This is a genomic window from Brucella lupini (assembly GCF_002252535.1).
In the GTDB taxonomy this organism is placed as follows: domain Bacteria; phylum Pseudomonadota; class Alphaproteobacteria; order Rhizobiales; family Rhizobiaceae; genus Brucella; species Brucella anthropi.
In genome coordinates, this window is the sequence record NZ_NNRN01000062.1 from 229304 (window position 1) to 286974 (window position 57671).

The window sequence follows — 57671 nt, forward strand, 5'->3', positions numbered from 1 at the left end:
GCTGGTGACCCTCTATTGCGCGTCTAAGGCCGCTATCATTTCCGCCACGCAGTCGGCTGCTTTGGCGCTCGTCAAGCATGGCATCAATGTCAATGCGATTGCACCGGGCGTGGTCGACGGCGAACATTGGGACGTGGTGGATGCGAATTTTGCCAAATGGGAAGGCCTGAAGCCGGGTGAGAAAAAAGCGGCGGTAGCGAAGTCCGTTCCAATCGGTCGGTTCGCGACGCCGGAAGATATTACCGGCATGGCCGTTTTCCTCGCATCATCAGATAGCGACTACATCCTCGCCCAGACCTTCGGCGTTGACGGTGGTAATTGGATGGCTTGAGACAGGGCCGGGACATACAATGAAAGCGATCTATTTTACAGGCCACGGCGAAGCCGGACTGACTGATCTGCCGGAGCCGGTATTACAGTCGGGACACGCCTTGATCGACGTCAGGGCGTCGGGTTTGTGTCACACCGACATAGATGTTTTGCATGGCCGCTATGGGTCCAGCGCATTTCCGCTGGTACCAGGGCATGAATATGCTGGCATTGTGGTCGCGGTGGCGGAAGACGTGACCAATGTGAAGGTGGGCGACCGCATTGCGGTCGATCCGAATATTCCCTGCGGTCATTGCCGTGCCTGCCTCAAGGGGCTCACCAATCTGTGCTCGGACTTAAAGGCCTATGGGGTAACCCATAATGGGGGCTTTGCAGGCATGAGCCTTGTCGATGCCAGCCATCTCCATTCCATTGGCGATCTGCCTTTTGAGTTAGCAGCACTCGCGGAACCACTTGCCTGTGTCCTCAACGGTCTTGGCGCAGCGGAACTGAAAATCGGTTCACAAGGTGCCGAAAATGCACTCGTCTTCGGTGCAGGCCCGATTGGCTTGTTGCTAGCCTTATCGTTGAAGGCGCAAGGCGTGCAACAGGTTGCCGTGGCTGACATCAACGAACACCGTCTGACTTTTGTCGAAAGTCTCGGCCTTGAGCCAGTCGTGTCGGGCTCGGAAATGCTGGATAAGCGTAAGCGCAGTTTCGATTTCGTTGCCGATGCAACCGGCATTGCCAAGGTCGTTGAAAGCATGGTCAGCTTCACGGCCGACGGCGGTACGGTTCTGGTGTTTGGCGTTTGCGCACCGGATGCACGGATTTCAGTCACGCCTTTCGAAATTTTCCGTCGTCAGATTCGAATTGCAGGGTCACATTCGCTGAACCGCAACATTCCGCAGGCCCTGGAAATACTCAAACAGGACAAGGGCGAAATGGCACGCCTCGTTTCGCACCGGTTACCGCTCAGCGAAATGCTGCCGTTCTTCACCAAGCACGGTGGCGATCCTGCTACGATGAAGGTCCAGTTCGTACCCGATTGAATTGAAGGAAATCGTCATGACCAAATTGTCGCGTGCAACGCTCCAGAGCTTCGACAAGGTACACAAACCCGGCTACGACCCAACCGGGTTGAAACCGGGCATCGTGCATTTCGGTGTTGGCAATTTTCATCGTGCCCATCAGGCTGTCTATCTGGACGATCTGTTCGGAATGGGTGAGGGGCATGACTGGGCGCTGGTTGGCGCTGGTGTGCGTGGCAGTGATGATGCCATGCGGGACACGCTCAAGGCGCAAGACTGGCTTACCACAGTTGTCGAACAGGAAGCCGATTATGCGGAGGCAAGGGTTACCGCTTCCATGATCGATTATGTAACCATATCGACCGAAGAAGGGCGAAAGGCTTTGATGGCCTATCTCACATCGCCCTCTATTCGCATTGTTTCCATGACGATCACCGAAGGTGGTTATTATATCGATCCGGCCAGCCAGACCTTTGATCCTGCTCATCCTGATATTGTGGCAGATGCCACTCATCCGGACCAGCCAAAGACCGTGTTCGGCTTAATCGTGCAGGCACTGAAACTGCGCAAGACGGCGGGTGTTCAACCTTTCACCGTCATGTCGTGCGATAACATTCCGGGCAACGGGCATGTGACGGAAGATGCCGTGACGGGACTGGCCAAATTGAGTGATGCGACTTTTGCCGACTGGATTTCTGCCAATGTAGCTTTTCCAAATTCCATGGTGGATCGCATCACGCCGGCCACCGGTGCACGCGAGCGTGAAATCGCTGCGAAGGATTTCGGGGTTGAAGACGGCTGGCCGGTTTTCTGCGAAGTTTTCAAGCAGTGGGTGATGGAGGACAATTTCCCCACCGGGCGTCCTGCATTGGAAAAAGTAGGTGTCACATTTACCGATCAGGTTGCCGCTTATGAACTGATGAAAATCCGCATTCTGAACGGCGGTCATGCAGCCATTGCCTATCCGGGTGGACTGCTCGACATTCACTTCGTGCATGAGGCGATGGAGCATCCGCTGATCCGGCGCTATCTGGAAAAGCTCACCAAGGATGAGATCATTCCAGAGGTGCCGCCCGTACCGGATACCAATCTCGAAGACTATCGCATCCTCATCGACGAACGCTTCGCCAATCCAAGCATCGGCGATACGATCCGCCGCCTTTGCCTTGATGGCTCCAACCGTCAGCCGAAGTTCATTCTGCCCACTGCTTCTGATCGTGTGGCAGAAGGCAAGTCTGTGACAGGACTGGCGCTTGTTTCCGCATTCTGGTGCCGTTACTGCTATGGCACGACCGATAGCGGCACGGTTATTGAGCCGAACGATCCGTCATGGGACCGCCTGACAAAGCAGGCGGCTCTTGCAAAAAGCAATCCGGCGGCATGGCTTGCGATGGATGATATCTTCGGCTCGCTCGCTTCAAATCCAGCTTATGTGGCGGCTTTTTCATCCGCACTTCTGCGCATCTGGCAGGATGGGACTGTCAAAGCGCTCGAACGTTATCTGGCAGGTGAGCCGCTATAACTGAAAATTACAATGCGCCCGGATAGACCCTTACCGGGCGGTTGTCCTTGACCGACTCCATCACCACAAATGTCGATGTGCTTGCGACATTGGGCAGGCTCGATATCTTTTCGCCTAGCACCTCGCGGTAACGCCGGATGTTGGGCGTTCGCACCTTCAGAAGATAGTCGAAAGAGCTTGCGATCATATGGCATTCTTCGACTTCACGTATCTTGCGCACGGCCGTGTTGAACGCCTCAAGCGCGGCTTCGCGTGTGTCGGAAAGCTTGACCGTCGTGAAGGCGATATGATCGAGACCGAGTTTCTCAGGGTCGATGGCCGCACGAAAGCCGACAATATAGCCTTCATCGACCAGTCGTTTCAGCCTTGCCTGGCATGGTGTCTTGGAAAGACCGACCTTTTTCGAGAGTTCCGTGACAGGAATGCGTCCGTCTTCGCTCAATACTTCCAGAATACGCCGATCGAATTGGTCCAGATCGTCTACAGAATCTATCTTTCGCATTCTTCTAGCCTACTTTAGAGCCTATAATAAGATCGATAATCCTTTATATGGAGCAAATGAAGGCAGAATGCAATTTGCACAAATGATAGTGTGCGCCCACTTAAAGCAGAGCTAAACTGGGCAAAGACGCTCGGGGCTGTTTTCATTTGTGAGCATTGCACCATGACCGACACCATACCCGCTCCTATCAATCCGGTTTTCCAGAATTTTGCGCCGCCGATCCGCGAGCAAAGCGCACTGAGGCAGGCGATTACCGCCGCTTATCGCCGGCCGGAAGCTGAATGCGTTTCCGCGCTGGCTGCACAGGCCGCCTTGCCGGAAGAAACAGCCAAGCAAGTCCGTTCCACGGCTCGCAAGCTGATTGAAGCGCTGCGCGCCAAGCACAAGGGTACAGGCGTCGAAGGCTTGGTGCATGAATATTCGCTGTCGAGCCAGGAAGGCGTGGCGCTCATGTGCCTTGCCGAAGCCCTTCTGCGTATTCCGGACATGGCGACGCGTGATGCTTTGATCCGTGACAAGATTTCGAATGGCGACTGGAAATCTCATATCGGTGGTGGTCGTTCGCTCTTCGTCAATGCTGCAACCTGGGGACTTGTCGTTACCGGCAAGCTGACCAACACGGTCAATGATCGCGGCCTGTCAGCTGCCCTGACACGTTTGATCGCTCGTTGCGGCGAGCCTGTCATTCGTCGCGGTGTAGACATGGCCATGCGGATGATGGGCGAACAGTTTGTCACCGGCGAAACCATCGATGAAGCTTTGAAGCGCGCCAAGCCGCTGGAAGAACGCGGCTTCCGCTATTCCTACGATATGCTGGGTGAGGCCGCGACCACCGCTGCCGACGCCGAGCGTTACTACAAGGATTACGAAACCGCCATTCATGCCATTGGTCGTGCTTCCGCCGGTCGTGGCATTTATGACGGCCCTGGCATTTCCATCAAGTTGTCCGCTTTGCATCCACGCTATGTCCGTGCGCAAAGCGAACGCGTCATGGGGGAGTTGCTGCCGAAGGTGAAGGCGCTGGCCGCTATCGCCAAGTCCTACAATATCGGTCTCAACATCGATGCCGAGGAGGCAGACCGTCTGGAACTGTCGCTTGATCTGTTGCAGAGCCTGATCGAAGATCCGGATCTGGCAGATTGGGAAGGCATCGGCTTCGTGGTGCAGGCCTACGGCAAGCGTTGCCCGTTCGTGCTCGATTTCATCATCGACATGGCCCGTCAGAACAAGCGCCGCGTCATGGTTCGTCTGGTAAAGGGCGCCTATTGGGACGCCGAAATCAAGCGCGCACAGGTTGACGGTCTGGAAGACTTCCCGGTTTTTACCCGCAAGGTACATACCGACGTTTCCTACATTGCATGCGCACGCAAGCTCCTTGCGGCGACAGACGCCGTTTTCCCGCAATTTGCAACGCATAATGCGCAGACGCTGGCCACCATCTATCATTTGGCTGGTCCGGATTTCAAAACCGGAAAGTTCGAGTTCCAGTGCCTGCATGGTATGGGTGAACCGCTTTATGACGAAGTTGTCGGTGCCGAAAAGCTCGGCCGTCCGGCCCGCATCTATGCGCCGGTCGGCACACATGAAACGCTTCTGGCCTACCTTGTTCGCCGACTTCTCGAAAACGGTGCGAACTCGTCTTTCGTCAATCGCATCGGCGATGAAAGTGTCTCCGTCGATGAGCTGATCGCCGATCCGGTTGATGTCGTTCGCTCAATGGCTGTCGTCGGAGCACGCCATGACCAGATTGCCCTGCCGGAAAATCTCTATGGCGCTCGCAAGAACTCTGACGGTTTCGACCTGTCGAACGAAGTCACGCTCGCTGAACTCAGCAAGATTCTGAAAGACAGCGCTGACCGCGTGTGGACATCGGAACCTCAGCTTGCCGGAACCAAGGTAAAGGGCACCAGCCGCTCGGTTCTCAATCCCGGTGACCGGAACGATGTTGTCGGTACGGTGACGGAGATCGCCGAAGAAGATGTGGCGAAAGCCATGAAGGCGGCACAGAAGGCAACGGCAAGTTGGTCTGCGGTTGCGCCAGCCGAACGTGCGGCTTGTCTTGAGCGCGCAGCGGATATCATGCAGCGTGATATGCCGGTTCTGCTCGGCCTCATCATGCGCGAAGCCGGCAAATCCATGCCGAACGCGATTGCTGAAGTGCGCGAAGCCATCGATTTCCTGCGTTATTATGCAGAGCAGACCCGTCGTACGCTGGGCGTCGGCCACAAAGCGCTTGGACCTATCGTCTGCATCAGCCCGTGGAACTTCCCGCTGGCGATCTTTACCGGTCAGATCGCAGCCGCACTCGTTGCAGGCAATCCCGTGCTGGCAAAGCCTGCCGAAGAAACGCCGCTGATTGCAGCACAGGGTGTTCGCATCCTGCACGAGGCTGGCATTCCAGCGGATGCGCTGCAACTTCTGCCGGGGGATGGCCGCATTGGGGCCGCGCTGGTTGCTGCGGAAGAGACTTGCGGCGTGATGTTCACCGGTTCGACCGAAGTGGCGCGCCTCATTCAGGCTCAGCTTGCCTCGCGCCTGTTGCCCAACGGCAAACCGATCCCGCTGATCGCAGAGACCGGCGGTCAGAACGCCATGATCGTGGATTCGTCCGCTCTGGCCGAGCAGGTCGTGTTCGACGTGATTGCATCGGCATTCGACAGTGCGGGTCAGCGTTGTTCGGCGCTCCGCGTTCTCTGCCTGCAGGAAGATGTCGCAGATCGTATCCTGACGATGCTGAAGGGCGCGCTCAGGGAACTTTCCATCGGCCGCACCGACAAGCTGAAGGTGGACATTGGGCCGGTTATTACCGATGAAGCCAAGAACATCATCGAAAAGCACGTTCAGGGTATGCGCGATCTCGGTCGCAAGGTTGAGCAGCTTCCGCTTGGTCCTGAAACCCAGAATGGAACTTTCGTTGCACCGACCATTGTCGAGATCAATTCGCTTCGCGATCTGAAGCGGGAAGTTTTTGGCCCGGTTCTGCATGTCGTGCGCTACAAGCGCGATGATATGGAGCGCCTGATCGATGATATCAATGCGACCGGCTATGGGCTTACTTTCGGCCTGCATACGCGCCTTGATGAGACCATCGCCAATGTTGCGGATCGTATCCGTGTCGGAAACGTCTATATCAACCGCAATGTTATTGGCGCGATTGTCGGCGTGCAGCCATTCGGCGGACGCGGCATGTCCGGCACTGGTCCAAAGGCAGGTGGTCCGCTCTATCTCGGACGTCTCGTGGAAACAGCTCCAATCCCGCCGCGTCATAGCTCGGTTCACACTGATCCAGCGCTCAAGGATTTTGCGAAATGGCTTGGCCAACGCGGCATGAACGATCTGGCTCAGGCTGCGCGTGACACCGGTAGCGCTTCGGCCCTCGGTCTTGACCTTGAATTGCCGGGCCCTGTTGGCGAGCGCAATCTTTATGCGCTGCATCCGCGTGGAAATATCCTGCTGGTTCCGCAAACGGAAGCAGGCCTTTATCGCCAGATGACGGCTGCCCTCGCTACGGGCAATACTGTGTATGTCGACGAGGCTTCAGGTTTGCGGAATGTCCTGAAAGATGTTCCAGCTTCAGTCGCAGCGCGCACGATCTGGACGAATAACTGGGAATCCGACGCACCGTTCGCTGGAGCGTTGGTTGAAGGGAACGCTGAACGCATTGTCGAGATCAACAAGAAGCTTGCAACGCTTCCCGGACCGTTGGTTCTGACGCAAGCCGCTTCCACGGAAGAACTGGCAAACAACCCGGATGCCTATTGTCTCAACTGGTTGCTGGAAGAAGTTTCGACTTCGATCAACACCACAGCGGCTGGTGGCAATGCCAGCTTGATGGCAATCGGCTGATCTCCTGACAGGCAATAACTAAAAGGCGGCTTTCGGCCGCCTTTTTCTTTTATCGATACAAGTTTGCATGGCTGTGCAAATGATAGTCAAAAACAGAATGATTGAATTATTTTTTGTAATTTCAGAATAAAATTTACAAAGGCATTGACAGGCTTTCATAAAAGGCAAACACTGTGCACACGCTTGCAAAAGCGTCGGCGTGGAGGCGCCGTATAAAGGGAGGAAAACAATGCGTTCGGCATTTCTGGTTGCGGCGCTGGCCGCAGGTGTATCTTCATTTGCTTTTTCTGCGCAGGCCGCAGGCAATCTCAATCTTATCTGTTCCGCGGACGTGGTCATCTGTGAGCAGATGAAGAACATGTTCGAGAAGGATACTGGCATCAAGGTCAACATGGTGCGGCTTTCCTCCGGTGAAACCTATGCCAAGGTGCGGGCCGAAGCGCGCAATCCGAAGACAGATATCTGGTGGGCAGGCACCGGCGATCCGCACCTTCAGGCTGCAGCTGAAGGGCTGACGCTCGAATATAAATCCCCGATGCTCGACCAGCTGAACGATTGGGCCAAGAAACAGGCCGAAAGCTCCGGCTTCCGCACGGTTGGCGTTTATGCCGGTGCGCTTGGTTGGGGTTACAACACCGATATTCTTGCCAAGAAGAACCTGAAAGAGCCGAAATGCTGGGCCGATCTGCTTGATGCGTCCTATAAGGGCGAAATCCAGATGGCCAATCCGAATTCTTCCGGTACCGCCTACACGGCACTGGCGACGCTTGTTCAGATCATGGGTGAAGACAAAGCCTATGATTATCTGAAGAAGCTCAACGAAAATGTATCGCAGTACACCAAGTCGGGCTCGGCTCCCGTCAAGTCGGCTGCGCGTGGTGAAACTGGCATCGGCATCGTCTTCATGCATGATGCAGTATCGATGACGGCAGAAGGTTTCCCGGTCAAGTCAGTCGCACCGTGTGAAGGCACAGGCTACGAAATCGGTTCCATGTCGATCATCAAGGGCGCCAAGAATCTCGAGAATGCGAAGAAGTGGTACGACTGGGCGCTGACCGCCGAAGTGCAGTCGCACATGAAAGATGCGAAATCCTTCCAGTTGCCTTCGAACAAATCAGCCGAGGTTCCAAAGGAATCCCCGCGCTTCGAGGACATCAAGCTCATTGATTATGACTTCAAGACCTATGGCGAACCCGCCAAGCGCAAGGAACTGCTCGAGCGCTGGGATAAGGAAATCGGTGCACACGCCAACTGATCTTTCATTGGCTTGAAATCCGGGTGCGCCGCTCTTGTTGTGCGACGCACCCGGATGACGGAACAAGGCAGCGGTTTTCCTGAAATATGCAGGAGCCGGCGCACCTGGAGCATTTCCAGTTTAAATTGAATCATTGGAAATGCTCCATCTCTTTGTTTCTACGCATTATCCTGCGCAAAACCGCTTCGCACTTTTGCTGGAAATGCTCTAGCCATTCCTTGGAAATCCCCGATCTGGAGGGACGCGGACATCCATGAAACAGCATAATCGCAGACTGGATACCGTTCTGGCACTTGCGCTCGCGGCATTTGTCTTGTTGCCGTGGTATCGCATAGAAGACGGCTTTCTGAGCTTCGGCTGGCTCGCTGGAATGTTCGGTGATGGTGCAACGGCACCCGGCCTTTGGCAGATAGCCTTCTTCGGGCGGCCTTGGCTTGGCGCTGTTGCTGTATTCATGCTGCTTTGTGCCGGTGCCCGTTTGCTATTGCCTGTTGAACGTCGGAGCGGTGTTCTGATATGGGCGAGCCTTCTTGGTGTACTTTTCCTGACGCTGCAAGGCTTGGCCATCGGTTTTTCCGGCTGGAACTGGACCATCAGTGAAAACCTGTTCGGCGCACTTTCTGACGGCCAGCCGGCCTTCGGCGCTGGAGCAATCCTGACAGGGCTCTGTTTTCTGCTGATTTTCTCGTTTGGTCTCGCGGAACGCGGTGTGATGAAGGGGGACGCCTTCGTCGTTTCCTCTATCACCCTGCTGGTCGCATTGGTGGCTGTATTCGTCTTCTATCCTGTTATCAGCATGTTTGCCGGGTCGGTGCAGGATTTCGACGGTTCTTTCAAACCTGAGGGGTTTATCGGCAATATTCAAGATTCCTCGATCTGGAGTCTGGCCTGCGTTATAGGTGAGGGGCGATGCGGCGTTGCATGGCGCACGTTATGGTTGGCTCTGATGACTGCGACTGGTTCTACAGTGCTGGGTCTTGCTTTTGCACTGGTTGCGACCCGCACAGGCTTCCCTTTCAAGAAAGGCTTACGGCTTCTCACCATATTACCGATCATCACGCCGCCCTTCGTTGTCGGTCTTGCATTGACACTGCTTTTTGGCCGCGCAGGCGTAGTGACGGAACAGATTTCCAATATATTCGGCGTGGAACCAGGCCGGTGGCTTTATGGTCTCACCGGCATATGGATCGCACAGGTCCTGTCTTTCACCCCGATTTCCTTCCTCGTACTTATCGGCGTTGTCGAGGGTGTGTCACCGTCGATGGAAGAAGCATCTCAAACTCTGCGCGCTGATCGCTGGCGTACGTTTCGCAGGGTTTCTCTGCCGCTGATGGCACCGGGACTTGCCAATGCGTTTCTCATTGCTTTCATCGAAAGTATGGCGGATTTCGGCAATCCGATGGTGCTCGGAGGCAGCAATGGGGTACTTTCGACCGAAATATTCTTTGCCGTGGTTGGTGCGCAGAACGATCCATCGCGCGCGGCAGTTCTCGCAATCGTGCTGCTCTGCTTTACATTGACTGCGTTTCTGATCCAGCGCGTCTGGCTCTCAGGCAAGAACTTCGCAACTGTGACCGGCAAAGGCGATTCCGGTATGCATGCCGGGCTGCCACGCGGCTTAAAGATCGGCGTTTATGCCCTTGTCATTCCTTGGATGATTTTCACCATCGTTGTTTACGCGATGATCCTTATCGGCGGCTTCGTGCGTCAGTGGGGGCTCGACAATACATTGACAGTCGAGCACTACGCGCGGGCGTTTTCCGTCAATTGGACAGAGAGTGGCATTGCGTGGACCGGTGTGGCATGGAATTCGTTCTGGACGACGATGGAAATCTCGCTGATTTCGGCTCCGCTGACTGCTGCTGTCGGGTTGCTAACGGCCTATCTGATCGTTCGCCAGCGTTTTGTTGGACGAAACGTCTTCGAATTCGCCTTGATGCTGAGCTTCGCAATTCCCGGCACCGTTATCGGTGTCAGCTACATCATGGCTTTCAATCTGCCACCGCTTGAAATGACTGGCACGGCGCTGATCCTGATTGCATGTTTCGTCTTCCGCAACATGCCAGTGGGTGTGCGTGGCGGCATCGCCGCAATGAGCCAGCTTGACAAGAGCCTCGACGAAGCCTCGCTGACGTTGCGGGCAAACAGCTTCCGCACGATCCGCAAAGTCATTCTGCCACTGCTGCGTCCCGCAATCACAGCTGCATTGGTCTATTCCTTCGTGCGTGCCATCACGTCCATCAGCGCGGTTATTTTCCTCGTTTCGGCGCAATACAACATGGCGACATCCTACATTGTCGGTCTGGTCGAAAACGGTGAATTCGGCGTGGCTATTGCTTATTCATCGATGCTGATTGTCGTGATGATCGTGGTCATTACAGGCTTCCAACTCCTCGTGGGTGAACGCAAACTCAGGCGCGAGAACCGCGTTGCGGCTGTCCCCCCCGTCAAAACCGTTCGTCAGGAGAAAACCGCATGACTGCGATCCGTCCCGGCTCTGTTACATTTGAAAATGTCACCAAGAAATTCGGTAATTTTACCGCCTTGCCCGATCTGTCCCTGACCGTCGAGCCGGGAACTCTGGTGACGCTCCTTGGACCATCCGGTTGCGGCAAGACGACGACATTGCGGCTGCTGGCTGGGCTTGAACATCCGACTTCGGGTCGCATTCTGATCGGTGGCAAGGACGTGACCAATCTGCCTGCCAATGAGCGGGATGTGTCCATGGTCTTCCAGTCCTATGCGCTCTTTCCGCATATGAACTCGCTCGACAACGTGGCCTACGGCTTGGAATCTTCAGGTTTGAAAAAAGCGGAAGCGCGCGAACGTGCGGAAGCCGGGCTGAAGCTCGTCGGTCTTGCAGGAATGGGGCATCGCCTTCCGGCAGAACTGTCGGGTGGCCAGCAACAGCGCGTGGCCGTAGCGCGCGCACTTGTGCTTGAACCGCAGGTTCTGCTTCTGGACGAGCCGCTTTCGAACCTCGATGCTCGCCTGCGCCGTCGGGTGAGGACCGAAATTCGTGAGTTGCAACAAAGGCTCGGGTTCACTGCCGTCTATGTCACGCATGATCAGGACGAGGCGCTTGCCGTTTCCGATACGATCATTGTCATGAAGGAGGGCAATATCGCACAGAAGGGAAGCCCTCGTGATCTCTATGAAACACCGGCCTCAGCCTTTATCGCAGATTTCATGGGAGAGGCGAATGTTGTGCCGTGTGAGGTGATGACGGCAGATGGGGGCGAAGCTGTCATTCGTGTGGGCAGCCTGACCCACCGGGTTATCGCGCGCAACGCTCGACCAGGTCCGGCGCAGCTTGCGATCCGGCCCAACGCAGTGACCTTGCAGCCAAAGACTGGCGGCGGATTTCCCGGACGTGTAGCCCATTCGGCCTATCTTGGCGATCATATCGAGTATGAAATCGAGACCGAGCACGGCAAGCTTTTCATTGTCGATCCGGCGGTCGAGGAGGCTCTGCCGCCGCAAACCGATGTATCGATCGAGTTCAAAATGCGCGGACTTGCCATTATCAATCAATAGGCGCAAAAACGTCGCGCCTTTCTTTATCTCTCATCGGAAAATCATCATGACTTCCCATCCCCGACAGGAACTAGAAGCGCGGCTGGCGCTTGCCGAAAAGATCGCGCGCGAGGCGGGCGCCAAGGCTCTCGACTATTTCAAGCAGCGTGAAACACTGGTTATCGAAACCAAGCGCGATCCGCAGGATGTAGTGTCGATTGCCGACAGGGACGTTGAACAGCTTATCCGTGCCCGTGTGTCGGAAGCGTTTTCTCAGGATGGTTTTCTGGGAGAGGAATACGGGTTGAATGAAGGCACTTCGGGTTACACATGGGTTGTGGATCCTATTGACGGCACCAGTCCTTTCGTCAACGGTATGCCGAACTGGTGTGTTTCCATTGCCGTTCTGAAAGACGGCGAGCCCGTCATTGGCGTAATCCAGGCGCCGTGCTTCGACGAACTCTATGCTTCGGCAAAAGGCTTGGGTGCAACACTTGATGGAAAGAAGCTGGTCCTCGATCCGAGCCGCACGATCCGTAATTCGGTGACGGGTATCGGCGCCAACAACTACGTAACACCACAGGTTGTTGCAAAAATCGTAGAAGACCTGCTTGAGGCGGGCGGAACCTTTATCCGTAATGGTTCAGGCGCACTGATGATCGCTTATGTCGCGGCTGGCAGGCTGGTCGGATATTATGAGCCTTATATGCATGCCTGGGATTGCATGGCGGGCTTCTGTCTCGTGCGTGAGGCGGGAGGTTATGTGCATCCTTTTCCGGTAGACGGAGAACAGCTCACCAAAGGCAACAAGGTTTTCGTGGCTGCACCCGGTGCGGTGGAAGATCTGAGAAAAATCGCGCGTTTAAGCCCGAGATAAGCAAGGAGAGGACAGAAACAAAGAACGCCTAATTTCCTAAACTGTTTGTTTCGGTTTAGCTGAGAGGCCCTGATAACGTACTCGTGAATGTGTTTTATTTAACTAATGCAGGCCGCAATAATATGCTGGCATAGTGTTTCATTTGAAGGAAGGAAGCCTATGTCGGCAAACGGATGGACAGCTGCATATCAACCGATCATGCTCAGTATTTTACGTATCGTGGCAGCTCTTGTACTCTTCAGTTATGGTACGGAGAAGATACTTGGCTTTCCTTCAGGCCGTTCGCCAGCAATGTTCTCATTGTCGTGGACCGCGGGTGTCCTTGAGCTTGTTTTGGGCTTCACGCTGCTAATCGGTCTTTTCAGCCGGTTTTCTGCCTTCATTCTCTCGGGCTTGATGGCATGCGCCTATTTCATTGGTCATGCATCCCAAAGCTTTTTCCCAGGCCAGAATGGCGGTGTTGCTGCAATCCTGTTCTGCTTCATTTTTCTTTATCTGTTTATTGCCGGACCTGGTCCCCTGAGCATCGATGCATCGCGGGCGAACAATGCGCTGCCAGCCAGCCGATAGCGACGAACGACAGCTTATTGAAAAGCCCCGGATCCGGGGCTTTTCTGTTTACGGATTGTCGCGTTTGAAAATCCAGTCATGGTCGGGATGGTTCTTGAAGCGCCATTTGCGCAAGGGACCGGCCATCACATTGAGATAATACATCTCGTAGCCATAGGGCGCGCCACATGGATGGTGGCCTTTTGGTACAAGCACGACGTCTCCGTCAGAGACCGCCATGGTTTCATCAAGGCTTCCGTCTTCGGTGAAAACACGCTGGAAGCCGAAGCCCTGCGCCGGGTTGAGACGGTGATAATAGGTCTCTTCCAGATAGGTCATATCCGGAAAATTGTCTTCGTCGTGTCTGTGGGGTGGATAGGACGACCAGTTTCCCTGCGGTGTGAATACCTCGGTAACAAGAAGGCTATCGGCAACATCGCGGCTTTCCATTGCGATATTATGGATGAAGCGGGTATTGGCACCTTTTCCGCGTTGTTCAAGTGTCACGCTTTCCGGCCCAAGCTTCTGTGCCTTACGGCCTGGCTTGCCCGGTGCGGTGCAAACAGCCAGAACACAATCTGTCGTGGCGGTTGCATGCCAGTCGCTTTCAGCAGGCACATAGAGGCAGTGTGGCGGCAGTTTCTCGAACACGTTTATGCGCTCGCCCATCTCGCCGAAATCCTCGCCAGAAGCGGAAATCTTTGCCTTACCTTCCACAAGAACAAGGATCACCTCCGTCGATCCAGTCTTTTCGGAGACACTCTCGCCGGATTTGAGACGATAGAGCCCGAACCCGACATAACCCCATTTGGCGCTTTCCGGAGTGATGTCGTGGACCTTGCCATGCGTGCCGTTGGGCTTGCGCAACAAATTGGCCATGTCTCAGTCTCCTTTGTCGAGTCCTGCTTCGTGTGCGAATGATTTCAGCGATTTTAGCCCAAGTGACTGATACTGATACGGATTACGAATATCGGGGTCCTGTTCTGCTTCGATCACCAGCCAGCCTTGATAGGTTTTATCAGCAGCAACTTTCAGTACAGGTATGAAGTCGACGCCGCCATCCGCATCGCCCGGAACAGTGAAGACGCCGCGACGGACCCCCTCCAGAAACGACAGGCTCTGGTCGCGTACTTCAGTGGCCATCGCCGGGCGAACGTTCTTGGCGTGGATATGTCCGACGCGGTCCATATGCTTTTTCGCAACCCGCTCCGGGTCGCCACCACCGAACAGGCAGTGACCTGTATCGAGAAGAAGTTTCGCGTACGGTCCTGTATGCTGCATCAGAAGATCTATCTCGTCCTCGCTCTGCACTACCGTTCCCATGTGATGATGGTAGACAAGCGCGATACCTTGGGCGGCGGCATGTTCTGCCAGTGCTTCGACGCCCGCGCCGAATTCTTCCCAGCGCGCTTCTTCCAGCACTGGACGCTCAGACAGCGGCTTGTCGTTATCGCCGTGAATGGCATTCGACGTTTCGCAAACAATGATGACCTTCGAGCCCATCGCCTTCAGGAGGTCGAGCGCGGGCTGCATTGCCTTCTTTTCTTCTTCGACCGAATTCACCAGCAGATTGAGCGAATGCCAGCCCGATACATAGCGAAGCTTGCGAGGTTCAAGCACGGCTTTGAGTGCAGCCGGTTCCTGCGGAAATTTGTGACCTTTCTCGATTCCGTCGAAGCCGATCTCGGCGGTTTCATCGAGACATTGATCCAGAGTGATATGCGCACCGAGGTTGCGATCATCGTCGTTCGACCAGGCGATAGGATTGGTGCCATAGAGGATCATCGGTCAGTTTCTTTCTTTGAGCTTGGCTTCATAATCTTTACGCGCAGCACGTACCTGTTCGCGCTCCGAGACTTCCGGCACCGCGACATCCCACCACCAACCGCCAGTTTCAGGGGTCGGGTAAGGATCGGTATCGATAATGACGACAGTGGTTCGCGGGCTGTTGCGGGTTTCCGCCAAAGCCTCTTCCAGCTCGCGGATCGACCCTGCTTTCTTCGTATCGGCACCCATAGCTCCGGCATGGGCGGCGAAATCGATGTGCGACGGGTTCACGTGGCTCGAATGGTCGAGCAGGTTGTTGAACTCAGCGCCACCAGTCGCCATCTGCAGCCGGTTGATGCAACCGAAACCGCGATTGTCGGTAATAATGACCGTAATCTTCTGCCCCATCATGACGGCAGTGGCGAGTTCGGAATTGGCCATCATGTAAGAGCCGTCGCCGACCATCACGATGACGTCTCGATCCGGTTCGGCCATCTTGATACCAAGGCCGCCAGCTATCTCATAACCCATACAGGAGAAGCCATACTCCATATGGTAGGACATGGGGCGACCGGCTTTCCAGAGTTGGTGCAGTTCGCCCGGCATGGTGCCTGCCGCGCACATGACGATCGTGTTCTCTTGTGCCTGACGCTGTACCGCGCCGATCACCTGCATATCGGTTGGCAAAGCGTTGCCGTCACTGGGGGCAGCGGTAAACCCGTCTGCCGCCGCAAACCATTTTTCTTTCAACGCTGTGTCCGCAGGTTGGCGCTTATAGCTGCCAACCGCTTTCGAGAGCGCTTCAAGGCCAATCTTTGCATCGGCAACCAATGGAAGCGAACCGTGCTTGGAGCTGTCATAGGGTTGGACGTTTAGCGAGAGAAGCTTGCGCCCGGGATGTTTGAACAGCGCCCATGATCCGGTCGTGAAGTCCTGAAAGCGTGTGCCGACGCCGATCACAAGATCGGCTTCCGCCGCGATAGCATTGGCGCTGTCTGCCCCAGTCACGCCAACCGGACCAAAATTGAGCGGGTGATCCCACGGTAGCGCCGATTTGCCAGCCTGTGTCTCGATGACTGGAATGCCATGTGCTTCGGCAAAATTGTGCAACGCTTCGTGAGCGCCGGAGTAGTGCACTCCGCCGCCTGCAACGATAACGGGTTTAAGCGCTGCCTTGATTGCTGCCGCTGCGGCATTCAGTTCATTCTCATCGGGCGGTGGACGGCGCCAGTGCCAGACTTTCTGTTCAAAGAACTCTTCCGGCCAGTCATATGCTTCCGTTTGCACATCCTGACAGAAAGCAAGCGTAACCGGCCCACAATCAGCAGGATCGGTCATGGTGCGGAAGGCGCGGGGCAGGGCAGTGAGAAGCTGTTCAGGCCGGGTGATCCTGTCGAAATAGCGGCTAACCGGACGAAAACAGTCATTCACGGTCATAGTGCCGTCATTGAAGTCTTCGATCTGCTGCAGCACGGGATCAGGTCCACGATTGGCAAAGACGTCGCCGGGAATGAGGAGAACTGGTAGGCGGTTCACATGGGCAAGAGCTGCTGCAGTGACCATATTTGTTGCGCCGGGGCCGATGGAGGAGGTGACGGCGCAAGCACGCTTGCGGCCAAGCTGCTTGGTATAGGCAATGGCTGCATGGGCCATGGTCTGTTCATTATGGCCGCGCCATGTTGGCAGTTCGTCGCGAATGCCATGGAGGGCCTCGCCAAGTCCGGCCACGTTTCCGTGGCCGAAAATAGCCCAAACACCTGCGATAAAGGTCTCACCATCCGGCGTCATCTGATTGGCGAGGTAGCGCACCAATGCCTGTGCGGCGGTTAATCGAACGGTCTTCATAGCTCCTCCAGTTTCCTCCCGGCAGAACGAATTCAATATGTACGCACGCTGTCCCAGACGTTGCAAAGGCCACGATAGCGCATCACCATGTCGGCGATTGCTTCTTCGTCGCTGATCGAACCGTTCAGCCATTTGCGTGCCGCGTCACCAAAAATCGTACGTCCCACAGCAAAGCCCTTGACGAGATCGAATTCGGCAGCAATTGCAAGACTGGCTTCCAGTTCTTCGGCAGGCGCGTCCAGCCCCAGAACAACGATGCCACGTGTGTGTGCATCATTGCGTATGATCGCGTCACAGGCATTGGCCCAGGCCGCTCTGGTCTTCATGGGTTCTAGCTTCCACCAGTCGGGATAGATGCCGATTTCATAAAACCGCTCGATCACACGCGCAGTTGTGTCGTCATCGACGGGACCTGCTTTGGATGGGATGACTTCCAGCAGGAATTCCAGTCGGTTGCGCCGTGCGGCTGCGAAAAGACGTGAAACAGTTTCTTCCTGTTCTGCCTTGAATTCAGTTGTGTCATCCGGATGGTAGAAGCATAGCAACTTCACTACATTCTCGACAGGCCACTCGACCAGTCCACCGCAGTCTGGTCCGAGTTCCGGTTCCAGCTTGAGCGGACGCGAACCGGGCCATTCGGTCGGACGTCCGATCCACAAGCCCGAACCGGCGGCCCGGTAAAGAGCATCGCGGCCCAGTCGACCATCACACAATATGCCGTAACCCTCATCCCCGTTTGCCACCTGCAAGGCCGCATTCAGGCAAAGCTGTTTGAACTCGCCAATCTTTTCCGTTGAAACGCTCGCCTCGGCGGCCATTTCTTCCAGTTGAATACGGTGATCAAAGGCAAAAACGCGCATATTTGGCCAGTGGCCGTTGCGATTGGTGGACCAATGAATCTGCTCCAGCGCGGCATCCTTGCGCAAAGCCTTGTTGCGAATGCCGGTACGGAAAAAATACTGGAGCTCTTCCCAGCTCGGATAAGCTGGCGTGCATCCATGTCGCGAGACTGCAAAGGCCCCACAGGCATTGGCTAATTTGAGGCTGGTAGGCCAGTCTTCGCCCTTCAACCAACCGCGCAAAAGCCCGGACATGAACCCGTCGCCCGCACCAAGCACGTTGAATACGTCAATTGGAAACCCTTCGCCGCTCTGTCCCTCGTCGAGGCTGTTAGGGATTGGGCCTTCGAAAACCACGGCTCCCATGGGGCCGCGTTTGCAAACCAGTGCAGCGTCCGTTACTGCGCGCACGGCTTTCAGCGCTTGAAGCGTGTCTGTCGAGCCGCCAGCAATATGAAACTCTTCTTCCGTGCCGACGATCAGGTCGAACAGATGCAGGGTCGATTGCAGTTTGGTCGTAACAGCTGCGGATTCGATAAAACGGTTCTCGCCGTCGCCATGACCGGAAAGCCCCCAGAGATTGGGGCGATAGTCTATGTCGAGTGCCGTCCGGCTGCCATTGTCGCGAGCAAGACGGAGTGCTTTCAGAACAGCCGCTTCTGTCTTCGGATGTGATAGATGTGTGCCTGTAACCAGAATACAGCCAGCTTCGGCGATGAAGACCGGATCGATGTCGTCCTCGCACAATGCCATGTCGGCACAATTCTCGCGATAGAATATCAGTGGAAAATGCTGCTGATCGCGAATGCCGAGAATAACGAGCGCGGTCAGGCGTTCGGGATCGGTGACGATACCGCGTGTGTCCACGCCTTCGCGTTCCAGCTCGCGTAACAGAAAACGGCCCATATGCTCGTCACCAACACGGGTGATAAGTGCGGATTTAAGGCCCAGCCGTGCAGTCCCGGTTGCGATATTGGTAGGAGAGCCACCTACATATTTGTTGAAGGAGGCCATGTCTTCCAGAAGGCCGCCAACCTGTGCGCCATACAGGTCAACCGAAGATCGGCCAATCGTTATCAAGTCGAGCCGCTTCACTACAATCCTCCCTCGCTATTTTCTTATTGCTGCAAGGCTGTGCAGAATTCATGCACACATAGCAGTTATTCCATTTTTGATTAAAATGGATTTATTATTCCATTTCAACTAAAAAATGGAATATGCACGGGAAGGATCAGTCGCTTTGACGTGCGGTGCCTACGGCTACAGCGAGCGCTATAGCAAGACAAAGCGTTGCGGAGAGTGAGCGGAAGGCGCCGAAATCCACCTCTGAAACGAGCAATGTCTGTTTGGCGGATTTACTCATCGGGCTGACAAACGTGTCAGTGATGCCGACGACGTCGATACCACGCGCAGCGACAGTTTCGGCCATTGCGACCGTTTCCGGTGAATAGGGGGAGAAGGTAATCGCCAGAAGCACATCACCTTCGCGAATAGCATGCAGGTTCTCCAGTTTGCCGACAGCGCTGTGCAGCATGGCAGGCACTTGCATCTTCTCCAGCGCGTAAGCCAGGTAGCTCGCGACGGGAAAAGCACGGCGGATGCCGACAATGTGGATTGTCTGCGCGCTGGCTAAAAGCTGAACGGCCTTTTCGAGTGCATCTGGATCAATGGTTTTGAGTAGCCCTTCAAGAGACGTGCGCCCTGCTTCGGCAAACTCGGCAAGAAGGGCAGGGGCGCTGCCGGTCGCCGTTTCTCGCAAATGTTGCAATCTGGTTGAATAGTCAGGCCAGCCGCCCGCATAGGAATCCCGGAACAGCTTCTGCATCTCCGAAAAGCCGGAGAAACCCATGATCTGGCAGAAACGCATGAAGGCTGAGCTCTGCACACCCGCACCTTCGGCCATCTCGGCGACGGTCGACACAGCGATACGGTCCTGGTTGGCGGCAACGAAATCGGCGCACTGTTTCAGCCTCTTCGGCAAACGGTCGGAAACCTCCAGCAGCTTCGCCTCGAATTCCTTGATATTCGTCGGAACGTTGATTGATGACGGGGCGGGGGAATCCATCAGTGGCCTTTCGATATGGTCTCTTGACAATCTTTATGTCACATTCTAGCAAAATAGAATAAATATTCTATAGTATATCTTCGTTTGACTGAAGATGGCCGTTTCCTGGGAGGATGAGGCAATGGTGACACGTCTGGCACTGCTCGGCGCGGGCCGTATCGGCAAGGTTCACGCAGGCGCAATCGCTGCGGACAAGCGGGCCCGATTGGTCGCGGTCGCAGACGCAAATGAGGCGGCGGCGCGAGCAATTGCTGATTCTGCCAGTGCGGAAGTCCGCAGTATCGACGCTATTGAGCAATCAGACGATGTGGACGCAGTGCTGATATGCACGCCGACCAATACCCACGCCGATCTTATTGAACGGTTTTCTCGCGTCGGCAAGGCTGTTTTTTGTGAGAAGCCGATTGATCTTGACATAGCGCGCGTTAGAGCCTGCCTCAATGTCATTCGAGAAACTGGCGCGAAAGTGATGCTGGGTTTCAATCGCCGTTTCGATCCGCATTTTGCAGCAGTGCACAAAGCCATCAAAGATGGGCGCATCGGCAATGTTGAAATGGTGACGATCACCAGTCGCGATCCGGGTGCGCCACCCGCTGAATATATCAAGGTATCCGGCGGCATTTTTCGTGACATGACGATCCATGATTTCGACATGGCGCGTTTTCTCCTCGGTGAGGAAATCGAGAACGTATCGGCCTCGGCTTCGGTGCTGGTCGATCCGAAAATTGGAGAACTTGGCGATTATGATAGTGCAAGCGTCATTTTGACGACTGCTTCCGGTCGCCAGTGCGTCATTTCCAATTCGCGCCGCGCTTCCTATGGCTATGATCAGCGCATTGAAGTCCATGGATCGCTCGGTGCTGTTTCGGCGGAAAACCAGCGTCCGATCTCGATAGAAATCGCTTCTAAAGACGGTTATAACCGTCCACCATTGCATGATTTCTTCATGACCCGCTACACGGCTGCTTATGCAGCGGAAATCGCCTCGTTTATCGATGCGGTGGACACCGGTAAGGCGCCGCATCCTTCAGCCGAAGATGGATTGCAAGCTTTGGCTCTGGCTGAGGCGGCACTTCGTTCGGTCAGGGAAGACCGCACTGTCAAAGTTGCGGAAGTTCTCGGATAAGGCGGTAATTTTGTTTGCCTTTTCTCGCAATCGGCTGCGATATGCGGGGCATGGCCTACAAGATCGATGATTTGCCGTTCGGAGAATTTTTCGTACCCGTGAGCAAAGCTACGGCGGCTCTGGTGCGGCTCGACGAACGACTTTTGCGCTCGCCCATTCGCAAAGGGATGCTCGAGCGAATGCATATGCACGATGCCGTCGCTTCGATGTGGCTTGAAGGCGAACTGGTACATATGGAAGACTTGGTCTTGCATGATGCCTTGATGGACAGCCGGATGCCTAGTCACGCCCTGACCATCGCACATGCGGTTTTGCGCATGCGTCGGCAGATTGCTGGAAGACCTGCAGATTGGGCTCTTGACCCTGCTGGTGTTCAGCAATTGCTTGGCCGCACGGTTGATACCGTGCCCTCTGGAATTGAGCCATCCGGGGCAATGGACGACGATGATGTTGATCCGCTGCTTGATGACATCGACAATTTGCTTGCGCGAACTGATGCTCTTTTGAAGGGAACTGTCTCAAACAGGTCGAAGCCGGAAGTCGTCGCGCGCGATACGTTACTCTACGACGACGACTGGGATGAGGATGCGCGTTTGCAGGAATGGCGAGGCTGTCTTGCAGCGACAAGGCATTTGCCGCCCCTTATGCGCGCCGCATTGATCCACGACGCGTGGTTTTCTCTGGAAGTTGTGCAGCGATCGTCATGGATTGGTCGGTTGCTGACTGCCGCCTTCTTGCGTCAGAGTGGCCTTGCAATCGGTCATTTGCCAGCAATCAGTCTTGGTCTCCGCGCGAAACGACCGGATGAACGACGCTCACCTAACCGTCTTGTCCGTCTCAGGGCGTTTTTTGAAAGTATCGAAGATGCAGCCGATACGACCATGAAGGAGCATGACCGGCTGCTGCTGGCGCGCGAACAGATGCAGCGTAAGCTCAAGGGGCGCAGGTCCAATTCGCGATTGCCGCAACTGATGGATATGGTTCTGCGCAGTCCCGTTATTTCCAGCCAGATGGTGGAGAAGGAACTGCAGGTTACGCAGCAAGGGGCTTTGAAGCTGATCTCGGAACTCAATCTGAGAGAAGTTACCGGGCGCGGACGGTTTCGCGCCTGGGGAATTCTCTAGGCCGGCTTCATGCACTTGCCGCGAAGATGGTCAGCAAAGAGCTGAAACTCGTTGCGGCGGGCGGCGTTGGAGCGCCAGACGAGAACCAGTGACCGATAATTGTTCTTGCCCTCATAAGGAACGATGCTCAGCTCCGTTCCGCGCGTGGCTCCGGCTTTGACCGCCACTTCAGGCAGCAGCGTAACACCCATCCCGAAATCGACAAGTTGCACCAACGTCATGATGGATGTGGCATGAACGTCACCGCTTGCTTGGGCCGGTGTGGACCCTATGGCGGCCATGACGTGTTCCCGAAGGCAATGCCCGGTTTCCAGCAGCAGAAACGGCTGGCCTTGCAGGTCGTCTGCATCGATCTGATCGCGATTGGCCAGCGCATGATCGCGCCGTACTGCCAGATAGAAGATGTCCCGACCAAGCTCTGCTATCTCAAATTCATCGAGGTCGTAGGGATGGGCGACCAGTGCTACATCGAGCGAACCTGAACGCAAGCTGTCGAGCAGCGACCGAGTGAGACCTTCACGAATGGTCAATTGCAATTCGGGAAAGGCTTTAGCGGTCGCAGGCAGGACTTTAGGCAGCAGAAAAGGCGCTATCGACGGAATGACGCCCATTCGCAGTCTGGTCGTCAGCGGTCGTTCAGCTTGTCGCGCGTGTTCGGGCAATTCTTCAATGAGGGCTATAATCGTACGAGCGCGTGCCAGAAAATCTTCACCGGCAGGCAAAAGCTGCATTCGTCTGCCAGAACGATCAATCAACGTTACGCCAAGTTCTGTTTCAAGCGCCTGAATAGCTGCACTTAATGTCGATTGGGTAATGCCCACGACCTCAGCTGCACGCGAAAAGGACCCCGCTTTGACAAGGGCCATAAAGTAATGGAGCTGGCGGACGCTGATATTGAGCATTGATTCTTTCGACTTTGCTCCATCGTTAAAATCGATGGATTTGATCGTTATAATCGCTTTGACCGATTTAACAAGAATCCCTATATATGACTCGTAGTCGGAAAATTCTGTAAATTCAGAAATTTCCGCATAACAATTGAATTTACAGGCAGGTATAAAATGCTCGGTATCGGCGATAAGCTTCCCTCCTTCAAGGTCACCGGCGTAAAGCCCGGTTTCAACCATCACGAAGAAAACGGCGTTTCGGCATTTGAAGAAATCACCGAAGCAAGCTTTGCGGACAAGTGGAAGGTTATCTTCTTCTACCCGAAGGATTTCACCTTTGTTTGCCCGACCGAGATTGCCGAATTTGCGCGTCTTGCATCGTCTTTCGAAGACCGTGACGCAGTCGTCCTGGGCGGTTCGACCGACAATGAGTTCGTGAAGCTCGCATGGCGTCGCGATCACAAGGATCTCGACAAGCTGCCGATCTGGTCGTTTGCCGACACCAATGGTTCGCTGGTCGATGGCCTCGGCGTTCGTTCGCCAGATGGTGTTGCGTACCGCTACACCTTCGTTGTCGATCCAGACAACACGATCCAGCACGTTTACGCAACCAACCTCAACGTTGGTCGCGCTCCCAAGGATACGCTGCGCGTTCTCGATGCGCTGCAGACCGATGAGCTCTGCCCATGCAACCGTGAAGTCGGTGGCGAGACGCTCAAGGCTGCCTGATAGGCCCTGATTGGTTTGCAGAAAGGCGGGTCAAGGCCCGCCTTTCTTTTATCTAGAGCGGTTCCGGTTAAAACGGAATCGTTGGAACCGCTCTATCTCTTTGTTTTCGGCATGTCTTTACCCCAAAACCGGTTCCCACTTTCGGGAGACATGCTCTAGTATCCAAATGACAGATAAAGAGGGTTCCATGTCCATTGATGATCTGAAGTCAAAGATCCCGGATTTCGCCAAGGACGTTCGTCTCAATCTTTCGTCGATGGCAAGCGACGAAACTCTGACACCGCAACAGAAATACGGCCTGTTCGTCGCCTGCGGCATTGCTTCTCGTAATGCCGACGTGCGCAAGGCGCTTGTTGCCGAAGCCGCTGCCAAGGTCGATGCCTCCGTCATTCAGGCGGCAAAATCTGCTGCGTCGATCATGGGCATGAACAATGTCTATTACCGCTTTGTGCATCTTGCGACCAACAAGGACTACCGCACCATGCCAGCGAAGCTGCGCATGAATGTGATCGGTAATCCGGGTGTCGATAAGATTGACTTCGAACTCTGGTCGCTGGCCGTATCTGCTATCAATGGCTGCGGCATGTGCATCGATGCGCATGAGGATGTTTTGCGCAAAGCCAATGTGACGTCGGAAACTATCCAGACCGCCGTGCGTTTTGCGTCGATTATCCAGTCAGTGGCTATTGCGCTGGAAGCAGCTGACACAGAATAAAAGCTGCAAGCTCCCTAAAAAGAAAAGCCCACGTGGATCGCTCCACGTGGGCTTTTTCGTTTCGGAAGTTCGTTATTCGCCGCGCTTGAACGAGATAAAGGCAAAACCGATCAGCGAGATCACAGCTGCGGCAGACATGTAATAGCCGACATAGTCGAAGCTATAATGTGTTGCGAGCCAGGTTGCGATGTAAGGCGCTACTGAAGCACCCAGAATGCCTGCCAGATTAAAAGTCAGCGAAGCACCGGTGTAACGAACCGAGGTTGGGAATGGCTCGGCCAGAGCAGCGCCAATCGGACCGTAGGTCAGACCCATCAGGCCGAAGCCGATGACGAGGAATGCGAGTACGCCGGCCGTACCAGCCATGAACAAAGGCGCCATGATGAAGCCGTAGAGGCCGATCAGAACGGTGACGATGATCATGACCGGACGCATGCCGAAGCGGTCTGACAGCAGGGCCGCTACCGGGATCATGAGGCCGAAGAAGATTACGCCAATCATCTGAAGAATAAGAAATTCTTCGCGGCTGTAACCAAGGGCGCGCGTGCCCCAACCCAATGAGAAGACTGTCATCAGATAGAACAGGACGAAGGTTGCAACCGCACCGATCGTGCCGAGGAACAGGCTCATCTTGTGCTTTTTGAACAGAGTTGCGACCGGTACTTCGACGCGTTCAGCTTTGTCGATTGCTTTCTGGAATTCTGGCGTTTCAGCGATTTTCAGTCGGATGAACAAGCCTACACCAACCAGAAGTGCACTGGCGATGAACGGAATGCGCCAGCCGAAAGCGAAAAACTGTTCTTCAGTGAGAGCTTCTGCCAGAACGAGGAAGATGCCCGTTGCCAGAATGAAGCCAACTGGCGCGCCAAGCTGCGGGAACATGCCGTACCAGGTACGCTTGCCTTCGGGTGCGTTTTCAGTTGCGAGCAGCACTGCACCACCCCATTCACCGCCAAGACCAAGCCCCTGGCCCAGACGGCAGAGAGCGAGCAAAAGGGCGGCCCAGACGCCAATCGAATCATAGGTTGGCAGGAAGCCGATGGCGACGGTGGAAATGCCCATGGTCATGAGCGCTGCAACGAGCGTCGCTTTGCGTCCAACCTTATCGCCAAAGTGACCAAACAGAGCACCACCGATAGGGCGGGCGAAGAAGGCAATCGCAAAGGTTGCCAGAGACTGGAGAAGCGCGGAATTGCCGTCGCTCGCAGGGAAGAACAGATGCGGGAATACGATCACCGCAGCGGTGGCATAAATATAGAAGTCAAAGAATTCGATCGTGGTGCCGATCATGCTCGCGGCCAGAACTCGGCGCGCGGAATTTTTCTGCGGGGCAACCGCTACAGCGACAGTCATTGTTTCAGATCCAATATTTACGGGCCGTCTAAATTTGGGGGAGGAGCCCGAGATACGGCTTCTTTAAAACCGCGGGGTATGGAATCGCAAGCAAAAAACGGCTTTTGAGCAACTTTATGATTTCGAATAGGCGATTTTGGAAAGAAAAGCGAAAGTGGGTAAAATTCCCGTCAGTGCTCCGTCAGGTCTTTTAATTGCCTTAACGGACGACTAGATTTCCAATGTCGTCCGTTTGGAAGCAAAGATGTATCGAGCGCAGTACGATATCGGTTTGAGGAATACAGCACGAGGCCATGCGGTCTTGTGTTCGCCCTCCCGTGTGCTCGTGACAATGCTTTCGTTCGTGTTTCTTCTCTCAGTGCAACTCTGTTACGCAATGGCGCATGACATGCCATCTGTGCAGACAGTTTCTGATTGCAGTTTGAGCCTGCCGCATCACATGGACGATTCGTCGATGCCGTCGAGCATGGATAAATCTGCCCCAATGGATCACGGCGCTAAAGCACCCAATGCTTGTGTCATGATGATTTGTGGCTGCGTCGTTCAGCTTGGCACGAATTTGCGTGCCTTTACTCCTGTTCAGGATTTTGGTTTGCCGCCGCTTGTCGCGGCACTTAGCGGCAAATTGCCGAATAGAGATTTGCGGCCTCCCATACTGCTCCCGGCTTGATCTGAAAATCGCCGCCAAAGGTTTGGCGGCCATGAGATTATTGTCTGGAGAGTAACCATGACTGGAATTACACGTCGCCGCCTGCTGTCTCTTGGGGCAGGGGCCGCTTTTCTAACTGCTATTCGCCCTTTTGACAGCATTGCCCAGGACGCGCACATGGGCCACGGCGCTGCTTCCTCAGCAACCGCCACGGCTGGACGGCCTTTGCCCTTACCGCCGTTGATCGAACCGGACGCATCGGGCGTTGTTAAACTGAAAGTGCAGACAGGTCGGCACAGCTTTGAAGAAGGAAGCGAAGCGGCATCTGCTGGCATCAATGGTGCCTATCTCGGCCCCCTCGTCCGTCTGAAGAACGGCGAAACGGTCACTCTTTCCGTTGAAAATGGCATGGATGAAGAGACTACACTTCATTGGCATGGGCTTTTCGTTCCGTCCGTACTCGACGGCGGGCCACATAATCTGATTGAGGCGGGTGCAGAATGGAAGCCGAAAGTTACGGTTAACCAGCCAGCCTCGTTCAACTGGTTCCATCCGCATTTGCACGGCAACACCGCCCGCCAGGCGCATATGGGTATTGCCGGTTTGATGGTGGTTACTGACGGCAAGGATGCTGAGCGCGGACTACCAGAAGATTACGGAGTGGACGATATTCCGCTGGTGCTTCAGGATCGCCGGGTGATTGAAGGTGATAAGGTCTATCAACCGGATATCATGGACTTGATGCATGGTTTCCGAGGTGACAAGCTTATCGTGAATGGTGTCGTTTCACCGGAAGCACGTGTTCCCGCCTCCATTGTCCGCCTGCGTATCCTGAACGGCGCCAATGCGCGAAATTTTCATGTTCGTCTGAGCGACAATCGGCCTTTGCTTGTCATAGCATCTGATGGCGGCTTCATTGGAAAGCCAGAAGCGGTCGAAAGGCTGACCATCAGCCCCGGCGAGCGCTACGAGGTTCTGGTTGATTTCTCCAAGGGTGAAGCCGCTGATTTGTTGACCTATGGGGATGACAGCGGCGGTGACGATCTGCACTTGATGCGGTTTGTCGTGGACAGCACCTTGCGAGGGAAAATCACGGCAGTTCCAGATCGTCTTGATGGTCCTGATGCAGCCGATGAAAAACTATCCGTAAAACGTCGTTCATTTTTCTTCGATGAGCGCATGGCGGAAAATATGAAACTGATGATGGCAAAGCCGTCAGCTGATCCTCATGCCGGGCATAATATGGGCAATATGGATATGAGCTCGATGTCCGGCGCCATGGATCATGAAATGCACGGTGCCAGAACTTCTGCCGATGCGGGGCCTGCGCTTGAAGCTCTGACCTCGGGTGTGGAAATGGCAATCGCGGGTAAACCGTTCGACATGGATCGTATCGACGTCGAGGCTAAACTTGGCTCCTGGGAGATTTGGGATCTCACAACCAAGGAGATGCCGCACCCATTCCATATCCATGGAGCCTCATTCCGTATTCTTTCCCTGAATGGCAAGGCTCCGCCAGTGCACCAGTCGGGATGGAAGGATACTGCTTTGATCGATGGCAAGGCCGAAATACTTGTCCATTTTGACCGTGAGGGAGCGAAGAACCACCCGTTCATGTTCCATTGCCATGTGCTGGAGCATGAAGATGTGGGCATGATGGCTCAGTTCGTAACGGTATAATCCGGCTGGACCGCGTGTCAGGCGTTTGTCACGCGGTCCTCACACGGAAGATTTATTTTCGAACAATTTCTGACGGTGTGCGTTGTCCTCTCATCACGAATTATCGCGATCAGGAGGAAATGATGCAGCCGTTATTGATTGCTTCAGCAATGATGCTTCTGACAGTTCCAGCCGCTGCGGCGGATGTGAGTGTCAAACTCTACGAAGCTCTGCCGACGGGACAGGGGAAGGAAATCGGCACCGTCACGATCTCGCAGACTGCGGACGGATTACAATTCAAACCCGATTTGCGTGGCCTTCCCGCGGGTGAACACGGTTTTCATGTCCATGAGAAAGGAAGCTGCGCACCCGGCGAACAAGATGGAAAAACTGTTCCGGCGCAAGCCGCCGGTGGGCATTACGACCCCTCACATTCCAAGCATCACATGGGGCCGGAAGGCGAAGGACATCTTGGTGATTTGCCTTTGCTCAAAACAGATGCCGAGGGCAACATAACGCAAAGCGTTATAGCACCGCGTCTCAAGTCACTGGATGAAATCAAAGGCAGAGCCCTGATGGTTCATGTTGGTGGCGACAATTATTCCGACGAGCCCAAGCCACTTGGCGGCGGCGGAGCACGGTTTGCCTGCGGTGTGATCGAATAGTCTGGAGCGAAGATCTATCCCCAGTTCTCGATGCGGATTTTGGAACCATCTGAAAAGCGCGATATATGAAACGCTGAAGGATCGACAACCGGCGTTTCTCCCGTGACCATATCGGCCACAAGCTTACCTGCGCCTGGGCCGATACCGAAGCCATGCCCTGAAAAGCCTGTCGCTATGATCGCCCCTTCCACGCCTGGAAGGGGTGAAATGACCGGAATGACGTCCGGCATTGTGTCAATGAGGCCTGCCCATTCCTGCGCTATTGTGGCCGACGCGAAAGAAGGAATTGCCTGCTTCAGTTTCGCAAGGACCTGAGCATTCGCTGCCTTGTGTGGAGCGGGGTCGAGCGTGCGGATTTTCTCGAAGATGGAGACCTGATCGGCGGGACGAAGTTTCCACTGGAATGCTTCCTCGAAGAAACGTTCGCCAAACCGGAATCGCAACGACCGCCACTCGGTCGAAAGCGATGGTATAAAATCGCGGAAGAACCGAAAGCTGTCAGGCACGATATCGGCGATGGAGCCTCCAAGGCTTGCGACCGTATAACCTCCGTCCAGCCTTTTGCGCAGTGCAAAATCTGAAAATGCAATCGCGGGCTCCACACTGGCATCAATAGGCGCTGTACGGAAGACGGATGAGCGAACTTTCAATTGCGGCAGATGGGCATCAAAAGCGGAAACGATAAGTCTGGACCAGGCCCCGCCCGCGATGACCACCGCTTCACAGCGCAGGCGGCCGTTTTCGGTGAGGACAGCCGTCACCCGACCATTGGTCGTCTCGATACCGCGCACCGCACAATTTTGCAGGATGACAGCACCATTCTCTTGTGCTTTTGCTGCAAATGCCGGAACGGCCTTTTGCGGTTCCGCGCGACCGTCGAGTGGCGTAATCATGCCGCCTGCGAGATGTCGATTGACGCCCGGTGCAAGTGCTGCAGCTTGCTCAGTATTGAGAAGTTGTGTTTCGATACCGTGTTCGCTGGCGATTTTTATCCATTCACCATAAAGAGCCATTTGCTCTTCTTTTTCAGCTGTATAGGCAATCCCGGTAACGCGAAAGCCCGTTTCACGACCTGTGCGTTCGTTCATGCCATCCCATAGCCGCATGCTCTCGACGATGAGCGGCATTTCGCGGCTGTCACGGCCTGTGCGGCGGCACCAGCCCCAGTTACGGCTGGACTGTTCGCCAGCAATCTCTCCCTTTTCAAGAAGAGCGACGGGAATACCGCGTTCGGCCAGGAAGAGGGCTGTAGAAACACCAATAATGCCGCCGCCAATGATGGCGATTTTGGTTTCCTGCGGCAAGCTTTCGGCTGTCGCCACCTTATCCGTGACCGGCCCCATTTCGGTATTCTCCTGCAATGCGATTGGGTGATTTGGGTATGTGGAAGCATGGTGAGCATGGCCCGCTTTTTGTTCGCGATCAACCAGATAACCCATTCGAAAAATACTCAATTACGATATTCCTGAGATATTCTATCCTGTTTTGGTAGCTTTCTGGAGAATGTGTCTCTATATCCGCCTGAACTGCAATCTGGACACGCGATCTTGCTTATGGACGCACGCAACCCGCATGATGAACGACAGGTCTCCGGTCATTCCGGTCCGGCGCTGACGCTATCCGGTGTCGGTCGCCAGTTTGGCGCAGTGCGTGCGCTTGATGACGTGTCTCTTGATGTTCATGCGGGTGAGATCATTTGTCTGGTTGGTCATTCGGGCTGCGGCAAGACCTCCCTGTTGCGCATCATCGCTGGTATCGATGCTCCAGATAGCGGAACACTCACGATGGGAGGCAAGACGCTAGTCGGACCATCTGTTTTTATTGAGCCGGAAAAGCGGAACGTTGGTGTGGTCTTTCAGGACTACGCCTTGTTTCCGCATCTGACGGTCAAAGAAAATATCCTGTTCGGCTTGCGAAGAATACCCCGCGACGAAGCGAACGCACGAGCAGCCGAGCTTCTCGAACTGGTGTCGCTCTCCCATATGGCGGATCGCTATCCGCATATGCTGTCGGGCGGTGAGCAGCAGCGTGTTGCTCTTATCCGTGCCCTTGCTCCGAACCCACATCTTCTACTGATGGACGAGCCGTTTTCAAACCTCGACAGAGGTCTGCGTGCCCGGGTTCGCCGTGAGACGGTGGCTTTGTTAAGGGAACTTGGAACGACAGCGATTATCGTAACGCACGAAGCAGAAGAAGCATTGTCGACTGGGGATAGTGTGGTGTTGATGCGCTCCGGCAAGATAGTTCAAAGCGGTCCGGCACGCGAACTCCATGACCGACCAACGAACCGTTATGCCGCAGATTTTTTCTGCGACTTCAATATGATATCGGGCAAAGCTGAAGACGGTAAACTGGCTACTCCCTTTGGAGAGCTTGCTCTGGCTGAACAGCTTGAACCAAATGCCGAAGCGTTTGTTTATCTGCGTCCGCGAGACTTCTCGATTCTGTCCGATGCTGAATCCAACGAAGCTGTGCTGCATGGACATATTGAATCACGAACGTTTCTCGGTGAAATCGAAGAATTGGTTGTACGGGTGACTGATGCTGCGCCGTTGTTGCGGGTGCGTACAGAATTGAGGCTTCCGGCCTCTGCGACCGATATTTTTTTATGCCCACATTGGGATAAGGCGCTCATTTTCCCCAAGTGATGGAAAATATACGCCGTTAGAGTTGCATGGGTAATTGACCGTCAGCGAGCCTCACCGTATAACTTGATTAGTCCGCTCATAATTCAAAATGAACCATGTCCATCTGGAGGTAAAATGTCCAAATTTGCGCGTTCCGGTCTCGCCCTCGTCGCAGTAACGCTGTTCGCAGGAGCCGCCCACGCAGATGAAGTGAACATTTACACGACACGCGAACCGGGTCTCATTCAGCCCTTGCTCGACTCTTTCAAGTCGTCCACGGGAATTACGGTCAATACGGTGTTCCTGAAGGATGGTCTGGCAGAGCGTGTGGCCTCTGAAGGTGCGAATTCGCCCGCCGACATCCTTATGACGGTCGACGCCGGTAATCTGGTCGATCTCGTTGACAAGGGCCTTACCCAGCCTGTCGATTCCAAGGTGCTGAAAGAGGCCGTTCCGGAGCAGCTTCGCGACGCGAAGGATAACTGGTTCGCGCTCTCCATGCGCGCTCGCGTTGTCTATGCAGCCAAAGATCTGGAACTCGACAAGATCAATTATGAAGACCTCTCTGATCCGAAGTGGAAAGGCAAAGTCTGCATCCGTGCGGGCCAGCATCCTTACAACACCGCTCTCTTCGCGGATTATATTGCGCACTATGGTGCAGAAAAGACTGAAGAATGGCTCAAGGGTCTCAAGGATAACCTCGCGCGCAAAGCTGCTGGCGGGGACCGTGACGGAGCTAAGGATATCGTCGGAGGTATCTGCGACATAGCAGTTGCCAATTCCTATTATGTCGGTCTGATGCGTTCGGGCAAGGGCGGCGACGAGCAGAAGGCTTGGGGCGAAGGCATCAAGGTTCTGCTGCCAACCTTCAAGGCTGGCGGTACTCAGGTTAACATCAGTGGTGCGGCTGTTGCAAAGAACGCGCCGAACAAGGACGCGGCAGTCAAGCTGCTTGAATATCTGGTTTCCGATGAGGCTCAGCAGATCTATGCCAAGGCCAATTTCGAATATCCGGTAAAGCCGGGTGCGCCGCTTGATCCGATCGTGGAATCGTTCGGTGAGCTGAAGATCGACAGCGTTCCGCTGTCTGAAATCGTCAGCCATCGTAAGCAGGCAAGTGAACTGGTCGACAAAGTCGGTTTCGACAACTAAAAGCCTGATGAGTTAAGCGAAATAACGCCGGTGCAGTTCATGCGCCGGCGTTGCACTATAGAGAGACGAATGGAAGTCCTTGCAGCCATGCGGAAACGAGTTTTGCGACCCGCAAGAGCAGGGCGCAACTGGTTATGGTTCTCGGTTTTCGTCGCAATTCTGGTTTTGCTGCCGGTTTTCGCTCTTGCATTGGAAGCCATACAAGGCTCAGCCGGACTATGGGCGCATCTGTTTGCCACCAACCTGCCAACGGCTTTTCTTGAAACAGTCATTTTGCTTACCGGCGTTGGCATTATCGCTGCCGTCCTCGGAACGTCGATGGCATGGCTGGTCACGGCTTATGATTTTCGCGGTCGAGGCGTGCTGGAATGGGCGCTTCTGCTGCCATTGGCTGTCCCGACATATATTATCGCTTATGCCTATCTCGATATCCTGCATCCCATTGGTCCGGTGCAAGGTGCTGTGCGCTTCGTACTAGGATATGAAAGCCCGCGTCAGTTTCGATTGCCCGACGTCCGCTCGATGACCGGGTGTATCATTCTGCTGGGCTTCGTTCTCTATCCCTATGTCTATATTCCTACACGAGCCATGTTTCTCACCCAATCCGCCAGCCTCATCGAAGCGGCGAGAACTCTAGGGGTAAGCCGCAAGGGCATCTTCTGGCGGGTTGCATTGCCACTTGCCCGGCCTGCCGTGGCGGTCGGTGTCAGTCTGGCCTTGATGGAAACATTGAACGATGTAGGGGCTGCCGAGTTCCTGGGCGTTCGCACATTGACCGTTTCGATTTATACGACCTGGATAACGCGTTCCGATCTGCCTGGCGCAGCCCAACTTGCACTCGCCCTTCTGTTTCTGGTTGTTGCTCTCGTTTCAATCGAGCGCTGGGCACGGCGCAAGCAGCGCTTCGCTTCCAATATCCGCCATTCGCGTGGCTTCGAGCCGTTGAAAGTCAGACGAGGGCAAGCGATCTGGTTGTTCTGTCTCTGCTCACTGCCGGTAGTTATCGGATTCGTACTGCCGGCAATCTATCTGGTCGTGGAGGCCATAAAACGTATTCGTTTTGCAGGTGTGTCCCCGCGATTGCTCGGCGAAGCTTTTAATACCGTTGCTCTGGCTTCGATCGCGACTGCGCTGGTGCTGATATGCGGAATGTTTGTCGCATATGCCGTCCGACTTTTTCCGGGTTCAATTTCGCGCTGGTCTTATCGCTTTTCGACGATGGGATATGCGGCGCCGGGCACTGTAATCGCCATCGGTATTCTGGTGGTCGCCGGCGGCTTTGATCATCTCGTCAATCAGTTCACATCGCATTTCTTCGGATATTCTGCCGGGCTGCTACTGATTGGGACAGGCGCAGCGGTCATCTATGCCTATGTGGTCCGATTTCTCGCCATTTCTGCAGGTGGTATTGATTCCGGATTAGAACGCATACCCTTGTCGTTGGATCATGCATCGCGCACATTAGGGCGCGGTGTGACACAAACATTCTGTGCAGTTCATCTGCCACTATCCAGAACAGCCATTGTGGCGGCAGGTCTGCTCGTATTCGTAGACTGTGTGAAAGAATTACCAGCAACACTTTTGCTGCGCCCACTTAATGTCGAAACTTTTGCAACGCATCTTTATGGTGAGGCTGCGCGCGGGACTTATGAGGAAGCGTCCATTGCGGCGCTTGCCATCGTGGTAGTCGGAATTTTGCCCGTGATATTGCTTGCTCGTGTCGGACGGCGTTTTGGCAAGCGTACTTGATCCACTCTTGCAACGTCAGCTTATGTGGGCCGATATATATCATAGTTCAGAAATGCTTAAATAGTTATTGGTACTTTTGTTCAGGGAACAAAGCACAGTCTGAATGATGCTTCTGGTTGTATTTTTATATGGTGGCACTTCAGGCGGGCGCAGGGGGCGGTATGTTTAAAGTCCTGGAATGCGTAACAGTACAGCACGATCAACCTTTCGTGGTTTTGGCTGCATCCATCTCATTTGCAAGCATGTTTGCTTTCTTTCTGTTGCTCGTCCGCGCGCGGGAATGCACGGAAAGCCGCCGTGACAATTGGCTGGCGATAAGCGCGCTTGCGGGTGGATTGGGCGTGTGGGCAACCCATTTCGTGGCGATGCTTGCATATCGTGGCACCGTGGCAATCGAGTTCGATTTTACGATCACGGTTCTTTCAGCGGCAATTGCTGTACTTGGCTTTTGGCTGAGTGTGCGCTTCCTGAATGGTAAGGCGTTCAAATACGTTTTGATCGCAGCCATTTCAGCAACCCTATCGATTGCCGCAATGCATTTCACTGGTATGAGCGCAATCAGAGCAGCTGCAGATGTTCACTATGACCTTCCACCGATCCTGATTGGCAGTATAATATCGATCCTGCTTTTGCTGGCTGCTTTCTGGTTTGTGATGAACACTGCCGGCTGGATGCGCGTTTTGCTACCGACCGTTGGGGGGATTCTTGCTGTTTGCACGCTCCACTTTACTGCAGTTGCGTCGACCGAGCTGGTTCCAAATCCGACCCTTCCTGCTGCTGATCCGCTGGGCATAGGGCGTCTCTGGCTGATCGGTGCAATTGCCGCTGTTGTCAGTATAGTAGCGCTGACAACGATTATTGCAGTATTTGTAGATCGTTACATGACAGACTTGAAGGGATTTGCGAACGCTACCCTGGACGGACTGGCCGTCGTTCGTGATGGTGGAATAGTCGAGATGAACGCTCGGTTTTCCGATCTCATGCGGCGCAGTGAAAAGGCGCTTGTCGGTGTTGCGCCGGATACTCTGTTACTGGCGGCTGATGGGCTCCCCGTCTGCGCTTCTCGCCCGGAAGCAATCGAGGCCGCACCCAGATTTCCAAATGATGAGCGCATCTTTGAACTCGCGGTTCATACGATTGAGTATCAGGGACGTCCCTGCGAAGTTCTGGCTGTCCGTGATCTTACTGAAAAGCGTACGGCCCAGCGTCAGATCGAGCATATGGCGCGGCATGATACACTCACGGATTTACCTAACCGAATGTTCTTTGAAGAGCGTCTCGCAAACGCAGTGGCACGCCGCAGCCGAGAGCCTTTTGCTGTACTCGCGCTTGATCTGGACCGGTTCAAAGCAGTGAACGATATTTTCGGCCATGCCGAAGGTGATCGCGTATTGAAGACGGTTTCCAGCATCCTGAAGCGATCCATAAACGGTATAGACACGGCAGCACGTATTGGCGGCGACGAGTTTATCATTCTGCAGGTCGGGGTTCCGCAGCCCAAGGGTGCACGGAAACTGTCCGAAAAGATTCTGGATACCTTCCGGTCAGAACTGAATACAGTGCTCGATCCGACTGCTGTTGGTGTCAGCATTGGCGTTGCCGTGTATCCGAATGACGGCAAGGATGCAGAAGCCATCCGACATGCGGCAGACATTGCGCTTTATCGGGCGAAGACAGAAGGACGGGGTATGGTTGCATTCTACTCGCCGGAAATGGACCGCGAAATAAGAGAGCGTCGCCAGATGGAGGCCGATTTGCGCCACGCCATGGTTCGCGGTCAGATCAGTATTGCCTATCAGCCATTGTTCGCGACAGCAGATGGTAGTTGTACCGGCTATGAAGCACTGGTTCGTTGGAACCATCCGGAACGTGGCCAGATACCACCTGAGGTTTTTGTTCCTATCGCTGAGGAAACGGGGGTAATTGTCCCACTCGGTGAGTGGGTTCTGCGTGAAGCCTGCCGCACTGCCGCCGGATGGGAGAAGCATTTAACTATCGCCGTAAACCTCTCCCCCGTACAGTTCCGTTTGATCAATCTGCCGGACACGGTGAGTTCGGTTCTCGCACAAACGGGCCTGGATCCTACGAGATTGGAGCTGGAGGTAACAGAAGCCGCATTGATGAAGGACCGATTGACGACACTCGAACTGTTGCGTCGCATGAAGAAGCTGGGTGTCCGTATCGTGATGGATGATTTCGGCACTGGCTATTCGTCGCTCAGTAACCTTCAAAGTTTCCCATTCGACAAGATCAAGATCGACCGCAGTTTCATCACCAGCATGGAAACGGATGTTAGTGCGAGAGCCATTGTACGAGCCATCGTCGGGTTGGGTCGTAGCCTTGATCTCCCGGTGGTGGCCGAGGGTATAGAAACTTTTGACCAGCATCGCATGGTGATCGAAGAGGGTTGCGAACAGGTTCAAGGCTTTCTTTTCGGGCGTCCGGCCAATGCGCCAGCGTCAGCGGATCCGTCTTCGCGGCTTCCTAGCAAAAAGGGCGGTGGGCAAGTAAAGACTACCTAATAAACTGCAACCTTGTGAATAACGTTGAGGCTTCGGTGTTGCCGGAGCCTCTTTGCTGTGCCGAATTGTTACAAAGCTGTTATTTGATGCGATTGTGAATGAAATTCCATAGTGAAATATTCAGGGGCCGGAACCACAAATTTCTCAATCGCTGGAAGGGGTTGCGCCACATCCAATGCAGTCGAACACTGCGAATAGCGTAGTGTTTTCAACACGATATTTCGCGTGATCGCAATAATAAGTGAATTTATCCGAAGGAGCTTTCCGTGCTTGTAACACGTTACGGCCACAAAGCGAAAGCTGAATAGGACGAACAGTAACAGTACTAGTGATCGTAAAGACAAATCCCGTAACGGGGTCCTCGATACGCATCTTGGTTAAGTGGATGATGGAAACGATGCTTACTTCGCAACAATGGCTTCCGGTCGAGTTGCTCAATATCGGGCTGGCCGCTGCCCTTTTCTTCGCCTGCCTTGTTCACTCACTGTGGAAGGCTGTCTTCGATGAGCTCAACCCGTTATTCTGGCGCCGTACGGCTGCTCTGCTCTGGGCTGGTATCTTTATTGTCGCGCTGAGCGGCGGTATTGAAAGCTTCAACTGGCCACAGGCCATTGGATGGCTTCTCGTTCTTGGCGGTGTTGTTGCGACTGTGACACGTACCGGTATGAGCTATTATCGCCAATATTGCGCTCATACATCGCGCGGTGTTCATTCGGGTCGCACCCGGCTTTCTGGACGGTGATCGCCATGTTTGCAAAGACTGTTGAAATGCCTTTGCGGCTTCACCGCCCACATAGCTTGCGCTCGTTCTTTATCCGCGCTTTTGCTGCTGCACGATCCCGTAAATATTCGTAGAGCGTGCACCCGATCGGCAGTAACCAAGAATGGGGCCCTCAGCTTCATCCAGCGCTGCTGCCATCGCATCCACATCTTCTTGCGTCAATTGTCCGCCTACAACCGGGATGTAGTAAGTTGCAAGCCCGGCTTTTTCGGCGACACGTGCAATTTCGCTGAACTCGGGTTGTTCAGGGCCGCCTTCGCCGTCAGGCCGATTGCAAATGATTGTGCGAAATCCCTCCGCTGCAATATCGCGTACGTCGTCGGGCTCGATCTGGCCCGAGACTGAATAATTGTCGTCTACCTGGCGAATATCCATATTTTCCTCACTTGCCGCTCAAATCGCGACGGCTTGTCCGGTGGCAACTTACATTAAAGTTGTTTTCATGCCACATGAAACTGCTGGGAGAACGGATGCGATGACAGGGGAGCGATTAAGGTGACGATCCACAAGGTTAGCCAGAGCGCTGTACGTATCGCGCATCGTGTGTCGAGCTTTCATGAAAGCACCCGAATGGTCCCGGAAGAAGTGCCTGTGGCGGTCAGCTATAACGGTTCAACCCAAGCCGTAATGATGGCTACGCCGGATAATCTTGAGGACTTCGCGATCGGTTTCACGCTCACCGAGAATATCGTTGACCATATTTCCGAGATAGAAGCGGTTGATGTCGTAGCCTTTGAAAAGGGTATAGACCTACAGATCAGACTGTCCGAACGCCCCGAGCAGAGGCTTGCCGCGCGACGCAGGTTTATGGCTGGTCCCGTTGGGTGTGGTCTCTGTGGTATAGATTCAATTGACCATGCGTTGCGGTCGCTTGAGGCTTTGGAACAAGGTGATAGTAAATTCTCTTCCAATGATATTTCAATGGCTGTCGCGTCTCTTACGAAAGAGCAGCAACTGAATGCTGAGACCCATGCAGTTCATGCGGCGGGGTTCTATGTGCCAGGCGAGGGGCTTATTGCTGTACGTGAGGACGTGGGGCGGCACAATGCATTGGATAAACTCGTCGGAGCTGTCTCGCTTACCGGTACTGCACCGGGAAATGGGATCGTCGCGATTACTAGCCGTGTTTCGGTCGAAATGGTGCAGAAAGCAGTTATGTTCGGCGCGCCAGTTCTGGCTGCAATCTCTGCGCCGACAGCTCTTGCCATTCGAACGGCGGAAGATGCCAACCTAACGCTTGTTGCACTGGTGCGAGGTGTTGAATTCGACGTTTATGCCCACCGAGAGCGTATCGCAGGAGAATGACCGGCCTTTTCGCAAAGGCCGGTCGAAGCATCATTATGCAAGGGCGGCAATACGGCTGCGTTCGCTAACGACCTGCAACACCGCATTGGCTGCTTCCACGCCCTTCACCTTGAAGTGGGCATGGAAAAATTCATGATGTTCCTTGCTTTCATGGAAATGATGCGGCGTCAGAACAACGCTGAGCACCGGAACTTCGGTCTCTAGGCCGACCTGCATCATGCCGTTGATGACGGCAGTTGCCACGAAATCATGTCGATAGATGCCGCCATCCACGACGAACGCAGCGCCGACAATGGCAGCATACTGGCCGGTTTTGGCCAGAGTTTTGGCGTGGAGCGGAATTTCATAGGCGCCTGGAACGTCGAAGACTTCGACTTCTATATTGGTGCCAGCCTTTGCGGACAGTTCCGCGATAAAGCTCTTGCGAGCTTCGTCGACAATATCGGCGTGCCAACGCGCCTGAATGAATACGATCTTGAAGGAAGTCTTGTTCGGATAGCTCTGGTTCATAGGTTCCACACGAAACTAGAATCAGGGCGCACAAAAGAACGCATTGATTGTGCCCAAGGGCGCAATCCTAACGCTCATTCGCTCTCTTCCATCCGGACTTTAACCGTCGGCTCCGGCATCTCACCGGATCTGCTGACCCTGAACAGAAGCCGAATCGGCATCTTTTCAGGCGCTCGCGGGCTCGAAACTTTCGCTTCACACCGCCGGTGGGGAGTTTCACCCCGCCCCGAGAACAAGCCCGCACACCATTGTGCGAGCGGCGTGAAATTAGGGTTTCGTCGCGGGCTTGTCCAGTGAAATAAGGGAAATTTTATACTCCCGACATTTCAAGTCGATGAGGGGGGGTAGAGTGCTGGTTTGATGGGAGGCACCAAGTAAAACGCTGCCCTTGAGGTGGTAATGCTTTAATTTCTAAGCGTTTTTCAGGGCACTGGCTCTACCTGAAGTTTTAATCGATTGAATTTTACGCGTTTTATCTATCGGGAGATATTGACACCCTGGCAGGGTTTGGGCCTATCCTATGTTCGCATCTTGTCTTGCGGATATTTAGCATCCTTAAAAGACAACGTTGTCAATTGGGCTTAAGCGGCGTATGAGTGGGATGGAGGATTTCAGGAAAAGCGTCGTGAGGGATGGCCGGGCACAGGTGAAAGCGGAAGCTTTCGCATCGTATTGCGGCAGTGAGTAGGAGAAACTGGTTGTGTGGTGCAGCTGGTTTCGGGTCTGTGCCGAAGAGGCGCGGATGGGAATGACGAGATGGATTACTGCGCTAAAGCAAAGGCTTAGCCAGATATCCGATAGTTTTAGTTTCGTTTGTTTCTACGGGAGGTAGACATGCATAAACTTTTGAAGCTCGCCGCGATGGGTACAGCCGCCTGTGCTTTGCTCGCCGGAATGGCCCCTGTTGCCAGTGCGCAGGATAAGCAGAATGTTGAAGTTCTGCATTGGTGGACTGCTGGCGGTGAAGCCGCCGCGCTCGACGTTCTCAAGAAGGATCTCGAAAAGAAGGGCATTAGCTGGACCGATATGCCGGTTGCCGGTGGCGGTGGTACGGAAGCCATGACAGTACTGCGCGCGCGCGTCACAGCTGGAAATGCTCCGACGGCAGTGCAGATGCTCGGCTTCGACATCCGCGATTGGGCAGAGCAGGGTGCTCTTGGTAATCTTGATGAGATCGCAAACAAGGAAGGTTGGGAAAAGGTCATTCCGGCTCCTCTGCAGGAGTTTGCCAAGTATGACGGCCACTGGATCGCTGCTCCTGTCAATGTTCACTCCACCAACTGGATGTGGATCAACAAGGCAGCGCTCGACAAGGCTGGCGGCAAGGAGCCTACCAACTGGGATGAACTGATCGCTCTCCTTGATAAGTTCAAGGAACAGGGCATCACTCCGATCGCTCATGGCGGCCAGCCATGGCAGGACGCAACGATATTTGATGCTGTAGTGCTTTCTTTCGGTACAGATTTCTACAAGAAGGCCTTCATCGATCTGGATCCCGAAACGCTCGGCAGCGATACGATGAAGCAGGCTTTTGATCGTATGACGAAGCTGCGTTCCTATGTTGACGATAACTTCTCCGGTCGCGACTGGAACCTGGCTTCAGCTATGGTCATTGAAGGCAAAGCCGGCCTTCAGTTCATGGGCGACTGGGCGAAGGGTGAGTTTGTCAAGGCTGGCAAGAAGCCGGGCGAAGACTTCGTCTGCATGCGCTATCCGGGCACCCAGGGCGCTATCACATTCAACTCCGATATGTTTGCCATGTTCAAAGTCTCGGAAGACAAGGTTCCTGCACAGCTTGAAATGGCATCGGCGATTGAAAGTCCGACTTTCCAGTCGGCATTCAACGTAGTGAAGGGCTCCGCTCCGGCTCGTACCGATGTGCCTGATACCGACTTCGATGCTTGCGGCAAGAAGGCTATCGCTGACGAAAAGGAAGCGAGTGAAAAAGGCACGATGCTGGGCTCCATGGCGCATGGTTACGCTAACCCTGCTGCGGTGAAGAATGCGATCTATGACGTCGTAACACGCCAGTTCAACGGTCAACTTTCCTCGGAAGATGCCGTCAAAGAACTCGTGTCGGCTGTTGAAGGTGCAAAATAACAGCAAAGAGGCGTCCGGTCCTTTCCGGACGCCTTCTATCTCAGGTGCTTTGGATATTGGTAGAGCATCTGAAAGTACTGGCATCAGTGGCCAGAAATCAAAACAACAATTGCATGATGAAGGCCTGCATGTTTCCATCGGAAATTGCAGCAGACTGAATTTATTGGGTGCATTCGGTCGCGCATAATGCAGAAGCGCTGGAATGCCGATCAAACAGATGTCCGGAACGTGCGCCTGATGTTTGGCATATGTCCGGGTGGCGTAAACAAGGTGACGCAGATATGCAGCGTAACAACCGATTACAAGAACTGGTGCCAAAGCTGGTTCTGGGGCCGAGCTTTCTGATAGTGCTCGTGTTTGTCTATGGTTTTATCATCTATACAGGTGTTCTTTCGCTAACCAATAGCCGAATGCTGCCGTCATATGGCTTCGTCGGACTTACGAATTACACCAAGTTGTGGGCCTTGCCTCATTGGTGGCGTGCGATCACCAATCTGGCGATCTTTGCATCGCTCTACATCATTATCTGTTCGGTTATCGGGCTGTTCCTTGCGATCCTTCTTGACCAGAAGATCCGGGGTGAAGGCGTTCTACGTCCGATCTATCTTTATCCAATGGCGTTATCTTTCATCGTCACTGGAACGGCATGGAAGTGGTTTCTTGATCCAGGTATCGGTCTGGAAAACACAATGCATTTGTGGGGTTGGGAGAGTTTCTCCTTCAACTGGATCAAGAGCAATACAATGGCAATCTACTGTCTGGTGATTGCTGCTGTGTGGCAATCCTCCGGATTTGTGATGGCAATGTTCCTCGCAGGATTGCGCGGCGTGGATAATGAAATCATCAAAGCAGCGCAGATTGACGGAGCATCATCCGGTACGATCTATCGACGCATCATTATCCCGCTGATGCGTCCGGTTTTCCTGTCGGCTTTCGTGGTTCTCGCTCATCTGGCAATCAAGGCATACGATCTTGTTATTGCGCTGACCGGTGGCGGTCCGGGGCAGGCCACCGAATTACCTGCGACTTTCATGTATTCCTATACGTTCACACGGAACCAGATGGGTATCGGTGCATCGTCGGCGATTATCATGCTGGCGATGATCTTCTCGATTATCATTCCTTATCTGTATTCTGAAATTCGCGGAGGGTCTCGGTCATGAGCGCCCAGTCGCAAGACAATGCTATCAACAGCGGAAAGCTGACGCGAGCGCTGATCTACACTGCGCTACTGCTCTTCGCATTCTATTATCTGCTGCCGCTCTATGTGATGCTGGTCAACTCCTTCAAACCCCTTGAAGAAATCCGCCAGGGCGGGATGTTGAACCTCCCGCAGCAATGGACCATCGAACCATGGTTATCTGCCTGGTCGACGGCACAGATCGGAGTTCAGCCTACCGGGCTGAAGCCGTTCTTCATCAACTCGATCCTGATGGTGGTTCCAGCCGTTGCGATCTCGACTATCGTCGGCGCGTTGAACGGTTACGTTCTGACCAAATGGCAATTCCGCGGGTCGAACATCTTTTTTGGCTTGCTACTGCTGTCGTGCTTCATTCCGTTCCAGATCGTGCTCATTCCGATGGCGCGTGTTCTTGGTTTTCTGGGGATTGCGGGCACGATTTGGGGACTGATCCTCGTGCATGTGGTTTACGGTATCGGTTTCACGACGCTCTATTTCCGCAATTATTATGAAGCCTTCCCGACAGAACTGGTGCGGGCGGCGCAGATCGACGGAGCGAGCTTCTTCCAGATATTCTGGCGTATTTTGCTACCGTCTTCAGGACCGATCATCGTTGTGTCGGTGATCTGGCAGTTCACGAACATCTGGAACGACTTTCTGTTCGGTGCCTCCTTCTCGGGTGCGAATTCCACACCGATGACGGTTGCACTCAACAATCTGGTTTCCTCCTCCACCGGCGTTAAGGAATACAATGTCCATTTCGCAGCTGCAATCTTGGCAGCTCTGCCGACGCTGATCGTCTATATCGTTTCCGGTCGCTATTTTGTACGTGGCCTGATGTCCGGTGCCGTAAAGGGATAAGTTGCAATGTCTTTTCTGAAAATATCTGATCTCTACAAATCCTACGGCAATGTTTCGGTTTTGAAGGATATCAATATCGAGGTTGATGAAGGCGGTTTCCTCGTTCTCGTGGGCCCGTCTGGCTGCGGCAAGTCAACATTGTTGAATACTATCGCCGGGCTTGAGCCGATCACATCGGGTGACATAGCCATCAATGGCAAGTCGGTGTCCGGCCTGCATCCATCCCAGCGCGATATTGCAATGGTCTTCCAGTCTTATGCGCTTTATCCGAATATGACGGTTGCCGGGAATATCGCTTTCGGCATGGAAATTCGTAAGGTTCCGAAGACTGAGCGCGATAAGGCCATTCAGGAAGTTGCCGATATCCTGCAGATCGGCCATCTGCTGGATCGCAAACCAAGCCAGCTTTCAGGCGGCCAACGTCAGCGTGTGGCCATGGGGCGTGCTCTGGTGCGTAATCCGCAGGTCTTCCTGTTCGATGAACCACTTTCCAACCTCGATGCCAAGCTGCGTGTCGACATGCGCACCGAGATTAAACGGCTGCACAGCCGGATGAAAACTACGATCGTTTATGTGACGCACGATCAGATCGAGGCAATGACGCTGGCAACTAAGATCGCCGTTCTCAAGGATGGAATCTTGCAGCAATTCGGAACGCCAGCCGAAATCTACAATAATCCGTCCAATATGTTCGTTGCTGACTTCATGGGATCGCCAGCAATGAACCTGCTAACTGCTCGAGTCGAAAAGAACGGTTCGGGCTATGCCATCAATCTCGGACGAGGCGAAGGCGAGCCACTGAAGCTGCCATTGAAGGCGGCGCCCCAAGGACTAGGCGCTTATGAAGGCCAGGATATTGTCTTCGGTATTCGCCCTGAAGCACTCACAGATCCGGATGGAGCTGATCGCAATGCAAATGCGATAGTGGAAGGGGATTGCCTGATAGATGTTGTCGAGCCCGCAGGCTCGGATACGTTTGCTGTTACGCGATTGGGCGGCAAGCACGTTGTGGCACGACTGCGCGCAGATGCCCGCATCGCTGCGGGGCAACCGGCCACGTTGGCCTTCAACCTGGACAAGTCGGTCTTCTTTGACCCGAACAGTCAGGGTCGAATTCTCTGACTGTGAGGCACATAGTGCAATCTTTGCCAACACTGCGGAGACTGTATGAAACGAAAAGAGCGCTTCCATTTTATTGGAAACGCTCTTTTTCATGTCTGCCTGGAGGGCAAAAAACTTTGTTTAGGGGCACGCTTTAATGCAGGAAATCAAGCCCAAGAAGGCCGACTGCAAGCGCAGTATTGAGTGAAATGATCATCATCCCGTAGATGATGGCGGTTCTTGTAATATCGTTCATTTCCTACCTCCTTGAACCGGAGCGGCCCCCCACCCGGTTCGAAGCCTCGTGAAACTGTAACGAAATGTAACAAGCTGTTACGGGAAGCGCAACCCTGTTTTACGCAAATGTGAACGGTTGAAATCTGGCGTGAGAAATTCAGTGACTTTTGTCGACAGAGAGCCAGTTAGGCCCAAAACTGCGATAAATTACTGATTTTATCGCATATTCACCGCAATGTGACGCTGCTCTGACTAGCAATAATCAGTGCGGCGCTACATAGGATTGTCAGCTCTTAAATATCCGTCATTTCGGAATATTACCGTGAATCGCATCATTCCTCTCGTACTGGCCATAGCCCTATTCATGGAGCAGATGGATTCGAACGTCATCTCGACGTCGCTTCCTGCTATCGCTGCTGACATCGGTACAAGCCCTATTGCGCTCAAGCTGGCACTGACCGCTTACCTTGTTGCGCTCGCAGTTTTCATTCCCGTCAGCGGCTGGATGGCGGATCGCTTCGGGGCCAAGAATGTCTTCCGGGCTGCAATTGCGGTATTCGTGGTTGGTTCTGTAGCCTGCGCTGCATCGAATTCACTGACTGCTTTCGTCGTTGCGCGGTTTTTGCAGGGCATGGGCGGTGCGATGATGACACCGGTTGGCCGTCTAGTACTTATCCGTTCGACTCCGCGCAGTGAACTTGTGTCAGCTATGGCGTGGCTTACGATTCCAGCAATGGTCGGGCCGCTGGTAGGTCCACCAGTCGGTGGTTTCATCACGACTTTCCTGACTTGGCATTGGATATTCCTGATTAATGTACCGATCGGTTTCGTCGGTATCTGGTTTGCAACGCGGTTCCTGCCGGACACAGACGAGCGCATCGTAAAGCGCCTTGATTGGACGGGCTTCTTTCTTTCCGGGATCGCAATGTCTGGCGTTGTCTTCGGACTGTCGGTCGTCAGCCTGCCAGCCTTGCCGCCAGCGGTTGGTTTTACAACCCTTGCAATCGGTATTGTCTGCACGGTTCTCTATCTTCAGCATGCGAGGAGAACCGATGATCCGCTGCTGAACCTGAAACTTTTCGATAATCAGGTATTTCGTTCCGCAGTCATCGGCGGCAGCATTTTCCGGTTCGGGATTGGGGCTATTCCATTCCTGCTGCCATTGATGTTTCAGCTTGGCTTTGGTCTCACACCGTTTCAATCGGGTATGATGACTTTCGTTTCGGCGATCGGTGCGATCAGCATGAAATTCGGTGCAAAGCGTATCTTTGTTCGCGTTGGTTTCCGGCGCGCCTTGATGGCAGGGTCCTTGATTTCGGCCTGCTTCATTGCCGTCAACGGCCTGTTCACACCGACAACACCTTACTGGATCATCATCGGCTTTTTGCTGGTGGGGGGCTTTGCGCGTTCGTTGTTTTTCACTGGTGTCAATGCGCTGGCTTTCGCCGAAATCCCCGATGAAAAGACCAGTCAGGCGACGCCCATCACGGCAGTGGCGCAGCAGGTTTCCATTGCTATCGGTGTGGCATTGGCAGGTGGTATTCTGGAAATCAGTACGTCGTTACGCGGAGCCCATCTCGAATTGGTGGACTTCCACATCGGCTTCTTTGTGGTTGCTGCCGTTTCCGCTCTGGCTTTTCTCTGGTTTGCGCGGCTCGCACCTGATGCAGGCAAGGAACTGTCTGCGCCAACAGTCGTGAAACATCACGGTAAGGAGCCCGCAGCCATCGAAGCCGCGAGCACCTCAGCCGGAAAATAAGCTTCAGCCTTTGAAATCGCGGGCGAGTAGATAAAGCTCGACCGATTCCGCGCGTGATGCAGGTGGTTTGACATGATGCACAGAGCGGAACTTCTGCTTCAGCAGAGCTAGTAGTTCATTTTCCGTGCCACCCTGGAATGTCTTGGTGAGAAAATGCCCGCCCGGCTTCAAAACCGAAATGGCAAAATCAGCGGCGACTTCACACAGATGCACGGTACGCAGATGATCAGTCCTGCGGTGGCCAGTCGTCGGGGCAGCCATGTCGGAAATAACTAAATCGGGCTTGTCACCGAGCGCATCCATCAGTTTTTGTGGCGCCTCATCATCGAGAAAATCCATTTCCAGCAAGACAACGCCGGGCAGGGGGTCGACGTGAAGGTAGTCGATGCCAACGACGTGCGGATTCTCGTCGGTTGAACCGACAATCTTGGCCGCGATCTGCGACCAGCCGCCAGGCGCAGCGCCAAGATCGATGATCTTCTGGCCCTTCTTGAGCAGATCATAACGATCATTGATTTCAATGAGCTTGTAGGCTGCGCGCGAACGATATCCGTCCTGCTTGGATTTATGAACATACGGGTCGTTCAAATGGCGCTGCAGCCAGCGGCGTGACGATTCCTTGATCGTGCCTGCTTTTTTCTTCACACGTACCTGCAGATTGCTGGAGCCCGCGCCACCGCGACCGCCAGTTTTTACTCCACCCTTGTTTCCGCCTGCCTTGCTCATTTTCAGTGCCTGTTTCTAGCGCCTGTCGCGCGATTGTGCCGCCATGCGCCGTCGCGCGACATCAGTTCGGTCAAAATGCCTTCACGCAAACCACGATCGGCAACTAGTAGTTTTTCGCTGGGCCATACTTTGCGTATCGCATCGAGAATAGCACAGCCTGCCAATACCAGATCGGCGCGATCTGCGCCAATACACGGGTTGGCTACACGAGCGTCAAAATCCCATGAGAGAAGACGGTTGGTCATTTGCGTCACATCGTCGGCACCCATCCACATGCCATCGACCCGGCGCCGATCGTAGCGGTCGAGGCCGAGATGAATTCCAGCGAGCGTGGTTACGGTTCCAGATGTACCCAGCAGGTGGAAACGTGGACTGGCAGTCAGATTTCCGAGACACTGCCGCTCGGCAAATTGCGCAAGCAGATCGGTCACATGCGAAACCATGGAATCGAAACTTTCCTGCGTGACATTGCGTCCGCCGAAACGTTCTGCCAGCGTCACCACGCCGACAGGAAGAGACGTCCAGGCCATGATATGCTCTGCCAGACGAGGAGAACGGCGACGGGAAACATCAATCAGCGCAATTTCAGAAGAGCCGCCACCAATATCGAACAACACGACGGCATCCGTTTCGCGGGTAACCAGTGTACCGCAGCCTGAGACAGCGAGCCGGGCTTCCGTCTGCCGGTCTACGATCTCCAGTTCAAGTCCGGTTTCCGCCAGAACCCGTGCCAAAAATGCTTCGCCATTCGAAGCCGAACGGCAGGCTTCGGTGGCTATCAGTCGCGAACGTCTGATTTTCTTTCCTGCAAGTTTGTCACGGCAAATCTTCAGTGCTTCAACGGCACGATCCATCGCATTTTCGCTAAGCTGGCCAGTGGCACTCAAGCCTTCTCCCAATCGTACGATGCGTGAAAATGCATCCACAACGCGGAATTGGCCCGGCCGCGTCGGCGACGCAACCAGCAGGCGGCAATTATTTGTGCCAAGATCCAAAGCCGCATAAAGTGGAGCGTCGCCCTTTTCGTGATGCGCGCCATTAGCAGCGCGGGGCATTTGGCCATTGCCGCCCTTACGCTTGTTCGGCGTCGATGCATGTTGGCTTTCCGGGCGCGCGACATTATGCGTAGACTTCAACGCAGCTTCAGCTACCAGCGGCGTTTGCGCACCCTGTTGTCGTGACTGCTTCTTTTTACGAGCGCGGCGGCGGCGATTCGAGATTTTTCCGGAAGATCGCTGTTGGTTGTTCGCTGTTTCTGCAGCCTCGGGCTTTTGCGCAGAAGCTTCAACAGCCGGCACAGACTTACCGCGCCGACGCCGACGTGCGCGTTTACGCTGGCTCTGCGAATTCGTGCCTTCGGTCTCGTCCTGTGGCTTTGAGCGTCCTGAATCGGATGCACTACGGGCATTGCCGATATCTGTAACGGCTTTCTTGCGCGGTCTGCGCTTGCCGTTATCGGGCGGATTCCGGGCCTGCGAATTGCCCGATTGTCCGCCGGACGCCCCTTGATGCACCATTTCGGCGGTGCGCTCGTCGGGGTTCTTCAAGGTTCTTGTCCTTATGGCGCCGCGCGAACCTGTCAGGACGCAAGCAAGGCGCTTCAATTTCTACGTTGTGCATAATGTAACAGTGGTTTTCTGTTTTACCAAGGGGCAGGCTGTCGAGAGCCGCCGGAAAATTTTGAATGCACGTATGAAATTTGAGCCAACGGCGCGCCCGAGGGCTTTCGCTGGTGGCGAAAGCCCTTAAGGAGACGATATGTCTGCAGATTAGATGTCGTAAGTATGGGCTGCGTTGATTGTCGCAACGAATTGTTTTGTGCGCTCACGCGTAGGCCGCGTGAAAACCTCGTGTGCGGAGCCCGTTTCAACGATATTGCCCGACTCGAGAAAGACGACGTTCTTTGCAATTTTGGAAGCGAGCCGCAGGTCGTGTGTCGCGATCACCATGGTGGTGCCTTCCTTTGCAAGTTTGCTCAGAACATCAACGACTTCGGAGGCGAGTTCGGGGTCAAGGGCCGAGGTGGGCTCATCGCATAACAGAACACGCGGGGATGGTGCCAGTGCACGTGCAATCGCGATACGCTGTTGCTGGCCACCAGAGAGCGTTGAAGGCCAAGCATCCGCTTTATGCGCCATCCCTACCTTTGTGAGCAATTCCATCGCACGTTCTTTTGCCTTGTCCTTCGGCCATTTCAGAACCGTAACGAGGCCTTCCATCACATTCTGGATCGCGGTCTGGTGAGGAAAGAGCTGGAAGTTCTGAAACACCATGCCTGTCTGGCGGCGGATTGATTGGATTGCCTGCCAGCTCGGCTTACGGTCAGGCTCGAAGCTGAGACTCTGGCCACCCAAAACCAGAGTGCCCGACGTCGGAATCTCCAGCAGGTTTATGCAACGCAGCAACGTGCTTTTGCCTCCGCCGGATGGACCGACCAGTGCTGTTACTGTGCCCTCGGCAATCGCAACGTTGATATCATTAAGGATCACAGCGTCGTCAAAGCGCTTTACGATGTGTTGCAGCTCGATCATGCGTTTGTCTCCAGTGTGCCGCCATAACGCCCGAAGCGTTTTTCAAGGCGCACTTGCAGCGCTGAGAGTACGGAACTCATCACGAGATAGATCAAGGCTGCTTCGATATAGAGGATGAGAGGTTCGTAAGTGGTCGCGACGATACGTTGCGCGGACTGGAAAAGCTCCGGCACGGTGATGGCGGCTGCAAGCGACGTATCCTTTACCAAAGAAATGAAGGAATTGGAGAGCGGTGGTACTGCGGTGCGGGTTGCCTGTGGCAGAATGGTGCGCGCAAGTGCCTGACGCCAGCTCATACCAATGGAATATGCGGCTTCCCATTGACCTTTCGGAACGGCGGATATGACCGCCCGGATAATCTCCGAACTATAAGCACCAACGCTGAGAGAGAAACCAATTACGGCTGCTGGAAATGCATCGAGATAGATGCCGGCGCTTGGCAGGCCGTAAAAGATTACGAACAACTGCACAAGCAGGGGGGTGCCGCGAAATATCCAGACATAGAAGCGTGCAATAGATGAAAGCCAGAGCGGAGCGAACAAGCGCACGAGCGCGGTCAGGAGCCCTAATGTCAGGCCGAATGCAAAGGACAGAAGGGTGAGGGGAATGGTGAAAATCAAGCCAGCCCACAAAAGAGTCGGCAGGGATTCCACCATCAGTTGAAGCCAATCGGGCACGGTTTTCGGCTCCTCAATAATGCATAAAGTCAGACTGAAATGAACTTGCGCTGATGAGCCTGCGCGTCCTTATCTTATACAGTCTGACATTCATGTCTTGGGAATAGTTTTTCACAATCACAATAAAACGAAGCCGGAAGTGGCTTCCGGCTTCGTCTTGTAAACCAGGAAAAACGCTTACTTGGAAACGTCCTGACCGAAATACTTCTGTGAAATTTTGTCGTAGGTGCCGTCGGCTTTAATTTCGTCGAGAGCCTTGTTGATCGCCGTAACGAGATCATCGTCGCCCTTGCGGACGATGATGCCCGACGCGTCGGCATTTTCTTTCTCGGCCACAACCTTAACCGGAGCCTTAGGCTGGTGCTTTTTGAAGTCGAGGAAAGACAGGCTGTCATTAAGGGTCGCATCCGCACGGCCTGTCAGAACAAGCTGGATCGACTGGTCGAAACCATCTGTGGCTACGAGTTCAGCGCCAGCTTCCTTCGCGAGCTTGCCGTAATTGCTGGTGAGCGACTGTGCTGACTTCTTGCCCTTAAGGTCAGCAAAATCCTTGATCGTATCGTCCTTGTCGTTGACGATCAGAACGACCTTGGAAACGATATAGGGGTTGGAGAAGTTGAACTTCTTCTGACGCTCTTCGGTAATGCCTACCTGGTTGATAACGGCATCATAGCGTTTGGAATCAAGCCCAGCGATGAGCCCGTCCCATTTGCCTTCAACGAATTCCGGCTTTACGCCGAGCTTGGCGGCAACGGCTTCACCAATCTCCACGTCGAAGCCGACAAGCTTGTTGTCCTTGTCGTGGTAGGTGAACGGCGCGTAGGTGCCTTCAGTGCCGATCTTTAAAACGCCCGCCGACTTGATGGCGTCGAGATTTTCTCCAGCCATTGCGCCGGTGAAGAGAGCTGCCTGAATGATGCCTGCGGTAGCGATGATCTGAGCGAATTTCATTTTCGGTATCCGTGAACTGGTTGATGTTCTATTGATCGCAGAAATTTAATTCTAAAGATGCGTCCAAAACGACCATTACGCCGCAATTATTAGGATTGATTACTAATTGTTTGAATAATCTGAGTGAATAATTCTAACGCCTTTTAGTCCGGATCGGAAGGGTGGAGAAAGCATTCACTCGCCCTCAGTCACTATGAGACGACTTTAACCAACCGATGCCGGTTGAACGCAAGGCGCCGCCAGAATTTCAGCTGGCGGCGCTTTGCGTGTCGGTGGGCAGGCCAACTACTAGGGTTTGCCGTAACCGCCACCGGTTGGTGTGATGACGGTGAAGGCTTCACCTGCTTCCAGAACGGTCTGGTCGCAGTTGCCGAGCACTTCGATGGAGCCGTCCTTTCGCCGTACTTCATTGCGACCGGTTTGACCGGATTCGCCGCCTTCAAGGCCGAAGGGCGCTACGCGGCGATGCCCTGAGAGAATGGCGAAATCGAGTGTCTTAAGTGCACGGATCGTGCGCTTGGTGCCATCGCCCGCATGCCATTTGCCCTTGCCGCCGGAGTCTTTTCTGATGTGGAAGTCTTCCAGCAACACCGGGAAACGGGTTTCCAGAATTTCCGGGTCGGTCAGGCGCGAATTGGTCATGTGGGTGTGCACGGCATCGGCACCGTTGAAACCGGGACCGGCGGGCGCGCCGGAGCAGATGGTTTCGTAATACTGATATTCGTCATTGCCGAAGGTCAGATTATTCATCGTGCCTTGCGCTGCGGCCATGGCCTTGGTCGCGCCGAACAGGCAGTTGGTGACAGCCTGACTGACCTCGACATTGCCCGCCACGACCGCCGCCGGATATTGCGGCGAGAGCATTGAGCCTTCCGGCACAACGATCTTGATCGGTCGCAGGCAGCCCGCATTCATTGGAATGTCGCCCTCGACCAGCACGCGGAAGACATAAAGCACAGCTGCGCGGGTCACGGGTTCCGGTGCGTTGAAATTGTCGGAACGTTGTTCCGACGTGCCGGTGAAATCGACCGTCGCTTCGCGCTTTTCCTTGTCGATCGTGACGCGCACCTCAATTTGGCAGCCCTGATCCATCTCATAGGTGAAATGGCCGTCCGGCAGCTTGTCGAGCACACGGCGCACGCTTTCGGCGGCATTGTCCTGAACATGGCCCATATAGGCTTTCACAACATCCTCGCCGAAAAGACCGATCATCTTTTTTAGCTCGGCGACGCCCTTTTCGTTGGCGGCGATCTGCGCCTTCAGGTCGTTGACGTTCTGCGTCAGGTTGCGAACAGGGTAGGTCGCCCCCGTCAGCAGAGCGGCGAGCGCTTCCTCGCGGAAGGTGCCGCGATCCACCAGCTTGAAATTGTCGATATAGACGCCTTCCTGCTCGATATTGACCGCACGCGGCGACATGGAACCCGGCGCGATGCCGCCAATATCCGCATGGTGACCACGGCTTGCAACCCAGAAGCGGATTTCGCGATTGTCGTCATCGAAAACCGGCGTGCAGACGGTGAGGTCAGGCAGGTGGGTGCCGCCATTATAAGGCGCGTTGATGAGGAACACATCGCCCGGCTTGATGTCGCTGTTTTCGCGGATGGCGGTGGCGACGGATGCATCCATGGAACCCAGATGCACCGGCATATGCGGCGCATTGGCGACGAGATTGCCTGCCGCGTCGAAAACTGCGCAGGAAAAGTCGAGACGTTCCTTGATGTTCACCGAATAGGCGGTGTTTTGAAGCGTCACGCCCATCTGCTCGGCAATGGACATGAAGAGATTGTTGAAAATCTCCAGCATGACCGGGTCGGCTTCGGTGCCGATGGCCGTGCGGGCGGGCAGCGCCTTGATGCGCGTCAGCACCACATGGTCATGCGCGGTCAGGCGAGCCTGCCAGCCATCTTCGATGACGATGGTCTGGTTTTTCTCGATGATGATCGCCGGGCCGGTGACGGTCTGGCCGCGCTGCATCTGCTCACGCAAGACGACGCCCGCATCGTGCAACGTGCCTTGCGAGAAGAAGCTGGTCCGCTTGGCGGTTGCCGCTTCCAGGTCACTGTCGAGCGACTGAGCGCTTTCGGTTTCGCCAGCACCTCCGCCAACGGCTTCAACTTCCACAGCGTCGATAACGAGAGCCTTGTTTTCCGCAATGAAGCCGAAACGGCGCTTATGGGCGGCCTCGAACTCGGCGCGAAGACGGTCGGCATTGTCCTCTGCTGGGAACGTGGCTTCAACGGACAGCACCGTGTCAGTGCCCGCATAGCGGATGTGGGCGCGCAGATGACGCTGCACGGCTTTAGCCTCTATGCCCTGGGTCAGAAGTTCGGCAACGCATTCCTGCGCCAGTTCTTCACCCAGTTCTTTCAAGGCTGAAGGCGCTGCTGAATCGAGCGCGACGCCAAGCGCCTTTTGGCGCGTGGCGCGAATATCGGCCAGGCCCATGCCATAGGCGGACAGCAGGCCGGACATGGGATGAAGGAGAATATTCTTCATGCCGAGCGCGTCGGCCACGAGGCAGGCGTGCTGGCCGCCCGCGCCGCCAAAGCAGTTGAGCGCGTAGCGCGTCACATCATAGCCGCGCTGGACGGAAATTTTCTTGATGGCCTCCACCATATTGGCAACCGCAATGCGGATGAAACCATCGGCAACGGCTTCCGGCGAACGGCCATCGCCGATTTCAGTTGCCAGCGCGGCGAAGCGTTCACGCACCCGCTCCACATCCAGCGGCTGGTTCTGGTCGGGGCCAAAGATTGCCGGGAAAAATTCCGGCAGAAGCTTGCCCAGCATGACATTGGCATCGGTGACGGCGAGCGGTCCGCCGTTGCGATAGCAGGCTGGACCGGGATTGGCGCCCGCCGAATCCGGTCCGACACGGAAACGCCCGGCATCGTAATGCAGGATCGAACCGCCACCTGCGGCAACGGTGTGGATCAGCATCATCGGCGCGCGCACACGCACACCGGCAACTTCCGTTTCAAAAGCGCGTTCATATTCGCCGTCGAAATGCGCGACGTCCGTGGAGGTGCCACCCATGTCAAAGCCGATGACTTTCGGGAAACCAGCCGTTTCGCCGGTGCGGGCGAGGCCGACGACACCGCCTGCCGGGCCGGAGAGGATTGCATCCTTGCCCTGAAATAGATCGGCTGCGGTGAGACCGCCAGACGACATCATGAACATGACGCGCGCGTCGGTGCGCTCGACATCCAGCTCGTTGGAGACCTGCGCAACATAGCGGCGAAGAACCGGCGACAGATAGGCATCGACGACGGTGGTGTCGCCACGACCGACCAGCTTGATCAGTGGCGAAACTTCATGGCTGACGGAGACCTGTTCAAAGTCGAGACTGCGCGCAATGCGAGCAATTTCAGCCTCATGTGCAGGGAACTTATAAGCATGCATGAGCGCGATGGCGACGGATTTGTAGCCCTGTTCCTTCAGTACAGCCAGTACGGCCTCCGCCTCGGCGGGATCGAGCGCCGTTTCGACCGTGCCGTCTGCCTGAACGCGTTCGTTCAGTTCCACGACCTTTTCATAAAGCGCTTCCGGCTTGATGATTTCGGTCGCAAAGATGTTCTTGCGCTCCTGATAGCCAATGCGCAGCGCATCGCGAAAACCCTTGGTGGTGACAAGGGCCAGCCGCTCGCCCTTGCGCTCCAAAAGCGCGTTGGTCGCGACCGTCGTGCCCATGCGAACTTCGCCGATAATTCCGGCGGGAACCGCTTCGCCGGTCTGGAGGCCAAGATGCAGGCGAATGCCGTGTACGGCGGCATCCTTATAGGCAGACGGGTTTTCGGAGAGAACCTTACGGGCATGGAGCTGGCCCTGTGGATCGCACCCGATGACATCGGTAAACGTGCCGCCGCGATCGATCCAGAAATCCCATACTCCGCGTCCTGTTCCGCTCATTATTGGCTCCCTCACACAGCACTACTGGTGCATTTCGAAATCTTTTCAGGATTTCATAGTTCCACTTTATTGACAAAATGTCGATAAGATGGTGACATAAAATACACATAAATAAGGGAGCAGCAAGAATGCGGAAGAACAGGGACGGTGAAGAAACTGTAGCGGCGTCTTCCGAGCCCCGGGAAACAAACTTCAATGAAGTCGCGTTGCCCAGGCATCTGCGCCCCGTTGCCTCAATAGGTCCCATTGTATCGTCTGCGCATCTTGCTGAAGGCGGTTCGCCGGGTATGTCCGAGGTTGAATATGGCCTCATTCTCGCATCGCACGCGTTTTCGCGCTGGATGGTTCGCTGCATGGCTGCAGCAGGATTGCCGGGGCTCTCTCCCATCGAAGTGCTGATTCTTCATTCGATCCGTCATCGTGATCGCGAGAAGAAGCTTGCCGATATCTGCCTTGTTCTCGATATTGAAGATACGCATATTGCGACGTATGCCATCCGCAAGCTTGAAAATGCCGGTCTGCTGACCACCGGCAAGGCAGCGAAGGAAAAGACGGTGAAGATCACCGCCAAAGGAGCAGAAGCCTGCGCGCGCTATGCGCAGATTCGCGAACGCCTTCTGGTTGATTCCACCGCCAATGCGCGCCCGTCTGAAGAAGCGCTTTCGGAAGTGGCTGCCCTTTTGCGTTTCATGTCCGGTGCATTCAATCAGGCCACGCGGTCTGCCATCACACTTTAAGAGGGTTGGAAGTTTGAGCGGAACCGAGTTGAGCGAACGAGTTTCAAAGCCTCTGCTGACCGTTGATGGCCTCAGTGTCGAATTTGGCGCGAGCCGTGTCGTTGACGATCTGAGTTTCTCGGTACATCCGGGTCGCACGCTGGCTGTGGTCGGAGAGTCCGGTTCGGGCAAGTCCATCACGTCGCTTTCCATCATGCGGCTTGCCGATATGAGCGGCGCGAAATTCCCGTCTGGCCGGATTCTGTTTGGCGAACGCGATCTGCTGAAAGCCGATCAAAAGACGATGCGCGGCATTCGCGGCAAGGAGATCGCCATGATCTTCCAGGAACCGATGACGTCGCTCAATCCCGTTTTCACTATCGGCAACCAGCTATCCGAAGTGCTGATGCTGCATGAGGGCATGACCCAGCAGGCGGCGCTTGCCGAGGGTAGGCGGCTTCTGGAAATGGTGCGGCTGCCGGATGCGGAAGGGCTGCTGAAGCGCTATCCGCACCAGCTTTCTGGCGGGATGCGCCAGCGCGTCATGATCGCCATGGCGCTTGCCTGCCGCCCGAAACTGCTGATCGCCGACGAACCAACGACCGCACTCGATGTGACCATTCAGGCCCAGATACTGCACATTATCAGGGATTTGCAGCAAGAACTTGAAATGGCTGTGATTTTCATCACGCACGATATGGGCGTGGTGGCGGAAATGGCTGACGATGTGGTCGTCATGTGGAAGGGCAAGAAGGTCGAGGAAGGCCCGGTTGGGCAGATTTTTTCGAAGCCGCAACATGCCTATACCAAGACGCTACTGTCGGCAGTGCCGAAGCTTGGCAGCATGACGGGCGAAGCCTTTCCCAAGCGGATGCCGGTCATGACCATGCGTGACGGCATGCCGGTTTTGACGGGCGAGGAGCGCATTCAGGACACGGCGCGTTATGGCGACAAGCCGTTGCTTTCCGTAGACGATCTTTATGTACGCTTTCCGATCAAGAAGAACCTGTTCGGGAAGGTCACGCATGTCTGCAACGCTGTGTCGAAGGTCGCATTCGATATCTATCCGGGCGAAACGCTGGCGCTGGTCGGTGAATCCGGTTCGGGAAAATCGACCATAGGGCGCACCATCCAGCAATTGCAGACGCCGCTTTCCGGCGATATTCGCTTCAACGGCAAGGCCTATTCGGCCATGAGTGCTGCCGAGCGATATGCCATGCGCCGCGAAGTGCAGTATATTTTCCAGGACCCGTTTGCATCGCTTGATCCGCGCAAGACGGTTGGCTTTTCCATTGCAGAACCGATCCGCACGCATGGCCTTCTCGACAATAGTAAGGCGATCAATGCGCGCGTGGCAGAATTGCTGGAGCGGGTTGGTCTCGGCCCGGAACATGCCAAGCGCTATCCGCACGAATTTTCCGGCGGTCAGCGCCAGCGCGTCTGCATT

The 57671-nt window shown here is 54.7% G+C and carries 46 protein-coding genes and 1 riboswitch (2 of these 47 running past the window's edge); of the genes, 29 read left to right on the top strand and 17 right to left on the bottom strand.

Features of this window, described 5'->3' with window-relative positions; translation table 11 throughout:
* The 3 genes in view from CES86_RS24535 to CES86_RS24545 are tightly spaced (at most 19 nt apart) and all read left to right on the top strand, a layout consistent with a single transcriptional unit that may run on beyond the window.
* Nucleotides 1–331, top strand: the 3' portion of a protein-coding gene (locus CES86_RS24535) for an L-iditol 2-dehydrogenase (RefSeq protein WP_012093206.1). Its footprint begins 440 nt before the window's first position; only the last 331 of its 771 coding nucleotides appear in the window; its start codon lies beyond the left edge, outside the window; the stop codon is at nt 329–331.
* A 19-nt stretch (nt 332–350) separates the two neighbouring features.
* A complete protein-coding gene (locus CES86_RS24540) occupies nt 351–1361 on the top strand; it encodes a zinc-dependent alcohol dehydrogenase family protein (protein ID WP_094515651.1) in 1011 nt (336 codons plus the stop codon).
* Nucleotides 1362–1377: 16 nt separating this feature from the next.
* A complete protein-coding gene (locus CES86_RS24545) occupies nt 1378–2862 on the top strand; it encodes a mannitol dehydrogenase family protein (RefSeq protein ID WP_012093204.1) in 1485 nt (494 codons plus the stop codon).
* 7 nt (nt 2863–2869) lie between these two features.
* Here the strand turns inward: CES86_RS24545 and CES86_RS24550 are convergent, their stop codons facing one another.
* Nucleotides 2870–3364 (bottom strand): Lrp/AsnC family transcriptional regulator, encoded by a 495-nt coding sequence (locus CES86_RS24550; RefSeq protein ID WP_010659033.1) that lies wholly within the window; start codon nt 3362–3364, stop codon nt 2870–2872.
* Between the two features lie 162 nt (nt 3365–3526).
* On the opposite strand from CES86_RS24550, the gene putA reads away from it, so the two are divergent.
* The 6 genes from putA (at nt 3527) to CES86_RS24580 (ending at nt 13428) form a co-directional block, all read left to right on the top strand.
* Nucleotides 3527–7210: a trifunctional transcriptional regulator/proline dehydrogenase/L-glutamate gamma-semialdehyde dehydrogenase gene (gene putA / locus CES86_RS24555; RefSeq protein ID WP_094515652.1), complete on the top strand. Its 3684-nt coding sequence runs from the start codon at nt 3527–3529 to the stop codon at nt 7208–7210.
* Between the two features lie 229 nt (nt 7211–7439).
* Complete coding sequence (locus CES86_RS24560; protein ID WP_040128265.1) at nt 7440–8465, top strand: ABC transporter substrate-binding protein; 1026 nt, start codon at nt 7440–7442, stop codon at nt 8463–8465.
* A 253-nt stretch (nt 8466–8718) separates the two neighbouring features.
* Nucleotides 8719–10944: an ABC transporter permease gene (locus CES86_RS24565; protein WP_094515653.1), complete on the top strand. Its 2226-nt coding sequence runs from the start codon at nt 8719–8721 to the stop codon at nt 10942–10944.
* On the top strand, nt 10941–12002 hold the full coding sequence (locus CES86_RS24570; RefSeq protein WP_094515654.1) for an ABC transporter ATP-binding protein: 1062 nt from the start codon (nt 10941–10943) through the stop codon (nt 12000–12002). Before CES86_RS24565 ends, CES86_RS24570 begins: the two co-directional genes overlap by 4 nt.
* Before the next feature lie 46 nt (nt 12003–12048).
* Nucleotides 12049–12858, top strand: a complete 810-nt coding sequence (locus CES86_RS24575) for an inositol monophosphatase family protein (RefSeq protein ID WP_012093200.1) — start codon at nt 12049–12051, stop codon at nt 12856–12858.
* A 159-nt stretch (nt 12859–13017) separates the two neighbouring features.
* Complete coding sequence (locus CES86_RS24580; RefSeq protein WP_094515655.1) at nt 13018–13428, top strand: DoxX family protein; 411 nt, start codon at nt 13018–13020, stop codon at nt 13426–13428.
* Nucleotides 13429–13476: 48 nt separating this feature from the next.
* Here the strand turns inward: CES86_RS24580 and iolB are convergent, their stop codons facing one another.
* The 5 genes from iolB to CES86_RS24605 form a co-directional block, all read right to left on the bottom strand.
* Nucleotides 13477–14286: a 5-deoxy-glucuronate isomerase gene (iolB, locus tag CES86_RS24585; RefSeq protein WP_012093198.1), complete on the bottom strand. Its 810-nt coding sequence runs from the start codon at nt 14284–14286 to the stop codon at nt 13477–13479.
* Between the two features lie 3 nt (nt 14287–14289).
* Nucleotides 14290–15192 (bottom strand): myo-inosose-2 dehydratase, encoded by a 903-nt coding sequence (gene iolE / locus CES86_RS24590; RefSeq protein WP_094515656.1) that lies wholly within the window; start codon nt 15190–15192, stop codon nt 14290–14292.
* A gap of 3 nt (nt 15193–15195) precedes the next feature.
* Entirely contained in the window at nt 15196–17019 is a 1824-nt protein-coding gene (gene iolD, locus CES86_RS24595; RefSeq protein ID WP_094515657.1) for a 3D-(3,5/4)-trihydroxycyclohexane-1,2-dione acylhydrolase (decyclizing), read from the bottom strand.
* Nucleotides 17020–17051: 32 nt separating this feature from the next.
* Nucleotides 17052–18953: a bifunctional 5-dehydro-2-deoxygluconokinase/5-dehydro-2-deoxyphosphogluconate aldolase gene (locus CES86_RS24600; protein ID WP_012093195.1), complete on the bottom strand. Its 1902-nt coding sequence runs from the start codon at nt 18951–18953 to the stop codon at nt 17052–17054.
* Between the two features lie 136 nt (nt 18954–19089).
* Nucleotides 19090–19923 (bottom strand): MurR/RpiR family transcriptional regulator, encoded by an 834-nt coding sequence (locus CES86_RS24605; protein ID WP_010659022.1) that lies wholly within the window; start codon nt 19921–19923, stop codon nt 19090–19092.
* Between the two features lie 121 nt (nt 19924–20044).
* Here CES86_RS24605 and iolG point away from each other — a divergent pair, with 121 nt between their 5' ends.
* Both iolG and CES86_RS24615 read left to right on the top strand, forming a co-directional pair.
* Nucleotides 20045–21049 (top strand): inositol 2-dehydrogenase, encoded by a 1005-nt coding sequence (gene iolG / locus CES86_RS24610; RefSeq protein WP_094515658.1) that lies wholly within the window; start codon nt 20045–20047, stop codon nt 21047–21049.
* Between the two features lie 50 nt (nt 21050–21099).
* Entirely contained in the window at nt 21100–22173 is a 1074-nt protein-coding gene (locus CES86_RS24615) for an RHE_PE00001 family protein (protein ID WP_094515826.1), read from the top strand.
* Here the strand turns inward: CES86_RS24615 and CES86_RS24620 are convergent.
* Nucleotides 22170–23075, bottom strand: coding sequence for a hydrogen peroxide-inducible genes activator (locus CES86_RS24620; RefSeq protein WP_012093192.1), 906 nt, complete (start codon nt 23073–23075; stop codon nt 22170–22172). The two genes, CES86_RS24615 and CES86_RS24620, sit on opposite strands and share 4 nt — an antisense overlap.
* A 159-nt stretch (nt 23076–23234) precedes the next feature.
* On the opposite strand from CES86_RS24620, the gene CES86_RS24625 reads away from it, so the two are divergent.
* Both CES86_RS24625 and CES86_RS24630 read left to right on the top strand, forming a co-directional pair.
* Nucleotides 23235–23789, top strand: coding sequence for a peroxiredoxin (locus CES86_RS24625; protein WP_094515659.1), 555 nt, complete (start codon nt 23235–23237; stop codon nt 23787–23789).
* 187 nt (nt 23790–23976) lie between these two features.
* Entirely contained in the window at nt 23977–24504 is a 528-nt protein-coding gene (locus CES86_RS24630) for a carboxymuconolactone decarboxylase family protein (RefSeq protein ID WP_010659017.1), read from the top strand.
* A gap of 72 nt (nt 24505–24576) precedes the next feature.
* Here the strand turns inward: CES86_RS24630 and CES86_RS24635 are convergent, their stop codons facing one another.
* Nucleotides 24577–25857 carry an MFS transporter gene (locus tag CES86_RS24635; protein ID WP_029927110.1) on the bottom strand — a complete coding sequence of 427 codons (1281 nt, stop codon included), beginning with the start codon at nt 25855–25857 and terminating at the stop codon, nt 24577–24579.
* A 244-nt stretch (nt 25858–26101) separates the two neighbouring features.
* Between CES86_RS24635 and CES86_RS24640 the strand changes: the two genes are divergently transcribed.
* The 3 genes from CES86_RS24640 to sodC all read left to right on the top strand — a co-directional run bounded on the left by CES86_RS24640 (nt 26102) and on the right by sodC (nt 28830).
* Complete coding sequence (locus tag CES86_RS24640) at nt 26102–26527, top strand: hypothetical protein (RefSeq protein WP_094515660.1); 426 nt, start codon at nt 26102–26104, stop codon at nt 26525–26527.
* A 57-nt stretch (nt 26528–26584) separates the two neighbouring features.
* Complete coding sequence (gene cueO, locus CES86_RS24645; RefSeq protein WP_094515661.1) at nt 26585–28186, top strand: multicopper oxidase CueO; 1602 nt, start codon at nt 26585–26587, stop codon at nt 28184–28186.
* Between the two features lie 122 nt (nt 28187–28308).
* Nucleotides 28309–28830, top strand: a complete 522-nt coding sequence (gene sodC, locus CES86_RS24650; protein ID WP_012093187.1) for a superoxide dismutase family protein — start codon at nt 28309–28311, stop codon at nt 28828–28830.
* A 14-nt stretch (nt 28831–28844) separates the two neighbouring features.
* Here the strand turns inward: sodC and CES86_RS24655 are convergent, their stop codons facing one another.
* The gene (locus tag CES86_RS24655; RefSeq protein WP_094515827.1) at nt 28845–30173 is read right to left on the bottom strand and encodes an NAD(P)/FAD-dependent oxidoreductase; all 1329 of its coding nucleotides are present in this window, start codon (nt 30171–30173) and stop codon (nt 28845–28847) included.
* Between the two features lie 210 nt (nt 30174–30383).
* On the opposite strand from CES86_RS24655, the gene CES86_RS24660 reads away from it, so the two are divergent.
* The 5 genes from CES86_RS24660 (at nt 30384) to CES86_RS24680 (ending at nt 37622) form a co-directional block, all read left to right on the top strand.
* A complete protein-coding gene (locus CES86_RS24660; protein ID WP_012093185.1) occupies nt 30384–31478 on the top strand; it encodes an ABC transporter ATP-binding protein in 1095 nt (364 codons plus the stop codon).
* A 114-nt stretch (nt 31479–31592) separates the two neighbouring features.
* Entirely contained in the window at nt 31593–32609 is a 1017-nt protein-coding gene (locus CES86_RS24665; RefSeq protein ID WP_012093184.1) for a Fe(3+) ABC transporter substrate-binding protein, read from the top strand.
* Between the two features lie 39 nt (nt 32610–32648).
* A complete protein-coding gene (locus CES86_RS24670) occupies nt 32649–34358 on the top strand; it encodes an ABC transporter permease (RefSeq protein ID WP_181834069.1) in 1710 nt (569 codons plus the stop codon).
* Between the two features lie 161 nt (nt 34359–34519).
* On the top strand, nt 34520–36880 hold the full coding sequence (locus tag CES86_RS24675) for a bifunctional diguanylate cyclase/phosphodiesterase (RefSeq protein WP_012093182.1): 2361 nt from the start codon (nt 34520–34522) through the stop codon (nt 36878–36880).
* Nucleotides 36881–37277: 397 nt separating this feature from the next.
* Nucleotides 37278–37622 carry a hypothetical protein gene (locus CES86_RS24680; RefSeq protein ID WP_049768437.1) on the top strand — a complete coding sequence of 115 codons (345 nt, stop codon included), beginning with the start codon at nt 37278–37280 and terminating at the stop codon, nt 37620–37622.
* Nucleotides 37623–37691: 69 nt separating this feature from the next.
* Here CES86_RS24680 and CES86_RS24685 read toward each other — a convergent pair whose 3' ends face one another.
* Nucleotides 37692–38036 carry a TIGR01244 family sulfur transferase gene (locus tag CES86_RS24685; protein ID WP_010659007.1) on the bottom strand — a complete coding sequence of 115 codons (345 nt, stop codon included), beginning with the start codon at nt 38034–38036 and terminating at the stop codon, nt 37692–37694.
* 120 nt (nt 38037–38156) lie between these two features.
* Between CES86_RS24685 and fdhD the strand changes: the two genes are divergently transcribed.
* On the top strand, nt 38157–38966 hold the full coding sequence (gene fdhD, locus CES86_RS24690) for a formate dehydrogenase accessory sulfurtransferase FdhD (RefSeq protein ID WP_094515663.1): 810 nt from the start codon (nt 38157–38159) through the stop codon (nt 38964–38966).
* 33 nt (nt 38967–38999) lie between these two features.
* On the opposite strand, the gene CES86_RS24695 is transcribed toward fdhD, so the two are convergent.
* On the bottom strand, nt 39000–39476 hold the full coding sequence (locus CES86_RS24695; RefSeq protein WP_094515664.1) for a 6,7-dimethyl-8-ribityllumazine synthase: 477 nt from the start codon (nt 39474–39476) through the stop codon (nt 39000–39002).
* A gap of 76 nt (nt 39477–39552) precedes the next feature.
* Nucleotides 39553–39714: riboswitch (FMN riboswitch) on the bottom strand.
* A gap of 596 nt (nt 39715–40310) precedes the next feature.
* Here CES86_RS24695 and CES86_RS24700 point away from each other — a divergent pair.
* The 5 genes from CES86_RS24700 (at nt 40311) to CES86_RS24720 (ending at nt 46714) form a co-directional block, all read left to right on the top strand.
* The gene (locus tag CES86_RS24700; protein ID WP_010659004.1) at nt 40311–41576 is read left to right on the top strand and encodes an ABC transporter substrate-binding protein; all 1266 of its coding nucleotides are present in this window, start codon (nt 40311–40313) and stop codon (nt 41574–41576) included.
* A 281-nt stretch (nt 41577–41857) separates the two neighbouring features.
* Nucleotides 41858–42739 carry a carbohydrate ABC transporter permease gene (locus tag CES86_RS24705; protein WP_010659003.1) on the top strand — a complete coding sequence of 294 codons (882 nt, stop codon included), beginning with the start codon at nt 41858–41860 and terminating at the stop codon, nt 42737–42739.
* A complete protein-coding gene (locus tag CES86_RS24710) occupies nt 42736–43617 on the top strand; it encodes a carbohydrate ABC transporter permease (protein ID WP_010659002.1) in 882 nt (293 codons plus the stop codon). Before CES86_RS24705 ends, CES86_RS24710 begins: the two co-directional genes overlap by 4 nt.
* 6 nt (nt 43618–43623) lie before the next feature.
* The gene (locus tag CES86_RS24715) at nt 43624–44739 is read left to right on the top strand and encodes an ABC transporter ATP-binding protein (RefSeq protein ID WP_094515665.1); all 1116 of its coding nucleotides are present in this window, start codon (nt 43624–43626) and stop codon (nt 44737–44739) included.
* A 538-nt stretch (nt 44740–45277) separates the two neighbouring features.
* A complete protein-coding gene (locus tag CES86_RS24720) occupies nt 45278–46714 on the top strand; it encodes a DHA2 family efflux MFS transporter permease subunit (RefSeq protein ID WP_040128274.1) in 1437 nt (478 codons plus the stop codon).
* A gap of 3 nt (nt 46715–46717) precedes the next feature.
* Here the strand turns inward: CES86_RS24720 and CES86_RS24725 are convergent, their stop codons facing one another.
* The 6 genes from CES86_RS24725 to CES86_RS24750 all read right to left on the bottom strand — a co-directional run bounded on the left by CES86_RS24725 (nt 46718) and on the right by CES86_RS24750 (nt 55508).
* Nucleotides 46718–47440, bottom strand: a complete 723-nt coding sequence (locus tag CES86_RS24725) for an RlmE family RNA methyltransferase (RefSeq protein WP_061347054.1) — start codon at nt 47438–47440, stop codon at nt 46718–46720.
* Nucleotides 47441–47442: 2 nt separating this feature from the next.
* Nucleotides 47443–48987 (bottom strand): Ppx/GppA phosphatase family protein, encoded by a 1545-nt coding sequence (locus tag CES86_RS24730; protein ID WP_094515666.1) that lies wholly within the window; start codon nt 48985–48987, stop codon nt 47443–47445.
* Between the two features lie 222 nt (nt 48988–49209).
* Nucleotides 49210–49971: an amino acid ABC transporter ATP-binding protein gene (locus CES86_RS24735; RefSeq protein ID WP_012093173.1), complete on the bottom strand. Its 762-nt coding sequence runs from the start codon at nt 49969–49971 to the stop codon at nt 49210–49212.
* A complete protein-coding gene (locus tag CES86_RS24740; protein WP_010658995.1) occupies nt 49968–50648 on the bottom strand; it encodes an ABC transporter permease subunit in 681 nt (226 codons plus the stop codon). The genes CES86_RS24735 and CES86_RS24740 overlap by 4 nt, the downstream gene beginning before the upstream one ends.
* A gap of 177 nt (nt 50649–50825) precedes the next feature.
* Nucleotides 50826–51599 (bottom strand): amino acid ABC transporter substrate-binding protein, encoded by a 774-nt coding sequence (locus CES86_RS24745; RefSeq protein WP_010658994.1) that lies wholly within the window; start codon nt 51597–51599, stop codon nt 50826–50828.
* Between the two features lie 288 nt (nt 51600–51887).
* Complete coding sequence (locus CES86_RS24750) at nt 51888–55508, bottom strand: hydantoinase B/oxoprolinase family protein (protein WP_094515667.1); 3621 nt, start codon at nt 55506–55508, stop codon at nt 51888–51890.
* Between the two features lie 128 nt (nt 55509–55636).
* On the opposite strand from CES86_RS24750, the gene CES86_RS24755 reads away from it, so the two are divergent.
* Nucleotides 55637–56245, top strand: a complete 609-nt coding sequence (locus CES86_RS24755) for a winged helix DNA-binding protein (RefSeq protein ID WP_167387153.1) — start codon at nt 55637–55639, stop codon at nt 56243–56245.
* Nucleotides 56246–56258: 13 nt separating this feature from the next.
* A protein-coding gene (locus CES86_RS24760; RefSeq protein ID WP_012093170.1) for an ABC transporter ATP-binding protein crosses the window boundary here: on the top strand, nt 56259–57671 show its 5' portion. The gene runs 423 nt beyond the window's last position; only the first 1413 of its 1836 coding nucleotides appear in the window; the start codon lies at nt 56259–56261; the stop codon falls past the right edge of the window.

What these genes read in the sequence shown, in the direction of transcription:
- CES86_RS24620 (WP_012093192.1), bottom strand. Translation starts at nt 23,075, where the DNA reads ATGCTCAATATCAGCGTCCGCCAGCTCCATTACTTTATGGCCCTTGTC.
- CES86_RS24670 (WP_181834069.1), top strand. Translation starts at nt 32,649, where the DNA reads ATGCGCCGGCGTTGCACTATAGAGAGACGAATGGAAGTCCTTGCAGCC.
- CES86_RS24725 (WP_061347054.1), bottom strand. Translation starts at nt 47,440, where the DNA reads ATGAGCAAGGCAGGCGGAAACAAGGGTGGAGTAAAAACTGGCGGTCGC.
- cueO (WP_094515661.1), top strand. Translation starts at nt 26,585, where the DNA reads ATGACTGGAATTACACGTCGCCGCCTGCTGTCTCTTGGGGCAGGGGCC.
- iolD (WP_094515657.1), bottom strand. Translation starts at nt 17,019, where the DNA reads ATGAAGACCGTTCGATTAACCGCCGCACAGGCATTGGTGCGCTACCTC.
- CES86_RS24565 (WP_094515653.1), top strand. Translation starts at nt 8,719, where the DNA reads ATGAAACAGCATAATCGCAGACTGGATACCGTTCTGGCACTTGCGCTC.
- CES86_RS24750 (WP_094515667.1), bottom strand. Translation starts at nt 55,508, where the DNA reads ATGAGCGGAACAGGACGCGGAGTATGGGATTTCTGGATCGATCGCGGC.
- CES86_RS24640 (WP_094515660.1), top strand. Translation starts at nt 26,102, where the DNA reads ATGTATCGAGCGCAGTACGATATCGGTTTGAGGAATACAGCACGAGGC.
- CES86_RS24710 (WP_010659002.1), top strand. Translation starts at nt 42,736, where the DNA reads ATGAGCGCCCAGTCGCAAGACAATGCTATCAACAGCGGAAAGCTGACG.
- CES86_RS24605 (WP_010659022.1), bottom strand. Translation starts at nt 19,923, where the DNA reads ATGGATTCCCCCGCCCCGTCATCAATCAACGTTCCGACGAATATCAAG.
- CES86_RS24615 (WP_094515826.1), top strand. Translation starts at nt 21,100, where the DNA reads ATGGCCTACAAGATCGATGATTTGCCGTTCGGAGAATTTTTCGTACCC.
- CES86_RS24630 (WP_010659017.1), top strand. Translation starts at nt 23,977, where the DNA reads ATGTCCATTGATGATCTGAAGTCAAAGATCCCGGATTTCGCCAAGGAC.
- CES86_RS24735 (WP_012093173.1), bottom strand. Translation starts at nt 49,971, where the DNA reads ATGATCGAGCTGCAACACATCGTAAAGCGCTTTGACGACGCTGTGATC.
- CES86_RS24580 (WP_094515655.1), top strand. Translation starts at nt 13,018, where the DNA reads ATGTCGGCAAACGGATGGACAGCTGCATATCAACCGATCATGCTCAGT.
- CES86_RS24625 (WP_094515659.1), top strand. Translation starts at nt 23,235, where the DNA reads ATGCTCGGTATCGGCGATAAGCTTCCCTCCTTCAAGGTCACCGGCGTA.
- CES86_RS24680 (WP_049768437.1), top strand. Translation starts at nt 37,278, where the DNA reads ATGCTTACTTCGCAACAATGGCTTCCGGTCGAGTTGCTCAATATCGGG.
- CES86_RS24570 (WP_094515654.1), top strand. Translation starts at nt 10,941, where the DNA reads ATGACTGCGATCCGTCCCGGCTCTGTTACATTTGAAAATGTCACCAAG.
- CES86_RS24755 (WP_167387153.1), top strand. Translation starts at nt 55,637, where the DNA reads ATGCGGAAGAACAGGGACGGTGAAGAAACTGTAGCGGCGTCTTCCGAG.
- CES86_RS24715 (WP_094515665.1), top strand. Translation starts at nt 43,624, where the DNA reads ATGTCTTTTCTGAAAATATCTGATCTCTACAAATCCTACGGCAATGTT.
- CES86_RS24665 (WP_012093184.1), top strand. Translation starts at nt 31,593, where the DNA reads ATGTCCAAATTTGCGCGTTCCGGTCTCGCCCTCGTCGCAGTAACGCTG.
- CES86_RS24700 (WP_010659004.1), top strand. Translation starts at nt 40,311, where the DNA reads ATGCATAAACTTTTGAAGCTCGCCGCGATGGGTACAGCCGCCTGTGCT.
- CES86_RS24745 (WP_010658994.1), bottom strand. Translation starts at nt 51,599, where the DNA reads ATGAAATTCGCTCAGATCATCGCTACCGCAGGCATCATTCAGGCAGCT.
- CES86_RS24560 (WP_040128265.1), top strand. Translation starts at nt 7,440, where the DNA reads ATGCGTTCGGCATTTCTGGTTGCGGCGCTGGCCGCAGGTGTATCTTCA.
- CES86_RS24675 (WP_012093182.1), top strand. Translation starts at nt 34,520, where the DNA reads ATGTTTAAAGTCCTGGAATGCGTAACAGTACAGCACGATCAACCTTTC.
- CES86_RS24550 (WP_010659033.1), bottom strand. Translation starts at nt 3,364, where the DNA reads ATGCGAAAGATAGATTCTGTAGACGATCTGGACCAATTCGATCGGCGT.
- iolB (WP_012093198.1), bottom strand. Translation starts at nt 14,286, where the DNA reads ATGGCCAATTTGTTGCGCAAGCCCAACGGCACGCATGGCAAGGTCCAC.
- CES86_RS24695 (WP_094515664.1), bottom strand. Translation starts at nt 39,476, where the DNA reads ATGAACCAGAGCTATCCGAACAAGACTTCCTTCAAGATCGTATTCATT.
- iolG (WP_094515658.1), top strand. Translation starts at nt 20,045, where the DNA reads ATGGTGACACGTCTGGCACTGCTCGGCGCGGGCCGTATCGGCAAGGTT.
- CES86_RS24660 (WP_012093185.1), top strand. Translation starts at nt 30,384, where the DNA reads ATGGACGCACGCAACCCGCATGATGAACGACAGGTCTCCGGTCATTCC.
- CES86_RS24705 (WP_010659003.1), top strand. Translation starts at nt 41,858, where the DNA reads ATGCAGCGTAACAACCGATTACAAGAACTGGTGCCAAAGCTGGTTCTG.
- CES86_RS24545 (WP_012093204.1), top strand. Translation starts at nt 1,378, where the DNA reads ATGACCAAATTGTCGCGTGCAACGCTCCAGAGCTTCGACAAGGTACAC.
- iolE (WP_094515656.1), bottom strand. Translation starts at nt 15,192, where the DNA reads ATGATCCTCTATGGCACCAATCCTATCGCCTGGTCGAACGACGATGAT.
- putA (WP_094515652.1), top strand. Translation starts at nt 3,527, where the DNA reads ATGACCGACACCATACCCGCTCCTATCAATCCGGTTTTCCAGAATTTT.
- CES86_RS24540 (WP_094515651.1), top strand. Translation starts at nt 351, where the DNA reads ATGAAAGCGATCTATTTTACAGGCCACGGCGAAGCCGGACTGACTGAT.
- sodC (WP_012093187.1), top strand. Translation starts at nt 28,309, where the DNA reads ATGCAGCCGTTATTGATTGCTTCAGCAATGATGCTTCTGACAGTTCCA.
- CES86_RS24635 (WP_029927110.1), bottom strand. Translation starts at nt 25,857, where the DNA reads ATGACTGTCGCTGTAGCGGTTGCCCCGCAGAAAAATTCCGCGCGCCGA.
- CES86_RS24655 (WP_094515827.1), bottom strand. Translation starts at nt 30,173, where the DNA reads ATGGGGCCGGTCACGGATAAGGTGGCGACAGCCGAAAGCTTGCCGCAG.
- CES86_RS24685 (WP_010659007.1), bottom strand. Translation starts at nt 38,036, where the DNA reads ATGGATATTCGCCAGGTAGACGACAATTATTCAGTCTCGGGCCAGATC.
- CES86_RS24575 (WP_012093200.1), top strand. Translation starts at nt 12,049, where the DNA reads ATGACTTCCCATCCCCGACAGGAACTAGAAGCGCGGCTGGCGCTTGCC.